Genomic DNA, 56,173 nt, shown 5'->3' with positions numbered 1-56,173 from the left:
TCCATGCCGAACAGCGTGATGTTCAGCAGCACCTGCAGCATGGCCTGCACCTGGCTGTCGCCGCCGGGGCTGCCCAGCGGCAGGATGCGCTTGCCGCGCTGGATGGCCATGGCGGGGTTGGGCGTGAGCCGCGGACGCTTGCCCGGGGCCAGGCTGGCCGGATGGCTGGCATCGGCGCGCGACTGGGACCCGCGCGAGGACGGACACAGCCCGGTGCCGGGAATCACGATCGTGTCGCTCGACACATCGCTGGGCGTGGCCGAGAAGGCGTTGCCGTAGCGGTCGACCACGCACACGTACGAGGTATCCAGCGGGGGATCGATCTCGCGCGAAATATTGCCGTGGATGGCGCGCAGCGTTTCGTACCCCGCGATCTCGCCGCACGGCGGCATTTCGGGCCAGGCGCGGTCGGCTCGCACCAGTTGCGCGCGCTGCCGCGCGTAGGCGTCCGACAGCAGCGTCTGCGCGGGCACGTCGATGAAGCGCGGGTCGGCGTAATAGTGCTCGCGATCGGCGAAAGTCAGCTTCAGCGCTTCGGCCACGTGATGGATGTAGCGCGTGCTGTTGTGCCCCATCTCCTTGAGGTCGAACGACTTCAGGATGTTCAGGGCCTGCAGCAGGGCCGGGCCCTGGCACCAGAAGTTGCACGCATAGACGTCCATGTCGCCGTAGCGCGTGCTGAGCGGGGCCTCGATGGTCGGCGCGTAGCCGGCCAGGTCGGCGGCGGTGAGCAGGCCGCCGTTCTCCTGGTGGAACGCGACGATCTTGCTGGCGATGTCGCCCTGGTAGAACGCATCGCGGGCGGCCTGCAGCTTGCGTACGCGCGAGCCGGCGGTCGCGGTCTCCTGGTCCGCCATGTATTGCAGGCTGGCGGCCAGATCGCTTTGCACGAAGCGCTCGCCCACGCGCGGCGGCCGTCCGCCGGGCAGGTAGATGGCGGCGTTGGACGGCCAGCGGCGGTACTTGGCCTCGGCTTCCTGCAGGCGGTCCGCCAGGAACGGGTACATGATGAAGCCTTCGCGCGCGAAGCGGATCGCGTATTGCGCGACCTCGGCGAAACTGCGCGTGCCGTAGCGCTGCAGGGCGGTGATCCAGGCCCCGGGCGCGGCCGGAATGACCGTGCGCAGCAGGCCTTCCGGCACCACGCCGCCGAACTCGCGTTCGAATCGTTCGCACGAGGCCGCGGCCGGCCAGCTGCCCAGCCCGTCTATGGTGATGACCCGGTCTTCCGCGGCCAGGTAGATCATCATGGGCGCGACGCCCGCGATGTTGACCTGGTCGCTGTGCACCACGCCCAGCACCAGGCCGGCCGCCACGCCGGCGTCCACGGCGTTGCCGCCCGATTCGAGAATCTGGAACGCGGCGTGCGAGGCGAGGTAGTGGCCGCTGGACACCGCATGACGATTCGCCGCGATGACGGGCCGGTGCGCGGTATAGGTGCTGGTGGCGGATTGGCCGGTAGCGAACGCGTCGACGGACATGGTGGTCTCCTCCGGAGTACGGGCCGCCCGGGCAAGGGCGGGCCCTGGTACGGCTTAGTCGATGATCAGGTAGCTCTTGCGCAGCGTCTCGCGCACATCCCAGACGCCATGGCAGTCGGCCGGGAAGTACACCGCGTCGCCGGCGCGGATTTCGATGGCTTCGCCGCCGTCGGGCGTGAAGTAGCAATGCCCGGCGATGAAGTGCGAGAACTCGCGCTGCATGATGGTGCGGCGGAAAAGGCCCGGCTGGCATTCCCAGATGCCGGCGGTCACCCCTTCCTGCGGCGCCAGCCCGACATCGGTGCTGCGGTCGGCGGCGACGGGCTGGCCCGGCACTGCCGTCTTGGGGGTGAAGGCGCCCGACGGCGCGGCATTGATGACGACGGGTTTTTTCATGTCATGGCCTCTATCAGGATTTGTCTTCCAGGCCCGCCGGCGCCAGGGTGGCGAGGCGGGTGTCCAGCCACGCGGGCTTGCGCCCGAGCGCTTCGTCGCGCTCCTTGCGCAATACCGCGTTGCGTACCAGCGTACCGCCCATGAAGCGTATGGGCTCGGGCGGGAACTTCCTGCACTCCCGCCCGACCAGGGCGGACTCGCTCCATTCATTCTTGCGGCCCAGCGCCAGCGCGGCCAGGATCTGTCCGCCCACCCAGCTCGGCGCGACGCCGTTGCCGCTCCAGCCGATGCCGTAGCAGATGTGGTCGGCGCCGCGCAGGCGGCCGAATACCGGCAGGCTGTCGTAGGTCCGGTCGATGGGGCCGGCCCAGGCCTGCGCGATCGCGACGTCGCGCAATTCGGGATAAGTGCGCCGGAAATCCGCCTCGGTCAGGGCTTCGGTGCCGGGATCGCGGCTGAACACCTGGCCGATGCGCCCGCCGCTCGACAGCGCGCCGCTGCCTTTGCCGAACACCAGGCGTCCGTCGCGCGTCTTGCGGTAATACCCCACCAGCAATTGCGAGTCGGTGATCGCTTCGTTGCCGCGCCAGCCCAGTTCCTGCAGGCGCTCGCCGATGGGTTCGGTGACGACGAGCGCGCTGTTGACGGGCGTGATCAGCGGCGCCAGTTCGGGAATGGCGGCGGCCCAGACGTTGTTGGCGAGGACGACCGTGCCGGCCCGCACCTCGGCCTCGTCCAGGCCGAGCACGGCGGGCGCGCCGGTGTGCAGGGTGCGCACCGCGCTGCCCTCGTACACCTCGATGCCGTCGTCCAGCGCGGCCTGCCGCAGGCCGCGCGCCAGCAGGGCAGGCTGGACGGTGGCCGTGGCCGTGTCGAATATGCCTTCCAGGTGTACCGGCGAGCCGGTGCGGCGCGCCAGCTCGTCCGGCGCCACGGCCGTGAAAGGCTGGTGCCCGACCCGCTCGCAGGCCTGCAGGGTGCTGGCCCAGGCCCCGCGCTGGGCCTCGGTGGTGGCTGTCCAGAACCAGCCGCCCCGCACGAAATGCGCGTCGACCCCGCGCGCCAGGCAGAACCGTTCGAGCTCGCCGATCGCGCGTTCCGAGGCCAGCGCCAGGCGCAGCGCCTCGTCGCGGCCCGCCATGGACAGCAGGGTGGATATCTTGGGCCACCATGACATGGCGAAACCGCCGTTGCGGCCGGACGCGCCGCCGCCGCACAGGTCGCGCTCCAGCACGATGACGCGGGCCGTTGGCTGCATGGCCTTGGCCGCCAGGGCCGTCCACAGGCCGACGAATCCGCCGCCGACGATGGCGATGTCCACGCTGTGGCGGCCACGCAGGCCTTGCGGCGCGGACTCTTGCGGCACGGCTTGCTTGAACCAGTAGCTGCGCGCCAATGCGGGCAGGGCGGCGCGCCGGTCTAGCTGCAAGGTCTGATTCGTTGACGCGCGCATGGCCTCTCTCTGAGTGCGGGCCGCCGGGATGGCGGCCGTGATGTTCGGATTATGCCTACATGTTTTCTGTAGGCATATATATTTTCTGTAGGTTCGGAGGGGTTCTGTGCATCGGGACCCGCGCCCTGCGGATCAGAAGCTGCGCGGCGTGTTCACCCAGAGCAGGACGGTCGGCTCGTCGCCCGCGGCGGACCAGGAGTGCAGCAGGCGGCTGTCGAAGGAAATGCTGTCGCCGGCGACCAGTTCCCAGGTCTTCAGCCCTTGTACGCTGATATGGAAGCGCCCATGCAGCACATGGATGAATTCTTCGCCTTCGTGCGAGTAGGCGCCGTCGCTCTGGGCGCCTGGCTGCAGTACCCAGCGCTGGCAGTCCAGCGACTGCAGGGTTTCCGCCAGCTGGAATATCTGGATGCCGGCGCCGAAGCTGGGCGCCTGCCGCGCCTTGCCGCCGCGCACGACGTGGGCGCTGCTGTCGGCGGACCTGGCCGGCGGCGCCGAGAGTTCGGTGACGGTGGTGCCATAGCAGGCTGCCAGGCGCTGCAGGCTGGCGACCGCGGCACCCTGGCCGGTGCGCTCGAAGGTGGAGATGAAGGAAACCGGCAGCCCGGTGGCGTCGGCCGCCTCCTGCAGCGACATGTCGTGTTTCTGCCGGGCCACCCGAAATTGCCGGCCCAGCTGCTGGGTGTTGGCCGAACGCTTGGGCCGCGCCGGGTCCTGCGGCGCCGGCGCGGTGCTGGCCAGCGCGCGTTTGATGGCCGAGATGTTCAGGCCCTCGACCTTGCGCAGGCGCAGGATGGTGCTGATCAGGCCCAGATCGTGTTCGCCGTAGATGCGCTGCCCCGTCGGGCTGCGCAGCGGCGACAGCAGTCCGTGCTGTTCCCACAAGCGCAGCGTGGAGGGGTTGGTGCCGGTCAGTTGCGCGGCTTGGGTGATTCCGAATTCCGGCATGTTGCTACGGGATGGGTTGTGCACGGCGCCCGGCGACGCGGCGCGGGAAATTGTAATCGACCAGGGCCGCCGGCTCGCCGCGCCGCCTAGGCGCGCATGAACATGAAAGCAGTCATGGCCAGCCCGATCGCGATAATGCCCGCGCGCAGGGCACCGCGCGGGATGCGGCGCGCCAGCCTGCCGCCCACGTAGCCGCCGGCGAGCGCCGCGCCCAGCATCAGCAGGGCGTATTGCCAGTTGATCAAGGCGCCGGCCACGTATACGACGACGGCGATGCAGGTCAGCACGCCTGAGAGCAGGTTCTTCAGCGCGTTCATGGTGTTCAGGCTCTGATAGCCCGAGGCGCTGAACAGTGCGAGCAGCATGATGCCGATGCCGCCATTGAAGAAGCCGCCATAGACGCTGACCGCCGTTAGCCCGGCCTGGCCGCGCCAATTGCCCGGCGCTGCCGCGGCCTGCTGCGTGCGTTTGAGCATGGCGGGCGCGCACCAGAAAATCAGCGTGGCAACCAGCAGCAGCCAGGGCGCCAGGTGGCGGAAGGCTTTCTGGTCGATCCACAGCAGCAGCAGCGCGCCGACGGCGCCGCCGACCGCGGCGATCAGCGTGGTGCGCCACAGCGGCACGCGATGCGGCTCGATGAAGAGATCGCGCCGCATGGCCCAGGCGCCGGCGAAATAGCCGGGCAGCAGGGCCAGCGTGCCGGTCGCATTGGCCATGACGGGCGGCACGCCCACCGCCACCAGGGCCGGCAGCGTCAGGAAGCTGCCGCCGCCCGTCGTCGCATTGAGAATGCCGGCAAAGAATGCCGCGCCCAGAACCAATGCCAGATCCATTCGTAGTCCCCGTTGTTTTGCTTGCGGGCGCGCAGGTCCGCGCCATGTCGATGGCGGCGGCCTGGCGCGTTGCCACGGATGCTAGCAGGTTGGCGGCGGGGCCGCCTCAGGCTTGGGCCGGCCGGTAATGCGCCAGCGTTTGTCCGATGCCGACGTCGAGCGGGGTCCGGGGCAGGGCGGGAAAGGCCCGGTACAGCGCCTCGTCCGGGATATCGGCGGTGAACGGCAGGACGGGGCCTTCGGCCCCCAGGCGCGCGTCCGGGCAGTGGCGGCGGATGGCATCCAGGATGTCCGCCATCGGCGTGGGCCGCCCGGACACGTTGAATACCTGCGCGCCGGGCGCGCGCGCGATCAGCGCCTGTTCGTAGGCCGCGGCGACATCGTCCGCGTACACGAGGCACGTATCTCCCTGGTAGCCGACGGTGTAGGGCTCGCCGCGGACGGCGGCGCGGCAGGCCAGGGTCGGGCCGGCGCTCAGCCCGACTTCCCGTCCCGGCCCGTAGACCACGCCGGGGCGCAGCCCGACGCTGGAGATGCCGTCATACTCCCAGTAGGTGCGCGCGCAGCCCTCGGTCGCCAGCTTGAAGGCGCCGTAGTGCGTCGACGGTTCCGGCTGCAGGCCGTTGTCCGGGCCGAATACGCTGACCGAGCTGGTATAGACCACATGGCGCAGGCCCTGCCTTTTGGCCGCTTCGAAAACATGCAGGGTGCCCAGCAGGTTGACTTGCGCGCCCTTGACGGGATCGAGCTGGCAGGATGGCGTGAGCAGTCCGGCCAGATGGACGACCTGCTGGCATCCCGAGAGCGCGGCCTCCACGTCCGCGGCCTGGCTGACGTCGCCGACCACCCATTCCAGCCTGTCGGCGGCGTCGCCCAGCAGGCCGCGAACAACCCGACGGTCGTCGGCGATGTCCATGATGCGCACCGGCAATCCGCGCGCCAGCAGCCGCTTGGCGACCCAGGCGCCCAGGAAGCCGCCTCCGCCCGTGATCAGAACCTTGGTGTGTTGCATGGATGACTCCAGATGGATGCGCCGGTTCAGCGCGCGAGCCCGGTTCGGGGCAGGGCGGCGTTGAGCGCGTTGAAGCTGCTGGAAAGCAGGAACCGGTCGCCGCTGACCACGAACAGCGCGGCGCCTTCGTCCTGCCAGCGCGCGATCTGTTCGCACAGCAGGCGCGGGTCGCTATCGAAGATCGACATCATGACTTGCACGCCCTTGGCGCGAGCCTGGCGGACCATGCGGGACTGGGCGGCCTGCACTTCGGGGTGCTTCCAGTCGCCGTTCAGGCCCAGCGCCTGGTTCAGGTCGAACGGGCCGAGCGCCACGGCGTCCAGTCCCGGCACATCGAGGATGCGGTCGAAGTTGGCGATGCCCTGCGGCGTTTCGATGAGGGCCGCGACGAACGTATGTTCGCGGGCCTGTTCCACGTGCTGTGCCCAGGGCGTCACGCCGTGCGCGGTGGCGCGCGTGCAGGGGCAGGCGCCGCGTTGCCCCTGCGGCGCATAGCGCGAGGCCGCCACGATGGCGGCGGCCATTTCGGGGCTGTCGACGTTGGGAACCAGCACCCCGTTGGCGCCGGTGTCCAGGGCCTTGAAAATGGCGGTCCGGCTGGCGTCTGGCGTGCGCACCAGCGCGGTGGCGCCGCCGAGCTGGGCCGCGCGCGTCATGTGCACCGCCGATTCAATGCCGAACGAGCCGTGTTCCATGTCGACGATGACGAAGTCCAGGCCGGCGCTGGCGGCGATTTCGCAGAATTCGGGCGAGTTCATCTGTGCCCAGGTGCCGTAGGCGGGCCTTCGGCCACGCAGGGCCGCGAAGAGTCGGTCGGGTATGTGCATGCGTTGCCCTTGTCGAAAGTGAGGCGTGCAAGCCCCCCTCGGCCGGGCCGATGTGGCCCGGCCGATGCGGCTGGCAGGGAAAGCGGTTGGGTAGCGCCCTACGTGGCGGGCAGCAATGCGTCGGCCGAGGACCGGGGGTCGAGCACGAAGCGTTTGCCCCAGACCAGGTGCGCGCGCATCTGGTTCTGCGCCCGCTTCGCGTCGCCGTCCTTGATGGCTTCGAAGATTTCCCGGTGCTGCTGGACATTGGCGCCCAGCCGCCCGGGATACTTGGTATGCAGGCGCGTGGACAGGCGGTGCATCTTGTCGCGCAGGCGCTCGAGCATCTGCACGATCTCTTCGTTGCCGTGTATCTGGGCCAGGCTGAGGTGGAACGCCATGTCGAGCTGGTGGTAGTCGAGATAGGCGCCCTCGCGCACGCACTCCTCCTGCTGGCGCAGGATGGCTTCCACGCGCTCGATATCCGAGGGCTGGAGTTGCCCGACCAGGGAGAGCGCCACGTGGCTTTCGATGACCGTGCGGATCTCGTAGAAATCATTGATCGCGTTGGCGGACATCTCCGGCAGCATGATGCCGATCTTGGGCACCACGACGACCAGGCCTTCCAGCTTCAGGCGTTCGATCGCCGAGCGCACGGGATTGAGCCCCAACCCGAACTGGGCGGCGAGCTGGCGCTCGGAGTAGGCCCGTCCCGTCTCTTCATTGAGGAACAGCATGGCTTTGATCTGCTCGTAGGCCACGTCCCGCAGAAAGGGTTGCGGGGCGCCGGGCGCCGTATCGCTTGCCTCGGCCGCGCTCGTGGTCCGCTTGCCCGCAAGGGCACGGGGGGCCGTGCGGGCTCGGGTGTGCAAGTCGTTCATACGCGTCTTCCTTTGTTGCGTAGCCTATTGGAAATGCCTGAACCACAGGGTCAGTTCGGGCACGAAGCTGATGAGCAGCAGGACGCTCAGCGCGGCGGCGAAGAACCAGGCGAGATGGGGCAGCATTTTCACCATGTTCACGTCCAGTGTGCGGGCTGCAACGAAAACATTGGCGGCCAAAGGTGGGGTGATCAAGCCAATTTCGATGTTGGTGACCAGGATGATACCGAAGTGCACTGGATCGATTCCGAACTTGATGGCCGCCGGCGCCAGCAGCGGGCCCATGAGCATGACCGCGGCATTGGTTTCCATGAACATGCCGACCAGCAGCAGCAACAGATTGACCCCGAGCAGGAAGACGATGGGGTCGTCCGTCACGGACAGCGCGAAGGCGGCGATGTCCTGGGGAATCTGGTTGAGGACCAGGGCGCGGTTGAACAGGCTCGTCAGCGCGATGATGGTGAGGATGGCCGCCGACGCCTTGACGGCATTGGTGAACACCACCGGCACCTGGTCCCAGCGCAGGGTGCGCTGGATCAGCGTCATCGCCAGGGCGGCCGCTGCCGCGACCGCGGCTGCCTCGGTCGGCGTGGTCAGGCCGGAGTAGATGCCGCCCAGGACGAACACCGGCAGCAGCAATGCCGAGACGGTGGCGCCGGAGGTCGGGGCGGGGGCGCGGTCCAGGCCCGCCGCGCCGGCGCTTTCGACGCCGTCCCGCAAGGCCGAGCGCGAGCGCAGGGCGTGCGTGGCGAAGAACGCGCCCGCCATGATCAGGCCGGGCACCAGGGTGGCGAGGAATAGATCGACGATGGACGTGCCGACCACCGAACCGTACAGGATCAACGGTATCGATGGCGGCAGCAGCACGCCCAGCAGGCCGGCGGCGGCGACCAGCGACGCGCTGTAGGCGCGCTTGTAGCCGCGCGCCGTCATTTCGGGGCCCACGGTCGCGCCGATGGCGGCCACCGTGGCCACGGACGAGCCGGTCATGGCGCTCATCAGCCCCGAGGCCGCCACGGCGATGTGCCCCATGCGGGCGGGCAGGAAGTGCAGCACGCGGTCGCAGATCTGGCTCAGGCACAAGGCCAGGCCGCCGCGGTTCATGATTTCGCCGACCAGCAGGAACAGCGGAATCGCCACCAGCGGAACCGCCGAAATGGTTTCGTAGGGGATGGCTCCCAGCGCGTCGAGATCCAGGTTGAAACTTCCGGCGCGGCCCATCACGGCCAGGGCGAACGCCATGCCCAGCGGCGTGCCGATGATCAGCAGCAGGAACAATCCTGCGAAGGCGAGGCTCATTGCGCGAACTCCAGGGCGGGACGGCCGGCGACCAGCCGGTAAATGGCCAGCGCGGCATGCAGGGCGATCAGGGCTGCGCCGGCCACCATGAGCCCGCTGGGCAGGGCCACCGGCGTGCCCAGGTCGATCAGTTTTTCGCCGGAGTCCAGCGCGTAGTCGAAGAATCCCCAGGCCGTGATGGCGAACATGACGCCGAAGACCAGCTGCGCCAGCAGCGATGCCAGGTGCGCGGCGAAGCGCAGCGCGCCGGCCGGAAGCAGGTCGACCACTTCGATATTGATGTGGCGCCGCAGCGCGGTGCACGCGGACGCGCCCAGGAAAGTCAGCGCGGACATGGCGGTCACGGCCCATTCCGTCAGGTTGGGAATGGGCAAGAGCAGCGCGCGCGCGGCCACGCTGATGGCGACGGTCGCCATGATCACGGCCAGTGCGGCGACGCTGACGGCCATCTCGCCGCGCAGCAGCCAGCGCTCGGCCCGGTCGATGGCCGAGCCGGACGCGAGGCCCGCCAGCGGGGCGGGGGAGGGGGCGGCGGCGTTCATTGGATGTTGTTCTTGGCCAGTTCGTCGCGCAGCGCCTGGATGCGCTCGGCGCCATAGACGCTTGCCAGCTTGTCCCACTGGGCGCGGCCGAGTTCACGGAAAGGGCGCATGGCCTGGGCATCCAGTTCGATGACCGCTACGCCGCCCTGGCGGATTTTTTCCACATATTCACGGTTCAGCTTGCGGTTGTTCGCGATCTGGTTGCGGGCGGCCTCTTCGGCGGCGGCCAGCACGATGGCCTTCTGCTCGTCGTTCAGGCGTTTCCAGAATCGTTCGCTGGAGGCGATGGCCCCGATCGCGTAGATGTGGTTGGTCAGGGTCATGTACTTCTGCGCCTCGAACAGGCGCGAGGTGTACGTCAGGGCGGGGCCGTTGTCCTGGCCGTCGACCGTGCCCTGCTGCAACGCGGTGAACAGCTCGGGGAACGGCAGGGCCAGGGGGTGCGCGCCGGCCGCCTCGAACAGCGTCTTGATATTGGTGACGCTGGGCGTGCGCAATTTCATGCCGCGCAGGTCCTCGGGCGTGGCCACCGGGCGTTGCGAGTTGGTGATCGAGCGGAACTCCAGCTCGAAGAAGGCAAGCGGCTCGATGCGCCGCTTGCGCAGGGTCTCGCGGGTCGTTTTCTGGATGACCCCGTCGGGATTGAAGTGGATACGGTCCGCTTCCTCGAAGGTGCTGACGGCGTAGGGCAGGTAATGGATGTCGAGCAGCGGATCCAGGCCGGTCAGGCCCGCCACGTTCAGGAAGGCGAGGTCCAGCGAACCGCGCGCCAATTCGCGCCCCAGCGCCTCGTCGCCGCCCAGCTGGCCGGCCGGAAACAGCGCAATCTCCATCTGGCCGTTCGAGCGTGTCTTGACCAGTTCGGCGAACTCCTTGCCAGCCACTTCCTGGGGGCTGCCGATGGCAAAGACATGGCCCAGCCGGACGCGGATGTCCTGCGCGTGCGCGCCCGGCGACATGACGCTCGAAGCCGCCAGCAGGCATGCCGCGCCAAACGTTTTCAGGGATGAAAACAACGTGGTCATCAAGAATGCTCCATAGGTGGAGCCCATGCCCGGCCGGGCGGCTCCGTGTCTCCTGGTCCATCGGTCTGGCCGACGGGTTGTCATGTCATCGCCGTTGGCGATATGCCCTCAGACATTTATCTGACATTTCAGGTAAATGTTAATGAAATTCTAGAGGGGAGCAGAATTGTGGTTTTCCCTAGGCGCGGGCGGACGCGCGTCCGCCGCCCGGTCCGAACGGGCAGTCCCGCATGGGGGAGGAGGGCCGCCGCGCTTGCCGCGGACGCGGCGTGTCGCCTATAGCGACTCGATGTGTTCGATCATCCGGCGCCGTCCGGCCGGGTCGGGCAGGGGGCCCGTGGCCGCGCGCAGGTTGTCGACGACGTTGCGGGGCTGGCTGGTGGCCGGCGTGGCGGTGGTGACCGCCGGATGCGAAATCACGAATTTCAGGAAGAACTGGCCCCACGAGGCGATACCGTACTCGGCCGCCCAGCCCGGCAGGGCATGTCCCTTGACCCGTTGCCACAGGCGCGAGCGGCCGAAGGGCTGGTAGGCCAGCACGCCGACGCCGCGCTCGCGCGCCAGCGGGAAAACGCGCGCTTCCATGGCGCGGTGGTCGATGGCGTAGTCCACGCCGATGAAGTCCAGCGCTTCGGCGCGCAGGATCTGCTCCAGCGCTTCGTACTGCTCGGGAAACGTGGTCGTGACGCCGATATAGCGTATGCGGCCGGCGTCGCGGTATTCCCTGAGCAGCCCCAGCTGTGTCGGCACGTCGCCCAGGTTGTGGACCTGGACGAGGTCGATCGCGGGCCTGCCCAGCCGCGCCAGCGAGCGGTCGATCTGCGCGCGGGCGGCGGCCGGGTCGGCCTTGCCGCCGCCTCGCCCGGCCACGTTCACCTTGGTCGCCCAGAACAGCTTGCGGTCCAGGCCGGTTTCCCGGGCGATGCGCGCGGCCGTTTCCTCGGCCGCGCCGTAGCTTGGGGCGGTGTTGAATACCGTGCCGCCTTCGCGCACGAAGGTTTCGAGCACGTCGCGCACGCGTCCGGTATCGTCTTCGCCGGCGATGCGCGCGAACGATGCCGAGCTGCCCAGGCCCACCGCCGGCAGCCGTTCCCGGGTGCCCGGGATCGTCCGGGTGATCAGGCCGGCGGGGCCATCGGCGGCCCACGGCAGTCCTGGGCGGGCGGCCAGGGCCAGGCCGGCGGCGGACAGCTTGAGGTAATCGCGTCGGGTAATCATGGGGGCGGGCTCCTCGTCGCGGGAAGCGTATCCGGCGCGGCGGCCGGGATGGCGGGAACGGACGCGCCGGCCTTGCGGGCCAGGCGCAGCTGGGCGCGGCCCAGCCACAGCCCCAGCGCGGCCCAGGCCAGCGCCAGCGGAACCGCCACGCTGGCCAGGCCGGCCAGGCCCAGTCCCAGCCGGCCCAGCAGGCCTTCGACCTGCGCGCCGGCCACATCGCCGCTGCGGTAGCCGAAGGTGTCGATGAAGGCCTTGGATTTGTATTTGTCCTCGCGGCCGAGCACCGTGTAGAGCGTTTCGCGCGCCGGCCGCGCCAGCGCCCGCTGGACCGCCCGGAAGACGGCCTCGAACACGATCAGCGCCGCCAGCGTGCCGACCATGGCCAGTCCCACGAATCCCAGCATGACAGTCAGCGGCAGCAGCGTCAGCGTGATGGTCACACCCAGCCGTTTCATCACATGTCCGGCCACCACCGCCTGCAAGGCCAGCGTGGCTGCCTGCGTGATGAGGTCGATGCGCGCGAACACGGTGGTGCGCAAGTCCATGTCGTCGCCCAGCTCGGCCACCATCTGCAGCCGCGTGAAATAGAGCAGCGTACTGGCGATCGCCATGATGATCACATAGCTGGCGATGCCGAACAGATAGCGCGAACGGAACACCGCTTTCAGCCCCTGCCAGGCGTTGCCGCCGATCAGGATGCGGTCCTGTCCGTCCGTGGCCTGCAGCCCGCTGTCCGGGCCGGCGCACGCCGCCGCGGCCTGGCCGCGCCCCACCGCCCAGGCAGCCTGCATCGCCAGCAGCAGAAAGCCCGCCGAGACCAGCAGCAGGGCGGGCGTGCCCAGCGGACGCGCAAGCAGCGACGCGAGCCACGGCCCGAAAATCGCGCCCAGCGTGCCGCCGACGGAAATCAGCGCGAACAGCCGCCGGCTTTGTTCGAGCGTGAAGCGATCCGCCATCAGCGCCCAGAACAGCATGGTGGCAAACATGTTGAAGACACTGAACCACACATAGAACACCTGCCCGCTGGTTGCGCCGACGGCCTGCGGTGCCTGCACCAGCAACTGGTGGAACGCGGCCAGGCTCAATGCGAAGAAGGTGTATGTCACGCCGATAAACTGGCGCCGAGAGAACCTGCTGACCAGCCAGCCGAACACCGGATTGACCAGCAGCGTCACCAGCGCGGTGCCCATGAACAGCCAGCGCACCGCCTCGATGCCGCGCTGCATGCCTAGCGCGTCGCGGGCCGGGCGCAGCACCATCAGCGCCGTCAGGACGCAGAAGAAACACAGTCCGGACAGCAGCACCGGCTGGAGCTCGTCGCGGCGAAGGTTGAAGAACGCTGCCAGTCGGGTTTTGTGCGCTGGGCTGATCATCCTGGCGGGCCTGTGTGGGGCGTGTTCGCGAACGGTGGGGCGGCAAGCGGTCGGGAAGGACGCCGGTGCGGGGCATGGCGATCGAGGGCTTGCGGCGTCACGCCCACCGTAGCCGGTTACGCCTTGCGGGGCAAGCATCGCAAGGAATGGCCGTTGCCTGCGGAACGCGAACTATGCGGACGGATTCCCCAACGGCTACCATCTGCCGGATGAACGGCGCCGAGTATAGGGCGGCGAGGCCATCCGGCCGCCGCAGCGCAGTCTCGATGCGTCCCTGCAATGGCGAATGCCCGGCCGCAGGGCCTGAGCGTCTTTCCCCGACAGCGTGTTTGCACGGCAACTCGAAGCCAGCCCGATGCCGCCCAGTATTCTCCACGGAGAGCGAGCCTGATGAGCACCTTGAGCATTCATACCCTGACCCGCAGAGTGGATTTATTCACGCTGCGCCTGTTCCTGACAGTCGTGGAGGAAGGGCAGATACGCAAAGCCGCGGTCCGCGAGAATATCGCGCCGTCCGCCGCCACCAAGCGGATCCAGGATCTGGAGGAAATCGCCGGATTGCCGCTTTTCGAACGGCAGCCCGCCGGCGTCGTGCCGAACGCAGCCGGCGTCGTACTGGCGCGCTATATCCGGGAACTGTTCGGCAATCTTGAAGAAATGCGCCGTGAACTGGGGGAATACTCGGACGGGGTTCGTGGCAGCCTGACGGTCGCCACGACGGGTTCTCTCATCGTCCAATACGTCGCCAAAGAGATCGGCGAGTTCTCGCGGAATTATCCCCAGATCGATCTGGCGCTGGAGCAGCACCTCAATCCGGACGCGATCCGGGCGGTCGTGTCCGGCGGGGCGGATCTCGCGATTTATCTGGTGGGCATGGACGTGCACGAGGAGGGCCTGGATGTTACCCCGTACCGCACGGATCGCCTGGTGGCCCTGGCGCCCGCCGGCCATCCCCTGGCCGAAAAAGCCGGTGTAACGCTTGCCGATCTGCTGGGCCATGCGTTCATCAGCGTCGAACCGTCAACGGCAATGATGGCGGATATTTCCAAGGCCGCGAAATCCAGCGGTCTCGCGGTCAAGCCGAAATTCCATGTGACGAGCGTGGAGGCGGCGCGCAGCCTGGTGGAAGAGGGGCTGGGCGTCACCATTCAGCCGGAATGCATGCTTCCGGTGGCGTATCAGCGGCGCGTATCGGTGCTGCGCCTCGACGAAGCCTGGGCTTTGCGCAAGGTCCATATTGGCACCAGGCGGGGCCGGGCGCCGACCGCGGCGACGCGCTTGCTCATCGAGCAACTCATCGCGCAGCCCAGAGGGTCGGACGCCACTCTCGAAGCGGGACCGTCCGTAGCTGCTGGATAACCCGCGATTCGTGTTTCGCGAATCCGGCATTCGCCAATGGCTGCTTGAGGGCGGTCGGGCAACTGCATAGCATTGTGTCAGACAAGAGCGGTGAGAACGCACGCAATGCCAGTGGTTGGCGACACCGTGAATCGGTGCGCCGTCCGTCAAGACGGTCCGTACTCATGCGTGGACGAGAAAACGCAGACGCGGCGCTGCAGCGCGCGTGCCTGGGGATCGTTGCGCCGACGGATTGCACCTGTTCACCACTGTTCCTGTCGAGACAGGCGAAATGGGTATCAGCCCATGTAATGCCGACAAAAAACAGCAGAGGAGACAATCATGTCGGGACATTTTGGAGCAAGGGGCAAGCGCGGATCGGTTGGGTCCAGGCTTGCGGCGGCCTCGCTTTTTGCATGCGCGACGGGGCTGGTCGCCGCCAATGTGAGCGCGGCGGACCGGAATGCCGCGCCCATCACGATCGTCGTGCCGTTCGCCGCCGCCACGGCGACAGACGTCGCGGCGAGATACATAGGCCAGAAGATAACCGAGTCCACCGGCAGGGCCGTGGTCGTCGATAACCGGCCTGGCGCCAACGGAATCATCGGCATCCAGACGGCCAAGTCCCTGCCGAGCAGTGCGAACGTCATCTTGATGACCAGCAACACGACCCAGGCGGCGAATCCCAGCCTGTTCAAGGACCTGCCATACGATCCCGTCGCGGACTTCAAGCCGATCACCACGATAACGATTGGCGGCGTCCTGCTGGTTGTGAATCCGGCATCCGGCATCAAGAACGTCTCTGAATTGGTCGAAGCCGCGAAGAAGAATCCCGGCAAGCTGACATTTGGAAGCGGGAACTCCACGTCGCAGGCGGGTGGCGAGATGCTGAAGCAGGCGGCCGGCATCGACATCCTGTATGTCCCGTACAAATCCAGCCCTGCGGCGATGGCCGACCTGATGGGCGGGCAGATCGACATGGCGTTCTCGGATCCGATCTCCGTGAAACCCTTGATTGCCGCGGGAAGGCTGAGGGCTATCGGGGTGACCGCGACAAAAAGGATTCCGGGGTTCGACGACGTGCCAACCTTGCAGGAGGAAGGCCTCAAGGATTACGACCTGTCCGGATGGATTGCCGCCTACACCCCAAGCACCGCATCCGACGAGCAAGTGCAAAGCTATAGCAAGCTGATCGTCGACATCCTGAAGCTGAAGGAAAGCGAGGCGTTCTTCGGGGAGCGGGGGTGGCGAGTGGTGGCGGACAGCCCGTCTGCGCTTGCGTCGTTCCAGCAAGCCGAAACCGCTCGCTGGAAAACACTGGTCGAGACTTCGGGAATGAAGATCAACTGACCATACGCCGGCCGGCTCCGGCGGCGCTTCGTAATGTCCATTTGAGATCGATGCATCACATGACCCCTGTACTCGTCACCAGCCTGTCCGATGGCATCTTCACCATCAGGCTGAACCGTCCGAATGAGAGAAACGCGTTGAATGACGCCTTGTGCGCGGCATTGGTGCAAGCGTGCGAGCAGGCGGCGCACGACCCGGGCGCGCGCGTGGTGGTGTTGTGCGCTGCAGGTCCGGCCTTTTGCGCGGGCGGAGACGTCAAATCCATGGCCGCGCCCGCCGCGGCGGTGCAAAACAAGGGGGCGCAACGATTCCGCGAAATGAAGCATTTCATGACTGCGGCGAAGCTGCTGAACGAAATGCCGAAGCCGACCGTGGCGCTTGTCCACGGCGCGGCGGCCGGCGCCGGGCTGAGCCTGGCGCTGGCCTGCGATTTCCGCATCGGTACGCCGAACGCCAAGCTGACCACGGCTTTCGCGAAAGTCGGCTTGTCCGGGGACTATGGCGGGACATATTTCCTGCAGCGCATTGTCGGTCCGGCGAAGGCCCGTGAACTGTATTTATTGAGTCCGGTGCTGTCCGGACGCGAAGCGCTGCAGCTGGGGCTGGTGACCAGGGTTTATCCGGAAGCGGAGTTCGAGGCGGAATCGGCGGCCTTCGTGCGTGCCCTGGCCAGTGGCCCGACGACGACGTATGGATTCATCAAGGACAACCTGAACGAGAACCTGATCCGCCCCTTCGATGACGCCCTGGACGGCGAAATCCATCGTCACTTGCGTTGCAAGGACACCGCCGATTACCGGGAGGCGATCTGCGCCTTCGCGGAGAAAAGGGCGCCGGTGTTTCGCGGACATTAGCGCCAGCCGTAGTCCCGGCTGCAGCCGGCTCACGATCGGGCGCCAGCCTGCGGTCCGGCATCGACGCATACGTCTCGAGCCATGCGCCGGCTCGATCCATGCAAAGGTTCCGCGGGAGTTTATCCCATGGAAATTACCAGGTAGAGGTAGACGTGAATACGCGAATAAAACCGGTGCGGTCGTTCCTGTTCGTGCCAGGCAACAAGGAATCCATGCTCGACAAGGCTGCCCAGGCGGGCGCCGATGCGCTGATACTCGATCTGGAAGACAGCGTGCCGAGTCCGGAAAAAACCGCGGCGCGTGAGCTGGTCGCCAAGAAGATTCCCGAGCTCATTGCGCAGAATCAGCGAATCTGGGTGCGCATCAACCGTACTGCACATATCTATGACCTCGACGACATCCTGGCGGTGGCGCCAGCCGGCATCGAGGGCATATATATCTCCAAGCCGGGAGGGCCGGAAGACGTATACATGGCCTCATGCATGATCGCCGAGGCGGAGGCGCGCGCCAACCTGCCGCTGGGATCGATCGGGCTCATTCCCCTGCTGGAAACCGCGCGGTCCATGCAGCTTTGCTACGACATAGCGCAGATGCCTCGTGTGGCCGGCATCGTCGGCGCCACCGCCAGGAATGCCGACATGGGGCGCGCGCTGAAATTCGTCTGGACTGCCGAAGGCCGCGAGACCGAATACTTGAAATCCCGTGTGGTCATGGCCGCGCGTGCGGCCGGCAAGCAGGCGATAGGCGGGCTCTGGCAGCAGATCAAGGACCTCGACGGACTGGCGAAGTCCTCCGCGTTCGACCGGCAGCTTGGCATGTCGGGGGAGCTGGTCCTGCACCCGATGCAGGTCGAAACGATCAATCGCACCTACACGCCGACGGCCGAGGACGTCGCGTACTACCAGGGGATGATCGAGGCGCTCGACGCGGCCCAGGCCCAAGGGCGGGCATCGGTCATGTACGAGGGTGAACACATCGACATCGCCCACGTCAAGACCGCGCACGAAGTCATTGCGCTTGCGCAATCGTTCGGCAACTGAGCGCGATGGCGCGTATTCGGGAGTGTTAAATGGCTGGTCTGTATTTCGAAGATTTCAAGGCCGGGATGGTCGTGCAGCACGCCATCCGCCGTACCGTTACCGAGACGGACAACGTGCTGTTCTCCGCCCTGACCTACAACTGCGCGCCGCTGCATATCGACGCCGAGTACAGCGCCGACACCATATATGGCCAACGCCTGGTCAACAGCATGTTCCTGCTGGCGCTGGTGGCCGGCGTCACCGTCTATGAAACGACCCTGGGCACTACCCTGGGAAATCTGGGTTTCGGGGAGATCGTGTTTCCCAAGCCCACTTTCCATGTCGACACCATCCGTGTCGAGACGGAAATCCTGCAAACGCGGTTGTCCAGGAGCCGCACGGACTCCGGCATCGTGACTTTCAAGCATGTGGCCAGGAATCAGCGCGACGAGATCGTGTGCACCGCCGTGCGGACAGGCTTGATGATGCTCAGGCCAGCCGCCTGATTCGTCGCTCGGGCAGCGGGCGGCGAACTCGCCATCCGGCCGCCGGCAATCGGCTGCGTGGGGAACAAGGAGACGTTCATGGCAGTAACAGGCCTTCTGGAGGGCATTCGCGTCCTCGACATGACCGTGGCGCTGGCCGGGCCCTACGCCTCGATGCTGCTGGGCGGTCTGGGCGCCGAGGTCATCCGCGTCGAGGCGCCGGGCGGCAGCGACCTGGGCCGCAGCAATCCGCCGTTCGTGGGGCCGGGCGGGGTCAACTTCGGCCAGCAGGGCAGCGACGATGTGTCGCTGACATTGCTGAACCGCGCCCGCAACAAGAAGAGCATCACGCTCAACGTCAAGGATCCGGAGGGGCGGGCGCTGTTCGCCAGGCTGCTGCGCGAAAGCGATGTCTTCATCGAGAACCTGAGCGAAGGGGCCTCGGAGCGCCTGGGCGTGGACTATGCCCGTGTGCGGGAAATCAACGATCGCATCATCTATGCGTCGATCAAGGCCTTTGGCGAGCCCAGCAAGTACCAGAACCTCAAAGGCATGGACATCCTGGTGCAGGCGTTGTCGGGCCTGATGGCGGTGACCGGCGAGGCCTCGGGTCCGCCGATGCGCTGCGGGGTGCCGGTGGCGGACCTGCTGGCGCCGCTGTACATGGTCAACGGCATCCTGGCGGCGCTGATCTACCGGGGCAGGACGGGCAAGGGGCAGAAGATCCAGGTGTCTATGCTCGATTGCCTGTCGTCCTGGGTGGCCGAGGAGCATTTCGATGTGCTGGCCCAGGCGGGTTTCCGCATGCGCACCGGCAACAACCACGAGCGCCTGGTGCCGTTCGGGACCTACGAATGCGTGGACGGCCACATCGCCATCGCGGCGGTGCACCCGGACTGGTTCGCCAGCCTGCTCGATGCCATGGGCCGGGCCGACCTGCAGCGCGACCCGCGCTTTGCCGACCGCGGCACGCGGATGCGCCATGCCGCCGACCTCGCTGCGCTGGTGTCCGAGTGGACCCGGGACAAGACGGTCGCCTTTGTCGAGCAGGCCCTGGTGCAGGAGCGCGGCGTGCCGGCGGCGCGGGTGCGCACGCCGCTGGAGATGCTGGACGATCCGGACCTGCACCGCAGCGGCGCCATCACCGATTTGCAGACCCCCGATGGCGGCACGGTGCGCGGCATGGGGCTGCCCATCGGTTTCTCGGAATGCCACGCGCAATTCGATGTACCGGCCCAGGCGCTCGGCCAGGCCAATGCATCGGTGTACGCGGACATATTGGGCCTTTCCGACGCCGAGATCCGGCGGCTGGAAGAAAAAGGCGTGATCTGACGCGACCGGGCGGAGACGTCTGGACTGCAGCACGTGCCCGCTGGCTGCGGGCACGCGCGCTGCTGCGCGTAAGCGTCGATGCGCTGGCATCCGCTGGCGCAAGCGTGAACCGGCGCGAGGGGGGGCCAAATAATGGCACATGAAGCGCGCATGGCGTGCGCGGCGCGCCGTTTCCTGACCCGGTGCGGGCCAATATTGTGCAGTACATGGTGCTCTATTAAGGAAAGTTTGAGTCGCCATGATTTTTATTTATTCGATGGGGTTGACGCTTGGAAGGGGGCGTGTCCGCCAATACACTCAGACGCGAGCATCGTTCGGGATGCGTGATCCGCGTAGTCGGAAATCACGAAGCGGATGTTGAGCATCGGTAAGCCCCAGGGGTAGCCATGAAAAGAATTTTCGCTGCAGTCGCCTTCATGATCAGCGCATTTGTCCACGCGGCCAGCCCATATCCAGAAAAATCGATAACCATCGTTAATCCGTTCGGCGCGGGCACGGCCTCGGATACTGTTATTCGCGCCTTGGGAAATCGTCTGGGCTCGGCGCTGAACGTGCCCGTTGTCGTCGAAAACCGTCCGGGTGCAAATGGGATTGTCGGCACGTTGCGGGGTGTGCGGGCGCCGAATGACGGCTATACGATATTCGTCACCACCGGGACCACCGTGTCGCAGAATCCCTGGCTGTTCAAGGACATTAATTATGATCCGATGACCGACTTTGTTGGCATCGCAGTGCTGGGTGGATTTCCTCTGTCTATTGTGGTGCCGCCACAAAGCCCATATCGCGATTTCAAGGAATTAATGCAGGCGATCCACACGAGCACGCAAGGTATCACCTATGCGACGGCTTACGGCATGCAGACCGTGTGCGGGGAACTGCTTGGCAAGGCTGCGAAGGGCAAGGTGCTCGGCATTCCCTATAAATCGACGCTGCCAGCCGTGCTGGACGTGACGGCAGGGCGGGTTGCCTTCGCATGCGGCGAGACGGCAACCACGCTGAGCGCCTTGCAAGGCCGGACACTGCGGGCGCTCGCGGTCATCAATCCTGCCGGATCGAAATACATACCCGGCGTGCCGTCGGTCCAGGAGAGCCTCCCCGATTTTCCGATCATGCAATCCTGGATCGGTCTCGCAGCGCCTCGCGGGATAGATTCGAAGAAGGTGGAACTGCCGTCCAGGGAGATATACAAGATTGCGTCGGATCCTGCGTTTGCAGACTCCCTCTCGGGGCTGGGCTACGCGTCGACGCCGATGGATGCGGCTGCCACTGCCCAGTTCATGAAGAGCGATTTTTCGAGATGGAGAGACCTGATCAAACATGTCGGAATCCAGCCTCAATAACCATTGCATGGACGTAGATTCAAAAAAATGAAGGACAAGGTCATCGACGGTAGCCGCGCGTCGGCGCGTATCAGGGAGCAATTGAAGGAACGCGTGGCCTGCCTGCGCGCCAGAAACATAAGACCGGGCCTGGCGGTGCTCCTGGTCGGCGAAGATCCGGCTTCGCAGGTATATGTGCGTAATAAGGTGGCGGCCTGCGAGCAAGTGGGGATTCACTCCGTCACGGAGCGCTATCCCTCTGCCTGGACGGAGAATCAACTGCTCGACCGGATTGCCTCGCTTAATGGCGATCCTGCCATCAATGGCATTCTGGTGCAGTTGCCCTTGCCGCCGCATATGAGCGCGCACCGCGTCATCGAAGCAATATCGCCGCTCAAGGACGTCGACGGTTTCCATATCAGCAACGCAGGCCTGCTCATGACAGGGAAGCCGCAATTCCAGCCCTGCACCCCTTATGGGGTAATGAAACTTCTGGAATCCGAAGGGGTATCGCTGCGCGGCGCCGAAGCGGTAATTGTCGGCGCCAGCAATATCGTCGGAAAACCTATGGCGATGTTGCTGCTGGCGGCCGGGGCGACCGTGACGATATGCAATTCGAAGACACGCGATCTGGCCGGGCAGGCTCGCCGGGCCGACGTGCTGATTGTCGCCGCCGGCCGGGCCGGGATTGTCGATGGATCGATGATCAAGCCCGGCGCAGTTGTCATCGATGTCGGCATCAACCGTGGTCCAGACGGCCGCCTGTGCGGAGATGTCGACTATGGCTCGGCTGCCAAGGTCGCAGGCGCGATCACGCCGGTGCCGGGCGGAGTGGGACCGATGACCATTGCAATGCTGCTTGCCAATACCGTCGAGGCGGCGGAACGATCGGCTATCTGAGCCGCTTACATCAAGGCCGATAGCGTTCGATAGGTTTTCTCATCGATGTGCATGCCGTCGCGCTCGGACGCCGCGCGGTTCGCATAGCGCCGGTCCGACGGCAGCCTGGTCTGGCCGGCCGCGTTCAGCATTTCGCAAAGAAGCTGCGTTCGATCGGAGAAATCGCCGCCAGCGGATTTGCTCGCGTCTATCAGGATCACCGTTTGGCCTGCCCTGGACGTCTGAGCGCCGGGGTGGGAGCTTTGGTCTATTTCCGACGAGAATGCGCCGTCCGTGAGTGCAGCGCTCAGTAGCTCGACCATCATGGCCAGGGCCGATCCCTTGTGCGCGCCAAAAGGCAGCAGGCTGCCGCCGGCGATGATCGCCTCGGGGCTCGTGGTGGGTTGGCCTTGCGCGTCCAGGCCATACCCCTGCGGCAGCGACTCGCCGTGCTGGGCGGCCAGGCGGATCTCTCCGAACGCGACAGCGCTGGTGGCCAGATCGAACACGAGCGGGGAGTGGCCCTTCCGAGGCGCGGCAAATGCAAGGGGATTGGTGCCATAGACGGGCGTATTCCCCCCGAACGGCGCCATCCTGGCAACCGCATTCACGGTGGTGATGGCGATGAAGCCCGCTTCGGCAAATGGCTCCACATCCAGCCACAAGGCGCCGAAGTGATGCGAGTTCCGTATCGCCGCCAACGCAATACCGTTCTTCGACGCGCGTTCCATCAAGAGGGCTCTGGCCGCGGCAAGCGCGGGTTGCGCGAAGCCGTTGCGGGCGTCCACGCGCAGAAAACCGCCAGCCACCGCGTCGATGACGGGTTCCGCATGGCCGTCGACATACCCGCTTTTGAGCGAGTCGACGTATCCCGGAACGCGAAAGAGGCCGTGGCTACGGGCGCCGTCGCGGTCGGCACGGGCGACCGTGTCGGCCAGAATGTGCGCCACTGTAGCCGATGTGCCGTTTTTCTCGAAGATCGAGGCCAGCAGCATCTTCAAGTCGTCGAATGCGATGGTCCTGCTTTCAGTGTCCTTGCCGGGATTCGCTGTCATTCGATACCCTCGCTTGAGATGTCTGGTTGACGCCGTGCTCCGGTCGTCTTCGAATGCCCGGCGATTCCCGGCCATTCGCCCATCATTGCATGCCGATCCAGGGATGGATGGATATAGGCCAGGCGTGCAAGGCACTCTTCCTTGAGTACGGACACGGTGATGTCGAACGTGTCCTTGATAAGCGAGTCGAATTTGCCGCCTCTGGCGAGCAGATAAATCGACCTGGAGTCTCCGCTCGACTGCAGGAAACCTATCCCGACCCGTTTGGCGTGCTCCTGCGCCTGCAGCAGGCACAGTGGTGTGGTCAGCGCCCACCCCAGTCCGCCGGCAACCATCGAGGTCAGCGTGTCGGCGGTGTCCACCTCGAGAAACTGTGGAATCTCCAGATCCGCGCGCCGCAGCACGGTTTCGGCCTGTCGGCCCAGGTGGGACTGGCTGCGATACCGGATCATGGGAAGCTGTGCGCTGAGCAGCGCCAGGTTCGTGTTCTCGCGGTCCGCGACCTCCAGGCCAGGCGAGAATATCACCACGAACTGTTCGGTCAATACCCGATAGCGAACCAGGCCATTTTCACGATGCATGGGCTCGCTGGTGATGGCCAGGTCGACCCGGCGATCGATCAGCGCGGCGCCTACGTCGAAAGACAAGCCCGTCTGCAGTTTCAGCTGGGCTACTCTCGGCATTAACTGCTTGATAATGGACGTGCCACAGGTGGTGGCGACGGAGTCCACAAGACCCAAACGGATGGCGGGCCTGACGCCATGCCCCGCCTCAAGCACCGCGCCCTTCAGATTCAATGCGGCCGAAACCAGCTGCTCGCCGCGTTCATACAATACATAGCCGGCGCTGGTGAGCGTCAGCGGCCGGCGGTTGCGATCAAGCAGCTTGATGCCGAATTGTTCCTCGAGTTGTCCGATCGCTTGCGACACGGCCGATTGCGTCAGGCCGAGTTTCGATGCCGCGATGGACATGTTTTGGTCCTTTGCAGCGGCGAGGAATATTCTCAGAGCCTGCATGTCGATGATCTTCGGCGCTGTCATGGCTGGACGCCCTTCGCAGGACAAGGCTTCGTGGGAAGTCGAGAATAGCGTCGCGTCCCGGGCCTGTCTATCCGTAGACCTCCGTAAAGTGGCGCAGCCAGTTACCGCCGATGATGCCGGCCACCTCTTTCTCGGCATAACCCCGATCGAACAGGCCTTGCGTCAGGTTCGGCAGTTGTTTGATGCTGGCGATGCCGAGCGGATAATCCTGAAGATGGAATTCCTCGACGGTGCCGAATATGTCGGGACGCCGGGTGCGCCACAGGCGGCTGGCAGCGGGCATGGTCGATCTATCGCTTTTATAGGCTTCGACGAAATCGAGCCCGAATCCAACGTGGGCGGCATCGATGGTTTTCACCCAGTGGTCGGCATGATCGAGCAGTTCGTTCAACGTCGCATTTTCCGGGTGTACTGTCTTGGGCAACCCGCAGATACCCATGATTCCGCCCTTGGCGCGTATGGCGCGCGCCGTCTCGTCCGTCGTGTTGCGGTCGTTGGGATTGAGGGCATAGGAATTGGAGTGGGTGCACACCGGAAAGCGCGACCTCGCCACCGTTTCTTCCCGTGAACGGTGTCCGACGTGGGACAGATCCAGTATCAAGCCGAGATCGTTGCAGGCGTCGATCAGCTCGATTCCGGCGAAGCTCAAACCCGCGTTCCGGCTCTCGCCGCATCCGTCGGCGAACATGGTGGGCCCCGTATATGCCAGTCCGAAATAGCGCATGCCCAACCGGTGCATGGTGCGCAGGCGATGGAATTCGAGGTCGACCATCGCGGAACCCTGCGTTCCGATAATGACTGCGAGCTTGCCCTGCTTATTCGCGGCGTCGATTTCCTGCCGGTTGGTGGCCAATGCCAGATAAGGGCTGCGCTCGATTTTTTCCAGGCCGGAATCGAAATCGCGCAACACGATATCCCACGGCTGTTCAGTGCCGAACGTGACATTCGTGGCATTAACCCCGGCCGCCAGGCAGTTCTCGGCCCAGGGGTCGTCGATAACGTAGTACATGGACAGGCAGTCGAACACGAAACTGTCTTGCGTGAAACGTGTTGCCATGTCTGTCGCGCTCGGAACCACGATTTTCTTGTGCACGTTGCATCCAGTTTGGTTGTGCGGCCACCCCTGCGGCTGCTGGTTTAGTATCCGGGACCCGGGTGGCGCTGACCAGCCGCATGGTCGATTCTTCTTCAAAGTATAAGTGCTGCTAATGCAGGAACCGCCGCAGGGCTGGGTGCGGCCCATGCGCCGGATCCGGGCATGCCGTTCGGCGCAACAATTAACGCAGCTTATGTTCCTTCATGGTTTCTCTCATGAGTATTGCGCTGAGGCATCGGCTCGGTGGTTAATGGCAACGATCAACCAAGGGCCTGCAAATGCGATATTCATTTCCCAATCTGGTTCGCAATTCATTATCCGGGCATCGACGCTGGCCCAAGGCCTGGCGCGATCCAGGCCCCAAGCCTCATTACGACGTCATCGTCGTCGGCGGGGGCGGGCACGGGTTGGCCACCGCATACTACCTGGCGAAAAATCATGGTATTCGCAAGGTCGCCATCATCGAAAAGGGATGGCTGGGCGGCGGAAATACCGGCCGGAATACTACGCTGATTCGTTCGAATTACCTGCTTGCGGGGAATTCCCGGTTTTACGAATGGTCGATGAAGCTCTGGGAAACCATGAGCCAGGAGCTGAACTACAACGTCATGTTCAGCCAGCGGGGGGTGCTGAACCTGGCGCACAACGATGCGCAGCGGGACGCCTTCATGCGTCGCGGAAATGCCATGCGCCTGAATGGCATCGATGCGCAATGGCTGACGCGAGAGCAGATCGAGCGGCGGGTTCCCCTGCTCGATTGCGGGCCGGGCGCCCGCTACCCCGTGGAGGGGGGCTTGCTGCAGCCGCGCGGCGGGGTGGCGCGCCACGACGCCGTTGCGTGGGGCTATGCGCGCGCCGCGGACTCGCTCGGCGTCGACATCATCCAGAACTGCGAATGCACGGGCATCGACATTCGAAACGGGAAGGTGGTTGGAATCGTGACCTCGCGCGGGCGTATCGCCGCGGATCGCGTCGGGATCGCTGTCGCTGGCCATACTTCGCAGCTGGCCCAGATGGCTGGCATTGATCTTCCGATTGAAAGCCATGTCCTGCAGGCCTTTGTGAGCGAACCCGTCAAGCCTGTCCTGGACACGGTCGTCACCTATGGAGCCGGCCACTTCTACGTCAGCCAGTCCGACAAGGGCGAGCTCGTGATGGGCGGCGATCTCGACTTCTACAACAGTTATTCGCAGCAGGGCAATCTGCCGATTCTGCAGCATGCCGTCGAGTGCGCCATGCAGATGTTCCCCTTCATCAGCCGGCTGCGGATGATGCGCCACTGGGGCGGCGTCATGGACATGACGATGGACGGTTCTCCCATCATTTCGAAGACGCCCGTCGACAACTTCTACATCAATGGCGGGTGGTGCTATGGGGGGTTCAAGGCGACGCCTGCTTCGGGCTGGGTATTCGCGCACACCATGGCCAACGACACGCCGCACGAGTTGAACGAGTGTTTCGACATGCGCCGGTTCGAGTCTGGCCGGCTGTTAAACGAAAAGGGCGCGGGTCCTCGCCCGAACCTTCACTGAGCAGACCGCAATGTTGAGACTAGATTGCCCGTTTTGCGGGGTTCGCAGCCACACGGAATTTTCCTATCTCGGCGATGCGACGAAGACTCGCCCGGCTGACGACGCGCCCATTGAAAGCTGGCTGGATTTCGTCTACATCCGCCGCAATCCGAAAGGACGGCACGAGGAATACTGGCAGCATGTTCTGGGTTGCCGCGCATGGGTGCGAGTCACGCGCGACACACTCACGCATGCCATCGAGAACGTCGACCTGACGGCGCCGATCGAGGAGCCTGCAAAATGACGCAGCAATATAGGTTGAATCATGGCGGATTGGTCGACCGTCGTCGCCCGCTGACATTCCGGTTCGACGGCATTCAGTATCAGGGCTACCACGGCGACACGCTTGCCTCGGCGCTGCTGGCAAACGGCGTGCATCTGGTCGGCCGGAGTTTCAAGTATCACCGGCCACGCGGCATCTATACCGCAGGCGTCGAGGAAATGAATGCGCTGGTCGACGTCCTGAAGGAGGGCCAGGCCGACCCGAACACCAGGGCGACGGTGGTGGAGCTGGAGGATGGCATCGAAGTGTCGAGCCAGAACCGCTGGCCGTCGCTGCGCTTCGATGTGCGCTCCTTCCATGGCATGATTTCCCGGCTCATCCCTGCAGGCTTCTACTACAAGACCTTCATGTGGCCGGCGAAGTTCTGGCCGAAGTACGAACATATGATTCGTCACGCGGCCGGCCTGGGGCGCGCGCCGCTGGTTCGGGATCGGGACCGCTACGAGAAGCAGCACGCTTACTGCGATGTGCTGGTCGTGGGCGCCGGCCCTGCGGGGCTCGCCGCTGCGCGATCGGCCTGCCAGGCCGGCCTGCGCGTGCTGCTGGTCGACGAGAAGAGCCGCGTGGGCGGGACGCTGCCCGGGTCGAACACCGAGATCGAGGGCGTGGCAGGCGCCAAGTGGGCGACTGCGGTGGAGCGCGAACTGCGTGAATCCGGCCACGCCAGCGTCATGCTGAGAACAACGGCCTTCGGGTATTACGACCACGACACGGTAGCACTGGCCCAGCAGTGCGACACCCCGACCAATCCCCACGGCGCCACGCAACGGCTCTGGTACGTGCATGCAAAGCAGGTAGTGCTGGCGGCCGGCGCCATCGAGCGGCCTTGCGTCTTTGCCAACAACGACCTACCGGGCGTCATGCTCGCAAGCGCCGCCCGGACCTATTGCAACGAGTTCGGGGTGGCGGTCGGGCGACGCGTTCTGGTGCTGGCCAACAACGATTCGGCCTACGAGGCGGCCTTGGACCTGAAGCGTGCCGGTATCGACATCGTCGGCGTGGTGGATCAGAGGGAGGCGGTCAGCGCGAGCCTGTCCGAGACGCTGGCAAGCCTGCGCATCCCGCATCATCGCGGCTCGACGATCAAGAAGGCGACGGGACGTCACCGGGTTCGTTGCGCCGTCATTGTCGATCAGTCCGGACTGCGCCAAACCGTCCGTTGCGACGCGATACTGGTCTCCGGCGGTTGGACGCCCAGCGTCCATCTCCATTCGCAGTCGGGCGGAAAGGTCGGCTACGACGCGGACCTGAGCACATTCGTTCCCACGAGCACCAAGCAGCACAGCCTGTCGATCGGGGCGTGCGCGGGTCGTCTGCAGCTGTCGGAATGCCTGGCGGACGGCGCGTCCATTTGCGCGCAGATGGATGGAGAAGCGCAAGGGCGCGGGCATCCGGCCACGCCCCCCAAGGCAGAGAAGCTGGTCATTCCGCCTCCCCACCTGGGCTACCGCGCCGGCAAACGTTTCATCGACATACAGGATGACGTGACGGTCGAAGACATCGAGCTGGCCGCCAGAGAGAACTTCCGGTCGGTGGAGCACCTGAAGCGGTACACCACGCTTGGAATGGGAACCGACCAGGGCAAGACGAGCAACGTCAACGGGCTCACCATCATGGGCGCTCTGCGCTCGGAGTCGCCTGGCGCCGTGGGCACGACGACCTTTCGTCCGCCGTACACTCCGATCCGGTTGGGGCTGCTGTCCGGCAGGCATATCGACAGGCATTTCAGTGCGGTTCGCGTCAGCCCGATGCATGAATGGCATGTGCGCAATGGCGCGGTGATGGGACCGGCGAATCTCTGGCTGAGGCCGAAGGCATACCTGCGTGGCAACGAGTCCTATGCGCAGGCGTGGCAGCGCGAATGCAGGAATGTCCGCCAGGACGTGGGTATCGTGGACGTATCCACGCTCGGCAAGATCGAGGTCCAGGGCCCGGACGCAGGCGTCTTCCTGGATCGGGTGTATGCCAATCGGATAAGCACGCTGAAGGTCGGCAAGGCGCGGTATGGCGTGCTGCTCAGAGAGGACGGAATCGTCTTCGACGACGGCACCATCGCCCGCTGGGGAGAGCGGCTGTTCATCCTGTCGACGACGACGGCCAACGCGGCGGCCGTGATGTCTCACTTCGAGTTTCTGTTGGCGACCGCATGGCCCACGTTGCGGGTCCGGGTTACCTCCGTGACGGATCACTACGCCCAGATTGCGTTGGCGGGGCCCAAGAGCCGTGAGGTGCTGGAGCGCCTGCAGATTTCGGCCGACGTGACGGATTCGGCGCTTCCTCATATGGCGGTGTGCGAAACCGTCTGGAACGGCCTGAAGCTGTTGATCTATCGGGTCAGCTTTTCGGGGGAGCGGGCGTATGAGCTTGCGATCGCCGCGGCATACGGCCAAAGGCTGTGGGACCAGCTTCTGGCAGTGGGCGCTCCATTTTCCATCATGCCCTACGGGACCGAGGCCATGGGCGCGCTGCGAATCGAGAAGGGGCATCCCGCCGGTCCGGAACTGGACGGCCGTACGACCGCCGCCGACCTTGGGCTGGGTGGGCTCGTGAAAAAGGAGGGGGCTTTCGTGGGCAAGGCGCTGCTGGGCCGCGAGGGACTGCAGGCCGCCGATCGGCCGACGTTGGTGGGCTTGCGCAGCAAGTCCGGCGCCGCGATCCAGTCCGGGTCCATGCTGGTTCTCCGTGCCGAAGTCGGCGCCCAGGAACTGGGCTGGGTGGCTTCCGCCACCTACAGTCCCACGCTGGGCCAGCACATCGCGCTGGGTTTCCTGGTGAACGGCGCAAACGCGCTGGGACGGTCCGTGCTGGCATGGTCTGCGCTGACCTCGTCGCAGGTGGAGGTCGAAGTGGTCAACCCATGCTTCGTCGATATCGAACGGGAGCGTCTCCTTGGATAACTCGCACACGCACTTCGGGCCGGCCAGCGCCATCCCTCAAGTGACTTCGCCTGCCGCAATCAAACTTGGCGCCCAGGGCCTGGTGTTGACGGAGATGGCCGTGGCCAGCATTCAGCTTTCCGGCTTTGGCAGCGGTTCGGCGCTTGCCGCATGGATGGCGTCTGCGTTGAAAGTCGCGCCGCAACCGAACACGTTCGTTTCCGTGGCGGAAAGCCGCGTGGATATCGCAGCCATTGCGCCGGCAACCTGGCTGATGAGCGGCGTCGCCGCGGACCTCGACAGCATCGTCGCCTCCGCCCGCGTCGAACTGGAAGAGGTGGCGGCGATAACCGAGCTGTCCGATGGCAGAAACGTTTTCCTGCAACTTGAAGGCGAGCCGGCGGCAACGGTTCTGAGCAAGTACATCGATATCGATTTCGAAGGCGGCGCGCTTGCGCCCGGCCGGTGCGCGTCGACCGGGATCCACGACACGGCCGTGCTGGTCATCTGCCGCCGGCCCGACCTGTTTCAGATCGTCGTTCATCGCAGCCTGGCGCCCAGCCTGGCGGAAACGCTGGTGGATGGGGCTGCGGAGTTCGGCGTGAACGTTGAACGCTTGGGGGAATGAATGAAGCAGTATGTACTTCTTTTGAAATGCCTGGATCGACCCGGGATCGTGCATGAAATCTCCGGCGGTCTCTTTCAGGAGGGTTGCAACATCGAAGAGAGCGCTCAGTTCTCCGAGAGTGGAACCGCGGTGTTCTACATGCGCGTTCGTTTCTCCGCGCCCGACCGGGCATGCGTGCAAAAAATCGCGACGGCCTTGAAGCGCCTCTACAACGGCGACGAAGCGGGATTGGCGATCCATGACATGGACAAGCGCAGCCGCGTGCTGATCCTGGTGTCGAAGCACGGCCACTGCTTGAACGATCTGCTGTTCCGCCAGCGTAGCGGGCTGCTGAACATGGACGTGGCGGGGGTGGTCTCCAATCATCCCGATTTCAGGGAGCTGGCCGCCAGCTACGACATTCCGTTCCATCATTTCCCGGTCACGCCGCAAACCCGCGCCGAGCAGGAGGGTCGCATACTGGATCTGGTCGCATCGACGCAAAGCGACCTGGTCGTACTGGCACGGTACATGCAGATCCTGAGCGACCGGGCCAGCAATGCCCTGAGCGGTCGGGCCATCAACATCCATCATTCGTTCCTGCCCGGCTTCAAGGGCGCGCGGCCCTATTACCAGGCCTACGATCGCGGTGTGAAGCTGATCGGCGCCACCGCGCACTACGTCACGTCGGAGCTCGACGAGGGCCCGATCATCGAGCAGGACGTGGCCCGCGTAAGCCATTCGCTGGAGCCGCAGGCCCTGACGGACGTGGGAAGGGACGTCGAATGCATGACGTTGGCTCGGGCGGTCAAGTGGCATACCGAGCATCGAATCATTCTGAACGGAAGAAAGACGATCGTGTTTGCTTGAGCGGGACGCCTCGTCCAACACTATCAAGGAGATAAGTGTGAAAAGTAAAAACAGAAAGCTCTTTCTCAGCGGCGCAATTGGCCTGACGGCACTGCTGTCCTTTGGCCGGTCACAGGCCGCGGATGATTATCCGACGAAGCCGATCCGTATCGTTGTCAGCTATGCGCCAGGCGGAGGCACCGATGTCGCGGCCCGGATTTTCGCGACTCAGCTGAGTTCCAGGATCGGGCAGAGCGTCATTGTCGAGAATCGTCCGGGGGCCACAGGAAGAATCGGCACCACGTCCGTGGCCCAGGCGGCACCGGATGGCTACACGCTGCTGTTCGGCACTGCGGCCGAGCTGACCATCGCTTCGGTGACGGCAAAGTCCTTGCCGTATCGGCCAGCGGAGGACTTCGTTCCGATTTCCCTGGTGGGCTGGCTGCCCAACATGCTGGTGGCGTCCGCGAAGTTTCCACCGAATTCCGTGAAGGAATTGATTGCCTACGCCAAGGCACGTCCTGGTGCGGTCAACTACGGTTCGGGCGGAAACTACTCGCAGCCGCACCTGATCGGGCTGCGGTTCAATATTGCCGCCGGTATCGACACCGTCCACGTGCCCTACAAGGGCAGCGGCCCGATGATCACGGATCTTGCCGAGAGCCAGATCCAGTATTCGTTCTCGTCCCCCCAGCCCATGGTCGATCTCATCGGCGCCGGGAAGCTCAAGGCTCTGGCGGTGCTTTCGGACAAACGCCTCGACTCGATGCCCGACCTGCCGACGATGAGCGAAAGCGGTCTGCCGGGTTTCGTGGACAGCAACTGGCTTGCGCTGATGGCGCCGCGCGGTACGCCGCCAGCCGTCGTGGAAAAACTTCATCGCGCTTCCGTCGAATCGCTGCAGGCGCCAGCGCTGCTGGAAAGCTGGAAGCGGCTGTACATCGTGCCGTTTGGCAGCTCGCCGCAACAGCTCGCCCAGTTCATCGCCAGCGAAACCGAGAAGTATCGCGATCTGGCACGCAAGATCAACCTGCAGCCCGAATAGGCAAACATCTTGGACATGCAAGATACGGCCCCTGGGCAGGACCTGCGGATCGGCGAGGCGCTGGCCGACTGGACTGCCCGCCGGGCGCATCCGATCGGCCTGGGTACTTTGGCCCGGGCCAGGTGGGCCGTGGTCGATCTGCTGGGCTGCGCCATCGCGGGGCGCCGGGATGCCTCGGTCACCGCGTTGACGCGCTGCGCAAAATATTTGGGAACGGGGGATATCAGCGCGCTGGGAACGGCGCACTGTTATCCGGCGCCGGTTGCCGCGCTCATCGGCGGCACCAGCGCCCACGTGCTGGACTACGACGATACCGGGGCGACCTCGATCGCGCATGTAAGCGCCGTCGCGGTACCTGCCATTCTGGCGCTGGCCGAGCAGGAGCACCGCTCGCTCGATACCGTGCTGGAGGCGTTCGTCGTGGGTTTCGAGGTGACAACGCGGGTCGGCCGCATGCTCAATCCAGAGCATTACGCAGCGGGGTGGTACGCGACGGCGACCGCGGGGCTGCTCGGGGCGACAGCGGCGTGCGCGCGCCTCCTGAAACTGGACGCACGGCAGACTTTGGCCGCGCTCAGCATCGCCACCAACCTGGCGGGCGGGTCGCGGCGGCAAATCGGCTCGACCATGAAGGCGACTCAAGCGGGCATCGCCGCAAAGAACGCCGTACTTGCCGTACGCCTGGCGCAAGCGGGCACAGAAGGCAGCCAGGAACCCTTCCTCGGAGAGGGCGGATGGCTGTCGCTCATGGCCGCGCGCCATGGGCCGGGAGCGGGCGCGGCGGCGCTCGAGGGGCTGGGCTCGGATTATGCGCTGGACGCGCCCGAGCTCATCCAGAAGTTTTTCCCGTGCTGTGCCTCCGCCCACAAAACGCTTGATGCGATTGCCCAATTGATGGCCAGCGGCGAGCTCGACGCGCGCAATGTCGATCGTATCGATACCTGGCTGACGCCCGTGCAACGGCGGAATCTGCGCTTCGATCAACCCGTCGGCGCGATGCAGGCTCGCTTCAGCCTTCCCTATTGCGCGGCCAGGCTGCTGCATGGCGGCTCGCTCAGGTTGGGAGACTTCACGCCGCTGCGGGTCGCCGACCCGCAGCTTGCCGGCATCATGGCGCGGGTCTGTCTCCACGTCCAGGATGTCCCGCAAGGGCAGGCTATATCATCGGGAACGGAGATGACCGCTGCGCTTCGTACCCGCGTGACCTTGTGCGATGGCACCATACTGGAACGCGTAGTGGGTGCTCCCAAGGGCAGTGCGGACAATCCGATGACGCAGGCCGAACGTGTCGCCAAGTTCGTCGACTGTTGCGGGTACGCCGGGTTGGCCGTCGATGGCGGGAATGTCCTGGCACGCATCGACGTGATGTTCGACAGCAATGTCATCGCGCCGATGCTGCTTCGGTATCTGTCGGGCCTCCTGGCCGACGCCGGTTCATCTCATCTCGATTAGGCGGAATCAATCATGCCTCACATGCAGCTTGGCGACGTTCAGATTCACTATGACGTCGTCGGGGACGGCCCCCCGCTGGTCATGACGACGGGCCTGGGCACCGGGCCGCAATCTCGTCAGGAAATGATCGCGCAGCTTGCGCGCGAGTATTCCGTCGTGACATACCACCAGCGCGGGACCGGGAAAAGCAGTCCGGGACCGCAAGGCCAGGCGATCGAGGCGCTGGCCGACGACATCGTCGCTTTGATGGACCACCTCAAGTTCGAGCGTGTCCGTCTGATCGGGCTGTCGACCGGAACCGGAAAGGCCACGGTAGTCGCCGCCCGCCACCCAGGCCGCGTGGAGAAGCTGGTGCTGGCGGCGCCCTGGACGCATGGCGACGATCTGCTCGATCTGATCCAGCACGTTCGGATGGCAGCGGCGGACGGCATGCCTGCCGAGTTGTACGCCCAGTTCAATGCGGTGCTGTTGTATCCGCCGCGGTATCGGCGCGAGCATGCGTCACGGTTCGCCGCCGCGGCGGCCGACGCCGCCGGGGTAAAAACGGATGCGGCAGGTTTGCGGGCGCGCCTGGAAGCCATCCTGCGATTCGACGCGCGCCCCTTGTATCCGCTCATCTCGAGCTCGACGCTGGTGATGGCCGCCAGGGACGATCTCGTGATGCCCGCGTGGTTTGCGCAGTCTGCCGCGGCATCGATAAGCGATGCGCGCCTCATCGTGCTCGGCGAAGGAGGGCATATGTTCCCGGAAACCCGCACCGAGGAATTCCTTTCGCTGGTGCTGCCCTTTTTGCGGCGGGCTTGAGCCAGGACGCTCATGCAAAAACAAAAAGGCCCAAACCGAAGTTTGGGCCTTTTTTGAATCTGGAGCGGGAAACGAGTCTCGAACTCGCGACCTCAACCTTGGCAAGGTTGCGCTCTACCAACTGAGCTATTCCCGCGAAATACTGCCTGGTTCTCGCCGATGCCTAGGCAAATGTCATGTTGCTGCCATCTGCCGCTCTCATCGCGAGCCGCGCATTCTACATGAGTTCTTCGAGTTTGTCGCGCCTGGTGAAAGCGCTACTCAAATTCTTGTGTAAGATGAGCGAAGACAGAAACTATAGCATAACCAACCGTGTCCATGTCAACTGTTCCTGCCTGTATCGAGCCCGTCGCGCCCCTGGCGCCCCAGGCGCAGGATTTGCGTTGTTTCAACACCCTGGGCCTGGCGTCCCACGCACCGGCCTTTGTCGCGCTGACCGAGCCCTCGCAGCTGCCGGCGCTGTCGGCGCTGGCGCCGCGCTTTCGCCAGCTGGTGGTGCTGGGCGGCGGCAGCAACGTGGTGTTGCCCGCCAGCATCGACGGCCTGGTGGCGCAGGTGCGCCTGCCTGGCGTGCGCCTGGTGGGGCAGTGCGCCGACGCCTGGGTCGTCGAAGCCGCGGCGGGCGAGAATTGGCACGGTTTCGTCACGGCCTGCGTCGACAATGGCTGGGACGGGCTGGAGAACCTGGCCCTGATCCCGGGCACGGTCGGGGCCGCGCCGGTGCAGAACATCGGCGCCTACGGCGTCGAGCTGGCCGATCGCTTCCACAGCCTTACGGCCTGGGACGTCAAGGGCGGGCGCTGGGTGGAGATGGGCGCCGCCGAATGCCGCTTTGCCTATCGCGACAGTTTCTTCAAGCACCAGGAGCCGGGCGCCTGGGTGATCGGCTCGGTGCGATTCGCGCTGCCGCGGCCCTGGCAGCCGGTGCTGGACTATCCCGACCTGCAGCGGCATGCCGCGCTGGACGGCGCCGCGCCGACCGCCCGCGCCGTGTATGACGCGGTGTGTGCGATCCGGCGCGCCAAGCTGCCCGATCCCGCCGTGGTGGGCAATGCCGGCAGCTTTTTCAAGAATCCCTTGGTGGACGCGGGCACGCGGCAGGCGCTGCTTGGCCGTTTCCCCGGCCTGGTTTCGTATCCGCAGCCCGATGGCCGCTACAAGCTGGCCGCCGGCTGGCTGATCGATCAATGCGGGTGGAAGGGGCGCCAGCTGGGCGCCGCGGGCGTGCACGATCGGCAGGCGCTGGTGCTGGTCAATCGAGGCGGCGCGCAGGCGCGCGACATCATGGCGCTGGCGGCCGCCATCCAGGGCGACGTCGAGCGGCGCTATGGAGTGAGGCTCGAGCCCGAGCCGGTCGTGGTGCCGGCCCGCTGAAGGCGGGCGCGGCATGGCGCCGCGCCGCCGCCTGGCTTACAGGCCCAGTACGGCCTGCATGTCGTACAGGCCGTTGTCCTGGCGCGCCAGGAAGCGCGCCGCGCGCACGGCGCCCTGCGCGTACGTGGCGCGGCTGCTGGAACGGTGCGAGATCTCGATGCGTTCGCCCGTGCCGCAGAAGAACACCGTGTGATCGCCGACGATGTCGCCGCCGCGCACCACCGAGAAACCGATGGTGCCGGGCTTGCGCACCCCGGTGTCGCCGTGGCGGGTCCACGTGGCGACGTCGGGCAGGGCGACGTCCCAGGCCGAAGCCACCGTCTCGCCCATGATCAGGGCCGTGCCCGAGGGCGCGTCGACCTTGTTGCGGTGGTGCGCCTCGAAGATCTCGACGTCGTACCCCGAGTTGAGGATGCGCGCGGCCATGTCCAGCAGCTTGAGGGTGGCATTGACGCCCACGCTCATGTTGGGGGCGAAGACGATGGCGATCTTCTGGGCGGCGACCTCGATTTCGGCGCGGCCGCTGCTGTCGAAGCCGGTGGTGCCGATCACCATCTTCACGTCATGCCTGAGGCAGGCCTGCAGGTGCTGCAGCGTGCCTTCGGGCCGGGTGAAGTCGATCAGGCAGTCGGCCTGCGCCAGGGCGTCGAGCTGGTCGGTGATGGTGACGCCGCAGGGGCGCCCCAACGCGGCGCCCGCGTCCTGGCCGATCGAGGGCGAGCCGGCGCGGTCCAGCGCTACGGCCAGTTCGACGCCCTCGGTGTCGAGGACGGCTTCGATCAGCATCTGGCCCATGCGGCCGCTGGCGCCCGCGATGGCGATGCGCTGGGGGGTGGCTTGCGTCATTTACTTGAGCGGTTCGAAGGTTTGGCCCGGCTCGCCCGGGTAGTCGAGGGTGGGGTTGTCCGGCGTCGTGACATCGACATGGGGCCGGACTTCTTCAGCCTTGTCGATGCCTTCCTGGCGCTTCTCGGCTGTATCCACCTGGGCGTCGGCTTTTTCTTCCTGCTTGGCGTTCACTTTCTCGATCTGGAACGGCTGGAGGTCGGGCTGTTCATCCCCGCTCCAGCGTACCAGGTGGTCGTTCTCGAACCACACGGTGAACTGGCGTTCCTGCGCCTTGCCGTAGCCGGGCTTGAAGTAGTAGGGGTAATCCCAGCGATCGGCGTGCAGCACGCTGGTCAGCGTGGGGCTGCCCAGGGCGAAGCGCACCTGTTCGCGCGACATGCCTTGCTGCAGCAGGGCGACCTGCTCTTTGGTGATCCAGTTGCCTTGCTGGACGCCGGCCTTGTAGGGGAATCCCCATTTGCCGGACGAGCAGGCGGTCAGGGCGGAGGCTGCCAGGACAGCCACCGCGAGCCCCTTCAGAGGCCGCAGGGAAATACGTGCGATCATGGACACTAGCGCCCCTATTATTGGAAACGGATAAAACCGTTATCATAAAGGTTTCATAACGATAGTTCCGTGGGGCAGCGGGTGATGGCTACGCTGGCTTGCGTCGACCATCGACCCCCCATGCCACCGCGGATGGAGAGCGATTACACCATGAGCGACCAAAGCGAACTGAAAAACATGGGCCTGAAGGCGACGTTTCCCCGCCTGAAGATCCTTGACATTTTTCGTAAATCCGACCTCCGCCACCTCAGCGCGGAAGATGTCTATCGCGCGCTGATCGCCGAGAATGTGGAAATCGGGCTGGCGACGGTATATCGCGTGCTGACGCAGTTCGAGCAGGCGGGCATCCTCACGCGTAGCCAGTTCGATACCGGCAAGGCGGTGTTCGAGCTGAATGATGGCGATCACCACGATCACCTCATCTGCACCAATTGCGGTACGGTATTCGAGTTTTCGGATCCCGATATTGAGAAGCGTCAATACAAGGTGGCGAAGGACAACGGCTTTGTGCTCGAAAGCCATGCCATGGTGTTGTACGGCATTTGCGGAAACTGTCAGAAGGGCCGCTGATCCTCCGGCTCTACCAACCCTGCCTCCAGGCGCAAGCCTGGAGGTTTTTTTTTGGTTCATCGCGCAATAGCGTGGAGGGGTTTGGCAAGTTTTCGTATTCTTGACGGCAGGTATTTGCCATCAGGAGTGCAGGGAGATGCTGGATCGCAAGTTGCTGGAGTCGCTGGGAGGCTGGCAGGGCTATGGCGTCGAACGCGTGGAATGGCCCGAAGACCCAGGGCGCACGCTGTCGATCTATTTGAAGCCAACGGCCAAGGTGATGCTGTGCGAGCAGTGCGGCGCGCGGTGTCGCCAGGTGCATGAGACCACGGTTCGACGGGTGCGAGATCTGCCGTTATTCGAGTATCGGGTCGTTCTGCACGTGCCGCGCCGACGCTTGTGGTGTGAGCAATGCGGCGGCCCGCGCCTGGAGCGGCTTGCCTGGCTGGGGCGATATCAACGGGTGACGGATCGGCTGGCGCAGGCCTGCAGCCAATTGCTGCAATCGAGCAACGTGCAGGCGGTGGCGAGGTTCTTCGAGCTGGGTTGGCATACCGTCAAGACGCTGGACAAGGCTCGGCTGCGTGCGTCGGTGCGCGAACCGGATTGGTCCAAGATCGAGTATTTGGCGATGGACGAGTTTGCCCTGCACAAAGGGCATCGCTACGCGACAGTGGTGGTCGATCCGATCGGCAGGCAGGTGCTGTGGATTGGCCCAGGACGCTCACGCGAGACGGCCCGGGCGTTCTTCGAACAATTGCCGCCTGGGGCCGCCCAACGCATCAAGGCCGTTGCCATCGACATGACCACCGCCTACGAGTTGGAGATCCAGGCCCACAGCCCACAGGCGGAGATCGTCTATGACTTGTTCCATGTCGTGGCCAAGTATGGACGAGAGGTCATTGATCGGGTGCGCGTGGATCAGGCCAATCAACTACGCCAGGATCGTCCCGCACGCAGGATCATCAAATCGAGTCGCTGGCTGCTGCTGCGCAACCGTGACAACCTGGATCGGCAGCAGGCCGTCCGGCTCGACGAATTGCTGCAAGCCAACCAGCCGCTGCTGACGGTCTATGTCCTGCGTGACGAACTCAAACGGCTCTGGTTCTACCAAAGACCTGCCTGGGCAAGACAAGCCTGGAACCACTGGTACGAGCAGGCCGAGCAAAGCGGAATAGCCGCCTTGAACACCTTCGCTCAGCGCTTGAAAGGCTATCTGCACGGCATCCTGGCCAGATGCCGACATCCCCTGAACACCAGCATTGTCGAGGGCATCAACAACACTATCAAGGTCATCAAGCGGCGCGCTTACGGCTACCGCGACCAGGAATACTTCTTCCTCAAAATCCGTGCCGCCTTCCCCGGCAATGCGCGATGAACCTTTTTTTTGCGGTTTGGTAGCAGGCGCGCTCAGGCCGCCGGCGCGGTATGGCCGCCCAGCATTTCGCGTGCGTGGTCGCGGGTGGTGGCCGTGATCTTGATGCCGCCCAGCATGCGCGCGACTTCCTCGACCCGCGCCTCGGCATCCAGCTCGGCGATGCGCGAGCGCGTGGAACCGCCGCTTTCGACCTTGCTGACGCGATACTGCGCATGGGCGCAGGCCGCCACTTGCGGCAGGTGCGTCACGCACAGCACCTGGTGGCGCTGGCCCAGTTCGCGCAGCAGCTTGCCGACCGCTTCCGCCACCGCGCCGCCCACGCCGCTGTCGACCTCGTCGAAGATCAGGGTGGGCACGCGCGCGGCGCGGCTGGCGATCACCGACAGCGCCAGCGAAATACGCGACAGTTCGCCCCCCGAGGCCACCTTGGCCAATGGCCGCGGCGTGCTGCCCGCGTGGCCCGCGACCAGGAACTCCACCTGCTCGCTGCCATGCGCCGACGGCGCGCCGCCGGTCAGGGCCGCCTCGAAACGCCCGCCCTGCATGGACAGGGTCTGCATGGCCTGGGTGACCTGCTTGCCGAGATCCTTGGCGATCTTGCGCCGCGCGGCCGACAGGCGCGCCGCCGCGGCCTCGTATCGGGCCTGCGCCGCCTCGGCCTGCGCGCGCAGCGCCTGCACGTCGCTGGCGGCCTGCATTTCGGCCAGCTTGCCGTGCAGGGAGTCGCGCAGCGCGGGCAGGCCGTGCGGTTCGCACTTGAACTTGCGGGCGGTCTCGAACACGGCGCTCAGCCGGGCTTCGACATCGGCCAGGCGCTGCGGGTCCAGTTCGACCCGGCTGACGTAGTTGTTCAGGTCGGAGACGGCTTCGGTGATCGCGATGCGGGCCGATTCGAGTTCGTCGCCGATGCCTTGCAGGGCGGGGTCGTGGCGCAGCATCTGCTGCAATTGGTGGGCGGCGCCATTGAGGCGGTACTGGGCCGAGTCGTGCTCGCCGTCCAGCGCCTCGAGGATGCGCGAGGCCCCGTCCAGCAGCGACTGGGCGTGCGACAGCCGGGTGTGCTCGGTTTGCAGCGCATCCCATTCGTCCGGACCCAGCCCCAGGCGGTCCAGTTCGTCCGACTGCCATTGCAGGCGGTCGCGTTCGGCGGCCAGCGCCTCGGCGTCCTGCTCGGCGGTATCGAGCTGGCGGGCCAGCGCGCGCCATTGCTTCCAGGCCTGCGCCACCGTCTGGCGCAGTTCGGCGTGCCCGCCGTGGGCGTCGAGCAGGTCGCGCTGGGCCTCGGGGCGCATCAGGCTTTGGTGGGCGTGCTGGCCGTGGATGTCGACCAGTCCGTCGCCGAGCTCGCGCAATTGGGCGATCGTGGCCGGCATGCCGTTGATGTAGGCGCGGCTGCGGCCCTGGCTGTCGATGACGCGGCGCAGCGCCAGTTCGTCGCCGCTGTCGAGTTCGCGTTCGGCCAGCCAGTCGCGCAGGGCGGGCGGGGCGTCGAAGACGGCGGTGATATCGGCGCGCGCCGCGCCTTCGCGCAGCATCGAGGCGTCGCCGCGCTCGCCCAGCGTCAGGGCCAGCGCATCGATCAGGATCGACTTGCCGGCGCCGGTTTCGCCGGAAAAGACGGTAAAGCCGTCGCCGAAGTGGAGCTCGGTCTGTTCGACGATGACGAAATCGCGGATATGGAGGGTTCGCAACATGGCGGACGCGACGGGCTACTCAAGGTTGTCGGTGGCCTGCGGCATCAGGTTCCAGTGCAACTTGCGGCGCAGGGTGGAGAAGAAGCTGTAGCCTTCGGGGTGCACGAAGCGGATGGTATGCGGGGCGCGCTGCACCGTGATGCGGTCGCCCGGCTGCAGGTCGGACCAGGTCTGCATGTCGAAATGCACGCTGGCGCCGATTTCCACCCGCCCCATGGCCGTCAGCGTCATGTTGAGCACGCCGCTGTCGGGAATGACGATCGGGCGGTTGGAGAGGGTCTGGGGCGCGACCGGCACCAGCACCATGGCATTCATGCCGGGATGCAGGATGGGGCCGTTGGCCGATAGCGAGTAGGCGGTGGAGCCGGTGGGCGTGGCGATGATCAGGCCGTCGGCGCGCTGCGTGTACATGAAGGCGCCGTCGAGTTCGACCCGCACTTCGATCATGCCGCCGCGGCCGGCGCGGTTGAGCACCACGTCGTTGACGGCCGAGGCCGAGTACATCTGCTGCTCGCCGCGCCAGACGCCGCCTTGCAGCAGCATGCGGTCCTCGGCCTGGTAGTTGCCTTCCAGCACGCGGCCCAGCGCGTCGTGGGCATCCTGCAGCGGAATGTCGGTGATGAAGCCCAGCCGCCCGTGGTTGATGCCGATCAGCGGCACGCCGTACGGCGCGAGGTGGCGCGCCGCGCCTAGCACGGTGCCGTCGCCGCCCATCACGACCGCCAGCGTGGCGGTGCGGCCGATTTCATCCCAGTCGGCCACGGGATAGCCGCTGACGCCGGCGTTGCGCGCCGTCTCGGCCTCGACCAGCACGCGGCGGCCGGCCTGCGTCAGCATTTGCGCCAGCGCGGTCAGCGGTGCGTCCAGGCCGGTGTCCTGGTATCTGCCGATCAGGGCGACAATGGGAAAGTACATGGCGAGCCGCGTAAAGTGTGTTTTGAGATGCCGATTTTGCGATTATATGGGGCCGCATATTGCCGTGCTGGACAAAAAACGCCCCTTTGTTGAAAGTTTCCCTAAAATACGCTCATGGATGACCGCGCACGCGCATTGCTCAAGGCGTTGATCGAACGCTACATCGCCGACGGGCAACCGGTCGGCTCACGCACGCTTTCCAAAGTGTTCGATCTGTCGCCGGCCACGATACGCAATGTCATGGCCGACCTGGAAGAGCTGGGGCTGATCCACAGCCCCCACACCTCGGCTGGAAGGGTGCCCACGCCGCGCGGGTATCGCATGTTCGTCGATTCGCTGCTGGCGGTGCGCGCCTACCAGTTCGAGCCCGCCCATATCGGCGAGCTGCTGCCCGTGTCCGAGCCCAGCCGGGCGGTCAACGCGGCGGCGGCGCTGCTGTCCAACCTCACCCAGTTCGCCGGCGTGGTGCTCACGCCCAAGCGGACCCAGATTTTCCGCCAGATCGAGTTCATCCGCCTGTCCGACAAGCGCGTGCTGCTGATCATCGTGACCCCCGAGGGCGATGTGCAGAACCGCATCCTGTCGGCGCAGCGCGACTACACCGAAGCCGAGCTGCTGGAGGCGGGCAATTTCTTCAACGTGCACTTCTCCGGCAAGTCGTTCGATGCCGTGCGCCGCACGCTGTCGACCGAACTGGCGCAACTGCGCGACGATATCTCGCGCCTGATGCAGGCGGCGGTCGAGGCCGGCGCCGAGGCGGCCGACGACGGCGAGGCGGTGGTGATCTCCGGCGAGCGCAAGCTGCTGGACGTGACCGACATCGCTTCCGACATGGACCGGCTGCGCAAGATGTTCTCGTTGTTCGAAAAGAAAACCGATCTGCTGCAGTTGCTGGACGTCTCCAGCCGCGCGCAAGGGGTGCAGATCTACATTGGCGGCGATTCGCAGCTGGTGCCGATGGAAGAAGTGTCGGTCATCACGGCGCCGTACGGCGTGGATGGCAAGGTCATCGGCACGCTGGGGGTCATCGGCCCTACCCGGATGGCGTACGAGCGGGTCATCCCCATTGTCGACATCACTGCGCGCTTGCTGTCCAACGCCTTGAGCCACAACCAATAATCCCATTTCGGGCCGGATACCGCCTGCGCGCGGGGCGGCGCCCTGAGAGGTGTCTTCGTGTTTCTTCGCCTGTTCAAGTACCTTTGGCCCGAACGCTATCTGCCCGAAATCCCCGCGCAGGACCCTTTCGACGAAAACCCGCCGCCATGCGGACCGGGGCGCGTCGGCGTGCTGCTGGTCAACCTGGGCACCCCCGATGAGCCCACGCGCGGCGCGATCCGGCGGTACCTGGGCGAATTCCTGTCCGACCCGCGCGTGATCGAGATTCCGCGCTATCTGTGGATGCCCATCCTGCACGGGCTGGTATTGGCCATGCGGCCCAAGAAGCTGGCGCCGCGCTATGCCGGCATCTGGATGGAGGAGGGCTCGCCCCTGCTGGTCTACAGCCAGAGGCAGGCCGCAGGGGTGCGCCAGGGCCTGGCCGCGCGCGGAGTGCATGCCGAGGTGGAGCTGGCCATGCGCTATGGCAAGCCGTCGATCCCGGCGGCGATCACGGCCTTGCGCGAGCGCGGCTGCGATCACATCCTGGCCGTGCCGCTGTACCCGCAATACGCGGCCAGCACCACGGCCACGGTGGTCGATGCCGTGACGCGCCACGCGGGGCGCCTGCGCGACCAGCCGGCGCTGCGCTTCGTCAAGCGCTTCCACAACGACCCGGCCTACGTCGAGGCGCAGGCCGGACGCATCGCCGAATTCTGGCAGGCCCACGGCCGGCCCCAGAAGCTGGTCATGAGCTTTCATGGGCTGCCGCGCTATTCGATCGAACTGGGCGACCCCTACTACCGCGATTGCCTCGATACCGCGCGCCTGCTGCGCGAGCGCCTGGGCCTGCGCGAGGACGAGGTCGAGGTGACATTCCAGAGCCGGTTCGGCTCGGCGCGCTGGCTCGAACCCTATACCGAGCCCACCCTGGCGGAACTGGCCCGGCAGGGCGTGACCGAGGTCGACGTGGTGTGTCCGGGGTTCGTGGCCGACTGCCTGGAAACGCTCGAGGAAATCAGCCAGGAATGCCGCGACGCCTTCGTGGCGGCCGGCGGCAGGCAGTTCCGCTACATCCCGGCGCTGAATGACTGCCCGCCCTGGATCGAAGGCCTGACCGACCTGGTCGAACGCCAGTTGCGGGGCTGGCCGACCGGCAATCCCTGAACGCGTACACTGTGGTTGAAGCGGCGGGCGCGAGCGCGCCGGTCCATTCCGCGAATGTGCAGCATTTTCAGGGAGACGACCATGAATCCTCCTCGCAAGCCCACCATCGGCACCTCGGGTCCGCCCGGGCATGCCAACCTGGAAGAAGACCAGCTCGAGCGCGAACTCGACGAGGCGCTGCTGGAGACCTTCCCCGCCAGCGACCCGATCGCCATCACCTCCGAGGACGAGCGGGACGAGCCCGACGACAAGGTCGACGAGGCGCTGGAGGACACCTTCCCCGCCAGCGACCCGCCCGCGCCGGCCCAGCCCGGGAAAAAATAGGGCCGCAACATCCGGGCGGCGACGCGCCGTCCGGCGGCGTCATGGGAGCCGGGCTTTTTTTCCTGGAAAACCGGACTTGAAATGGGGGCATTCGCCCCCATCGTTGGCGCTTGAAGCCAATTTATATTCTGGAGGACTCCCATGACGGCACCCCAAGAGCCGGTCGATTCGACCCCTGAAAGCGGCGAAAACGCCGCGACGCCCGGTCTCGAGGACGATTTGTCGGCCGAGCTGGCGGCCCTGCGCGCCGAGCTCGAGGCAGCCCAGGCCACCGTCAAGGCTCAGCAGGAGCAGGTGCTGCGCGCCGCGGCCGAAGCCGAGAATGTGCGCCGCCGCGCCCAGGAAGACGTCGCCAAGGCCCGCAAGTTCGGCATCGAATCGTTCGCCGAGAGCCTGGTTCCGGTCAAGGACAGCCTCGAGGCCGCCCTGGCCCAGCCCGACCAGGCGGCGCAGGCCTGGCGCGAAGGCGTGGAAGTCACGCTCAAGCAGCTGACCGCCGCCTTCGAGCGCAATCTGCTCAAGGAAATCGCGCCTGCCCAGGGCGACAAGTTCGACCCGCACCTGCACCAGGCGATTTCCTCGGTGCCGGCCGACCAGCCCGCCAATACCGTGCTGCAACTGCTGCAGAAGGGCTACGTCATCGCCGACCGCACGCTGCGTCCCGCGCTGGTCGTGGTGTCCGCCGGCCAGGGCTGAAGCAGGCATGGCCGCCGCCCCATTCGATCCCGCCGAGGTCTTCCAGGTCTTCGGCATGCGCCGCGTCGACAGCGCCAGCTTCGACGAGCAAGTGGTGCAGGCGCCGGGCGACGACCTGCGCTGCGTGTTCCTGTGGGGCCAGGATTGTTACAACTGTGGCATTTTCAAGCAGACCGCCTTGCTCCAGCGGCAGGCGCTCCTGGCGCTGGAGCTGAGCTGGTTCGAGGCCGACGTCTACGCCGACGAGGCGCTGGGGCGGCGGTTCTCGCTGCATGGCGTGCCGACTTTCGTGCTGTACCGCAGTGGCAAGCGGCTGGGCCGGGTGACCGGCTGGCCCGGATTGCCCCAGTTCAGCGCCGCGATGCAGCGGTTGCGGGACGGGACTTGAAAAACCCTGTGGCCAACCCCAGTTACTGGGGGACTGAGTTTCAAACCCTGATTCCTACCGTATTCAATTCATAGCAAGGTATTTCCCACCATGAGCAAAATCATTGGCATCGACCTGGGTACGACCAACAGCTGCGTGGCTGTCCTGGACGGCGGTCAGGTCAAGATCATCGAGAACGCCGAAGGCGCCCGTACCACCCCCTCCATCGTCGCCTACATGGACGATGGCGAGACGCTGGTCGGCGCGCCGGCCAAGCGCCAGGCGGTCACCAACCCCAAGAACACCCTGTACGCGGTCAAGCGCCTGATCGGCCGCAAGTTCGACGAGAAGGCGGTCCAGAAGGACATCGACCTGATGCCGTACTCGATCGTCAAGGCCGACAACGGCGACGCGTGGGTCGAAGTGCACGGCAAGAAGCTGGCGCCGCCCCAGGTGTCGGCCGAAGTGCTGCGCAAGATGAAGAAGACCGCCGAGGACTACCTGGGCGAGGAAGTCACCGAGGCCGTGATCACGGTGCCGGCGTACTTCAACGACAGTCAGCGCCAGGCCACCAAGGACGCCGGCCGCATCGCCGGCCTGGAAGTCAAGCGCATCATCAACGAGCCGACCGCGGCCGCGCTGGCCTTCGGCCTGGACAAGACCGAGAAGGGCGATCGCAAGATCGTCGTCTATGACCTGGGCGGCGGTACGTTCGACGTCTCGATCATCGAGATCGCCGACGTGGACGGCGAAATGCAGTTCGAGGTGCTGTCGACCAACGGCGATACCTTCCTGGGCGGCGAGGACTTCGACCAGCGCATCATCGACTACATCATCTCCGAGTTCAAGAAGGAACAGGGCGTCGACCTGTCCAAGGACGTGCTGGCCCTGCAGCGCCTGAAAGAGGCCGCCGAAAAGGCCAAGATCGAGCTGTCGTCGAGCCAGCAGACCGAGATCAACCTGCCGTACATCACGGCCGATGCCTCCGGTCCCAAGCACCTGAACCTCAAGATCACGCGCGCCAAGCTGGAAGCGCTGGTCGAGGAGCTGATCGAGCGCACCATCGAGCCGTGCCGCGTGGCCATCAAGGATGCCGGCGTCAAGGTTTCCGACATCGACGACGTGATCCTGGTCGGCGGCATGACCCGCATGCCCAAGGTGCAGGACAAGGTCAAGGAATTCTTCGGCCGCGAGCCGCGCAAGGACGTCAACCCCGATGAGGCGGTTGCCGCCGGCGCCGCGATCCAGGGTTCCGTGCTGTCGGGCGAGCGCAAGGACGTGCTGCTGCTGGACGTGACGCCGCTGTCGCTGGGCATCGAGACCCTGGGCGGCGTGATGACCAAGATGATCCAGAAGAACACCACGATCCCGACGCGCTACTCGCAGACGTTCTCGACCGCCGACGACAACCAGCCGGCGGTGACGATCAAGGTGTTCCAGGGCGAGCGCGAAATCGCGGCCGGCAACAAGGGCCTGGGCGAGTTCAACCTGGAAGGCATCCCGCCGGCGCCGCGCGGCCTGCCGCAGATCGAGGTCACGTTCGACATCGACGCCAACGGCATTCTGCACGTCTCGGCCAAGGACAAGGGCACCGGCAAGGAAAACAAGATCACCATCAAGGCCAACTCGGGTCTGTCGGAAGACGAGATCCAGCGCATGGTCAAGGATGCCGAGGCCAACGCCGAGGAAGATCACCGGTTGGCCGAGCTGGCGCAGGCCCGCAACCAGGCCGACGCGCTGGTGCATGCCACCCGCAAGTCGCTCACGGAGTACGGCGAGAAGCTGGAAGCCGCCGAGAAGGAGTCGATCGAGGCTGCCATCAAGGACCTCGAGGACATCCTCAAGACGGGCGACAAGGCCGAGATCGACGCCAAGGTGGAAGCCTTGTCGACGGCCTCGCAGAAGCTGGGCGAAAAGATGTACGCCGACATGCAGGCGCAGCAGCAGGCCCAGCAGCAGCAGGCGGCCGACAACGCCAAGCCGGTGGACGACAATGTGGTCGACGCCGACTTCAAGGAAGTCAAGCGCGACCAGTAATGGCCGAACGATGACGTGCGATACGCCCGGTAGCTGATTCCAGCTACCGGGCGCGCGCGTTGATGATTCAGAACATGGCCCGGCGACGGGCCCTCCCACCATGGCAAAACGCGATTACTACGAAGTACTGGGTGTGGCGAAGAATGCCAGCGACGAAGACCTGAAGAAGGCCTATCGCAAGCTGGCCATGAAGTACCACCCGGACCGCAACCCGGACAGCAAGGAAGCCGAGGAAAAATTCAAGGAAGCCAAGGAGGCCTACGAGGTCCTGGGTGACGAGCAGAAGCGCGCCGCCTACGACCGCTATGGCCATGCCGGGGTCGACCCGAACGCCGCCGGCATGGGCGGCGGCATGGGCGGCGGCATGGGCGGCGGCTTCGCCGATGCTTTCGGCGATATCTTTGGCGAGATCTTCGGCGCGGGTCGGCGCGGGGGCGGCGGGCCGCAGGTGTATCGCGGCGCCGACCTGAAGTACGCGCTGGAAATCACGCTGGAGCAGGCCGCCAGTGGCTTTGACACCGAGATCCGCGTTCCCAGCTGGGAAAACTGCGATACCTGCCACGGCAGCGGCGCCAAGGCCGGCACCTCGCCCAAGACTTGCCGGACTTGCGGCGGTTCGGGCGCGGTGCGCATGCAGCAGGGCTTTTTCAGCGTCCAGCAGACCTGCCCGACCTGCCACGGCACCGGCAAGGAAATCACCGACCCCTGCCCGTCGTGCGACGGCGTGGGCCGTACGCGTCGCAACAAGACGCTGCAGGTCAAGATCCCGGCCGGCATCGACGACGGCATGCGCATCCGCTCCAGCGGCAACGGCGAGCCCGGCATCAACGGCGGCCCGCCGGGCGACCTGTATGTCGAGATCCATATCAAGCAGCACAAGATCTTCCAGCGCGATGGCGACGATCTGCACTGCGAGCTGACCATCCCGTTCACCACGGCGGCGCTGGGCGGCGAGCTGCAGGTGCCGACCCTGGGCGGCAAGGCCGAGATCTCGATTCCGGAAGGCACGCAGTCGGGCAAGACCTTCCGCCTGCGCGCCAAGGGCATCCGCGGGGTGCGCGGCAGCTATCCGGGCGACCTCTACTGCCACGTGGTGGTCGAGACGCCGGTGCGCCTGAGCGACGAGCAGAAGGCCATCCTGCGCCAGTTCGAGGCTTCGCTCAACGACGGCGGCGACCGCCATTCGCCGCAGAGCAAATCCTGGACCGACCGCGTCAAGGAGTTCTTCAGCTGACGCATGCGGCGCCTGTCCCGGCGGGGACAGACGCCGTCTTGGCAGTGGCGCTCATGGCGCACGACGGGTGCCTGTCCCGGCGGGGACAGGCACTTCTCTGTGTTGAGTGCGCAAGCAAAACGCCGGCATCAAGCCGGCGTTTCTTTTGCGTGGCGCCCGTGCCTTGCGGGACGGGCGCCATGCGGGCCGCTCAAGGGGCGGATTTCTTGGTGAAATCCCCCGCCACGGCGGTGCTGAAGGCGTCGGGCTTGAGATACTTGCGCAGCGCGGCGTTGACCTGGTCGGGCGTGAGCGCCTCGAGTTTGCGGTCCATGTCGGCCGACCACTGGAAGCTGCGGCCGGTCTGCATGTAGTTCACCCAGGTATCGGCCAGCACGTCATCCTGGGCGCGCGCCAGGTTGCGGTAGTTCAGCAGCGCCACGACGCCGTCGCGGACTTCCTGGTCCGTGAAGCCGTCCTTGAGGGCGCGGGCCAGCTCTTCCGAGATGGCCTTTTCCAGCCGCGCCCGGTTCTGCGGCGCGTAGATGGCGTAGATCGTCCAGTTCGCCGACGGCTCGTACGACGACACCGACAGGTTGCTGCGCACGTTGTACGACAGGCCTTCGGTTTCGCGCACGCGGTGCCACAGGCGCGAGGTTTCCGAGGTGCCGAGCAGGAAGTTGGCCAGGTACAGGGCTGGGTAGTCGGCGTTGGTGTCCTGCAGCTGCAGCGGCATGCGCGAGATGTAGAAGGCGTTGGCCTTGTCGGGCGTGGCGATGTCGAATTGCTGCGCGGGCACGGCGCGGTAGGGGTCCGGCAGGCGGGTATAGGCGGGCGCGCTGCGCCAGCCGTCCAGGCCCTTGCGCAGGACGGCCTCGACCGCGGCGGGATCGAACTCGCCCACGGCCGAGAACTTGATCCGGCCGGCGCCGTACAGCTTGCCGCTGACCGCGGCCAGGTCATCGCGCGACAGGCTGCGCAGCTGCTCCAGGGCTTCGTCGAAGGTGGGCACGTAGCGCACGTCGTCGGCCGGCCACGGATTGTTGTGGCGTGCCAGGGCGCGCGAGGCCAGCGCGGTCGGGTCGGTCATCGCGTCCTGCACCATGGTGATGGCCTGGCGCTTGTATTCCTCGACCTGGTCCTGCGGGAAGCTGGCGTTGCGCACCACATCCAGCACCAGCGCCATCACGTCGGGCAGGTTCTTGCCGAGCGTGGAGATATTGACCACCAGGTTGGTGCCGCTGCCATTGATGGCGGCTTCGGCCTGCAGCTGGTCCAGGCGGTCCTGGATGGCCTGGCGCGACAGCTTGTCGGTGCCGCGGTCGAGCAGGGCGGCCGCGGCGGCCAGCGGCACGCGCTGGCCGCGCAGCGCTTCGGCGTCGCCGAACTGGATCAGCAGTTCGGCCTGCACGCGGTCGCCGCGCGTGGCCTTGGGCAGCAAGGCCAGTTCGACCTGGCCATTGGGCAGGTCGAGCGTGCGCCGCAGGGTGCGCTTGTCGATATTGGCTGGCGACGGATCGAAGGCCTCGACGGCCTTGAAGTTCGGGTCGCCCTTGTAGTCCTTGAAGACGGCCGCCAGGTCGGCGCGCTGCGCCAGCGGCGCGCGCTGCGGCTTTTCGGTGGGAATGTAGCGGCCTTCGGTGCGATTGCTGCGCACCAGGTAGGCCACGGCGGCGCGCTGCACGTCGTCCAGCTTGGCGTCGCGCACGCGGTCGCGCTGCAGGAAGAACAGGCGCCAGTCGCCCGAGGCGATGGCTTCCGACAGGGCCACGCCGACCTTCTCCGGATCGGCATAGGTCTGCTGCCAGGCGGTCAGCCACTTGCTGCGGGCGCGCTCCAGTTCTTCCTGGCTGAACGGTTTGCTGGACAGGGATTCGAGCGTGGCGGTCAGGGTCTGCAGCGCCTTGTCCTGGTCCATGCCGGGTTGCAGCTGGGCGCCGAACATGGCCAGGCCGGGGTCGAGCTGGTCCATGGTGAAGCCGAATACGCCCGACGCCAGCTTGGTGGGGACCAGCGCGTGGTACAGGCGGCCCGACGGCGTGTCGGCCAGGATGGTGGCGGCCAGGTCCAGCCCGACGAAATCGGGGCTGCCGGCGGCGGGCAGGTGGTACATGGCGGCCACCAGCGGGGTGCCGCCGGCGCGGCGCAGCGTCACCGAGCGCTCGCCGTCCTGGACCGGCTCCACGGTGTATTCGGGCGGCAGGGTGCGCTTGGGCTTGGGCAGCTTGCCCAGCGAGGACTGGATATCGGCCAGGGCCGTCTGCGGATCGAACTTGCCCGCGACGATCAGCACGGCGTTGTCGGGCTGGTAATACTCGTGGTAGAAGGCGCGCAATTGCGCGATGTCCACGTTCTCGACGTCGCTGCGCGCGCCGATGGTGCTCTTGCCGTAGTTGTGCCACTGGTAGGCGGCGGCCTGCATCTTCTGCATGAGCACGCGGAACGGGTTGTTCTCGCCGCTTTCCATCTCGTTGCGGACCACGGTCATCTCGGAGTCGAGGTCTTCCTTGGCGATCAGCGAGTTGACCATGGCGTCGGCCTGCCAGCCCAGGTACCACTTGAGGGTTTCGGGATTGGCCGCGAAGCTGGCGAAGTAATTGGTGCGATCCGACGAGGTGGAGCCATTGGCCTGCAGGCCGCGGCGCGAGAACTCGCCCAGCGCGTTGCGGATGGCGGGCGTGCCCTTGAACAGCATGTGCTCGAGCAGGTGGGCCATGCCGGTCTGGCCGTAGTTCTCGTTGCGCGATCCCACCAGGTACGTCATGTTGACCGTGGTGGTGGGCTTGGACGCGTCGGGCGCCAGCAGCACGCGCAGGCCGTTGGCCAGGCGGTATTCGGTAATGCCCTCGATCGAGGACACTTCCGAGACGCCCGCGGGGAGCGACGCGGCGCCGGCCTGGAAAGCCAGGAACGACGACACTAACAATGCATTCAGGCGGCGCGACAGAAGCGGCAGGCGCATGGGGATGACCTCGAAACTAGCGGAATCCGTTGGAGTGTATACGTTTCGATTGGTTCACCCGGGCCGGGACGCGCACGGAGCCGGCTGGCCGCGCCGCCATGCTGCGGCACGGCATGGATTATGGGGACGGGGGAGTGATTTGAAGACAGGGCTGGCACGGGTGTAAGCTAAATTTCCGATATGGTTTCCCCTAGTCTGACGGGATGCGCGACAGCCTTTCCTGGCTTCCCGTCCTTCGCCCCCACTCCGCCTTCCGTGCGCTGTGCCGGCGCTTGTTTGCTCGCGCCTTCGCAGCCGGCCCGACGCCGGCGCTCACTCCGGAGGATCGATTCATGCTGACCGATATCGTCACGCGCGCCCTGTCCCAGTTGCTCGGCAATTCCCTGTCGGGCGACGTCATCAAAGGGCGCTTTCGCTACGCTTATGCCAGCGATGACGGCCGTTTTGTGGCCATCCTGGGCCATGACCTGACTACTTATGTGGTGGATGTCGATGCACAGCGCTACTTCGCGGAGTGCGCTGGCGTGCCGTGCGGATTCGCCGGGCACGTGCTTGAGATGGAGGGCGCGCAGGAGCATGGCCACCCCTGGCCCGCCGTCAATGATCTGTTCGACCTGGACATGGACGGCGATGAAATCGCCTGGCGCCGCTGTCCGGGAGCCGTGGCCCTGGCGGCGACGCGGCAGGCGCAAAGCCGCGTGGCCTGAGCGGCGGGCGGGGCGCTCGGCTGGCTACAATGCCGGCATGAACGCCACGCCTTCCCCCGCCCCGACCGGCGCCACGCTGGTCGACTGCACGCATGACCGCCACGCGGCGGCCATCCTGGATATCTTCAACGACGCCATCCTGACGTCGACGGCGCTGTACGACTATCAGCCGCGCGCGCTGGCTTCGATGGAGGCCTGGTTCCTGGCCAAGCGCCAGGGCGGCTTCCCGGTGGTGGGCTTCGAGGACGCGGCGGGCGTGCTGATGGGGTTCGCCAGCTACGGCACGTTTCGCGCCTGGCCGGCGTACAAGTACTCGGTCGAGCACTCGGTGTACGTGGACCGCCGCTATCGCGGCCGCGGGCTGGGCGAAGCCTTGCTGCGCGCGCTGATCGAGCGGGCCCGCCTGCAGCAGGTACACGTGCTGGTGGGCGGGATCGACGCCACCAACGCCGGCAGCGTCGCGCTGCACCGCAAGCTGGGGTTCGTGCACGCCGGCACGATCACGCAGGCCGGATTCAAGTTCGGGCGCTGGCTCGACCTGGCGTTCTATCAGCTGACGCTCGACACGCCCCTGCGGCCGGTCGACGGCTGAGCGCTATTTGGACAGCTGGCGCATGGCCTGTTCCAGGCCCGCCACGGTGACCGGGTACATGCGGTCCTGCATGATGTCGCGCAGCAGGGCGATCGACTGCCGATAGCGCCAGGACGCGGTGGGCTCGGGGTTGAGCCAGGCGGCCTTGGGCCAGGCGTCGAGCAGCCGGCGCAGCCAGACCGCGCCGGCCTCCTTGTTGTAGTGCTCGACCGAGCCCCCGGGCTGCAGGATTTCGTACGGGCTCATGGTGGCGTCGCCGACGATGATCAGGCGCCAGTCGGCGTTGTACTTGCGCAGGACGTCCCAGGTGTCGAAGCGCTCGTTCTGGCGCCGGCGGTTGTTCTGCCAGAGGTTTTCGTACGGGCAGTTGTGGAAGTAATAGACGTCGAGGTGGCGGAACTCGCTGCGCGCGGCCGAAAACAGTTCCTCCACGCGCGCGATGTGGTCGTCCATGCTGCCGCCCACGTCCAGCAGCATCAGCACCTTGACGGTATTGCGGCGCTCGGGCACCAGCCGCAGGTCGAGGTGGCCGGCGTTGCGCGCCGTGCTGGCGATGGTGTCGTCCAGGTCCAGTTCCAGGTCGGCGCCCTGGCGCGCGAAACGGCGCAGGCGCCGCAGCGCGACCTTGAAGTTGCGCGTGCCCAGTTCGAGCTGGTCGTCGTAGTCGCGGAACTGGCGCATGTCCCACACCTTGACCGCGGTGCGGTTGCCGGCCGAATCGCCGCCGACGCGGATGCCTTCCGGGTGATAGCCGCCGTTGCCGAACGGCGAGGTGCCGCCGGTGCCGATCCACTTGCTGCCGCCCGCGTGCCTTTCCTGCTGTTCCTCGAGGCGTTGCTTGAACAATTCCATCAGCTTGTCCCAGCCGTGCGCTTCGATGGCGGCCTTTTCCTCGGGCGTGAGGGTTTTCTCGAATTCCTTGATCAGCCAGTCCAGCGGGATGTCGCGGTCGGCGGGCAGGGCGGCGGCGATGCCGCGATAGTAGGCGCCGAACGCGGCGTCATAGCGGTCGTAGAGGCTTTCGTCCTTGACCAGGGCGGTGCGCGCCAGGAAGTAGAAATCGTCGAGCGTGGGCGCCATCAGGCGCTGGCGCAGCGCCTCGAGCAGGGTCAGGTACTCCTGCACCGACACCGGCAGCTTGTGGGCGCGCAGATGATAGAAGAAATCGATCAGCATGGGGCAGGGCCTGGCGTGGCGTCAGCGGCGCTGGGCGCCGCGCGCCATGGCGCCCAGGCGCTCCAGCAGATGCACGTCCTGCTCGTTCTTGAGCAGTGCCCCGGCCAGCACCGGCACGGCGGTGGCCGCGTGGGCGTCGATCTCGGCGGCCGGGATCGCCTCGGCCAGCAGCAGGCGCAGCCAGTCCAGCAGCTCGGAGGTCGACGGCTTTTTCTTCAGGCCCGGCGCTTCGCGCAGCGCGAAGAAGGTATCGAGCGCGGCGCGCAGCACGTCCTGGCGGATGTCGGGGTAGTGCACGCCGACGATATCGCGCATGGTGTCGCGGTCCGGAAAGCGGATGTAGTGGAAAAAGCAGCGCCGCAGAAAGGCGTCGGGCAGGTCTTTCTCGTTGTTGGAGGTGATGATGACCAGCGGGCGGTGCCGCGCCTGCACGGTCTGGCGCGTCTCGTAGACATGGAATTCCATGCGGTCGAGCTCGCGCAGCAGGTCATTGGGGAATTCGATGTCGGCCTTGTCGATCTCGTCGATCAGCAGGACGACCGGTTCGGGCGCCTCGAAGGCCTGCCACAGCGTGCCCTGCACGATGTAGTTGCGGATGTCGCGGACCTTCTCGTCGCCCAGCTGCGAATCGCGCAGGCGCGAGACCGCGTCGTATTCGTACAGGCCCTGGTGCGCCTTGGTGGTGGACTTGATGTGCCATTGCAGCAGCGGGCGATCCAGCGCGCGCGCCACTTCCTCGGCCAGTATCGTCTTGCCCGTGCCGGGTTCGCCCTTGATCAAGAGGGGGCGCTGCAGCGTCAGCGCGGCGTTGACGGCCAGCTTCAGGTCGTCGGTGGCGACGTAGCGGTCGGTGCCTTCGAAACGGGCCGGTTGGGCGGGGGCGGAAGAGGAGGACGCGGACGTGGGCATGGAGTGGCAGTCAATGAGGCGCGACAGCGCCGAGGCATGATAAGGAATGGTCTTGCGGCAATTATCGTACAATCGCAGGGTTTTGCGACCGGCTAGGGATTTTTACCCGGTGTCTTGAAGAAGAAGTTCTCCTTTCGTATTCAGCCATACAAGAGCCATTATGAAGTTGCGAATTTCGATGACGCGCACGGTTTCCGTGCTGGCAGTATTGGCGTCCTGTGCGATCGCCGGTCCGGCGGCCGCGGCCGACGCGGCGCCGGTCGGCAACGCGCAGAACGCCCGTGACAAGGTGTCGATGTGCATAGGCTGCCACGGCATCCCGGGCTACAAGGCCTCGTTCCCCGAGCTTTATCACGTTCCGATGATTGCTGGCCAGAATGCCAAGTACATCGAAGCGGCGCTCAATGAGTACAGGAAGGGCGCGCGCAGCCATCCGACGATGGACGCGGTGGCCGGCAGCCTGTCCGACCAGGACATCGCCGACCTGGCGGCCTACTACTCATCTCTCAAGTAATCGGGGCAGACCATGAAACGCTTTACGTTTGCCCTTGCGGGCATAGTTCTGGCGACCGCCGGCGTCTCGGCGCAGGCCCAGGATGTGGTGGCCGGCAAGGCCGTGTTCGACAAGTTCAATTGCGCGTCCTGCCACGGCGCCGACGCCAAGACCAGCGTCCAGCCGGAGTATCCGGTGCTGGCCGGCCAGCATGCCGATTACCTGGCGCATGCGCTCAAGGCCTACAAGCGTGGCGCCGCGGGCAGCGCGGCCACGGCCAACGTGCGCAAGAACCCGATCATGGGCGCCTTCGCGGCGCAGCTGTCGGACCAGGACATCCGCAACGTCGCGGCCTGGCTGGCGGCGCAGCCCAGCGACCTGGGCGTGCGCCAGTAAGCGGTGCCGGCGGCGCCGGGCAAGCCCCCGATCCGGGGGCTTTTCCTTTTCTAGCGCTCGGCGCGCTGGCGGATCAGCTCGATGTAGGCATCGCTGTCGAGCGGCGTACCCAGGCGTTGAGCCTCCCATACCACCTGGCCCAGGCATTCCATGATTTCATGGGCGGCCTGGTGCGCGTCGCCGCGGCCGACCAGGCGCTGGTACGCCGCG

At 65.7% G+C, this 56,173-nt stretch carries 54 protein-coding genes and 1 tRNA gene (2 of these 55 running past the window's edge); 30 read left to right on the top strand and 25 right to left on the bottom strand.

Going from position 1 to position 56,173, the window contains the following annotated elements; translation table 11 throughout:
- The 13 genes from LK409_RS15805 to LK409_RS15745 all read right to left on the bottom strand — a co-directional run.
- Positions 1–1,481: the 5' portion of a gamma-glutamyltransferase family protein gene (locus LK409_RS15805; protein ID WP_010929110.1), read on the bottom strand. It extends 277 nt beyond the left edge of the window; 1,481 of the gene's 1,758 nt are visible here — the first part of the coding sequence; its start codon is at positions 1,479–1,481; its stop codon lies off the left edge, out of view.
- Between the two features lie 54 nt (positions 1,482–1,535).
- Positions 1,536–1,877 carry a cupin domain-containing protein gene (locus LK409_RS15800; protein ID WP_003814142.1) on the bottom strand — a complete coding sequence of 114 codons (342 nt, stop codon included), beginning with the start codon at positions 1,875–1,877 and terminating at the stop codon, positions 1,536–1,538.
- A gap of 13 nt (positions 1,878–1,890) precedes the next feature.
- Entirely contained in the window at positions 1,891–3,330 is a 1,440-nt protein-coding gene (locus LK409_RS15795; RefSeq protein ID WP_010927001.1) for an FAD-dependent oxidoreductase, read from the bottom strand.
- A gap of 132 nt (positions 3,331–3,462) precedes the next feature.
- Positions 3,463–4,278: a MerR family transcriptional regulator gene (locus tag LK409_RS15790; RefSeq protein WP_003814139.1), complete on the bottom strand. Its 816-nt coding sequence runs from the start codon at positions 4,276–4,278 to the stop codon at positions 3,463–3,465.
- An 86-nt stretch (positions 4,279–4,364) separates the two neighbouring features.
- Positions 4,365–5,111 (bottom strand): sulfite exporter TauE/SafE family protein, encoded by a 747-nt coding sequence (locus LK409_RS15785; protein ID WP_010929109.1) that lies wholly within the window; start codon positions 5,109–5,111, stop codon positions 4,365–4,367.
- A 106-nt stretch (positions 5,112–5,217) separates the two neighbouring features.
- Positions 5,218–6,123, bottom strand: coding sequence for an NAD-dependent epimerase/dehydratase family protein (locus LK409_RS15780; protein WP_003814134.1), 906 nt, complete (start codon positions 6,121–6,123; stop codon positions 5,218–5,220).
- A gap of 26 nt (positions 6,124–6,149) precedes the next feature.
- Positions 6,150–6,950, bottom strand: coding sequence for an HpcH/HpaI aldolase family protein (locus LK409_RS15775; RefSeq protein ID WP_010929108.1), 801 nt, complete (start codon positions 6,948–6,950; stop codon positions 6,150–6,152).
- A gap of 98 nt (positions 6,951–7,048) precedes the next feature.
- Complete coding sequence (locus LK409_RS15770) at positions 7,049–7,810, bottom strand: GntR family transcriptional regulator (RefSeq protein ID WP_003814131.1); 762 nt, start codon at positions 7,808–7,810, stop codon at positions 7,049–7,051.
- A gap of 24 nt (positions 7,811–7,834) precedes the next feature.
- Complete coding sequence (locus LK409_RS15765) at positions 7,835–9,109, bottom strand: TRAP transporter large permease (protein ID WP_003814129.1); 1,275 nt, start codon at positions 9,107–9,109, stop codon at positions 7,835–7,837.
- Positions 9,106–9,651, bottom strand: coding sequence for a TRAP transporter small permease (locus LK409_RS15760; protein WP_003814127.1), 546 nt, complete (start codon positions 9,649–9,651; stop codon positions 9,106–9,108). The genes LK409_RS15765 and LK409_RS15760 overlap by 4 nt, the downstream gene beginning before the upstream one ends.
- Positions 9,648–10,676, bottom strand: a complete 1,029-nt coding sequence (locus tag LK409_RS15755) for a TRAP transporter substrate-binding protein (protein ID WP_003814124.1) — start codon at positions 10,674–10,676, stop codon at positions 9,648–9,650. Before LK409_RS15755 ends, LK409_RS15760 begins: the two co-directional genes overlap by 4 nt.
- Positions 10,677–10,952: 276 nt before the next feature.
- Positions 10,953–11,894, bottom strand: coding sequence for an aldo/keto reductase (locus tag LK409_RS15750; RefSeq protein WP_010929106.1), 942 nt, complete (start codon positions 11,892–11,894; stop codon positions 10,953–10,955).
- Positions 11,891–13,198 carry an NTP/NDP exchange transporter gene (locus LK409_RS15745; protein ID WP_227889225.1) on the bottom strand — a complete coding sequence of 436 codons (1,308 nt, stop codon included), beginning with the start codon at positions 13,196–13,198 and terminating at the stop codon, positions 11,891–11,893. The genes LK409_RS15750 and LK409_RS15745 overlap by 4 nt, the downstream gene beginning before the upstream one ends.
- A gap of 459 nt (positions 13,199–13,657) precedes the next feature.
- Here LK409_RS15745 and LK409_RS15740 point away from each other — a divergent pair, with 459 nt between their 5' ends.
- From LK409_RS15740 to folD, 8 genes are all read left to right on the top strand, one after another.
- The gene (locus LK409_RS15740; RefSeq protein WP_003814118.1) at positions 13,658–14,626 is read left to right on the top strand and encodes a LysR family transcriptional regulator; all 969 of its coding nucleotides are present in this window, start codon (positions 13,658–13,660) and stop codon (positions 14,624–14,626) included.
- A 321-nt stretch (positions 14,627–14,947) separates the two neighbouring features.
- Entirely contained in the window at positions 14,948–15,955 is a 1,008-nt protein-coding gene (locus LK409_RS15735; RefSeq protein WP_010929104.1) for a Bug family tripartite tricarboxylate transporter substrate binding protein, read from the top strand.
- Positions 15,956–16,005: 50 nt separating this feature from the next.
- The gene (locus tag LK409_RS15730) at positions 16,006–16,809 is read left to right on the top strand and encodes an enoyl-CoA hydratase (protein WP_076879834.1); all 804 of its coding nucleotides are present in this window, start codon (positions 16,006–16,008) and stop codon (positions 16,807–16,809) included.
- 152 nt (positions 16,810–16,961) lie between these two features.
- The gene (locus tag LK409_RS15725; RefSeq protein WP_010926995.1) at positions 16,962–17,849 is read left to right on the top strand and encodes an HpcH/HpaI aldolase/citrate lyase family protein; all 888 of its coding nucleotides are present in this window, start codon (positions 16,962–16,964) and stop codon (positions 17,847–17,849) included.
- A gap of 29 nt (positions 17,850–17,878) precedes the next feature.
- The gene (locus LK409_RS15720; RefSeq protein WP_010929102.1) at positions 17,879–18,334 is read left to right on the top strand and encodes a MaoC family dehydratase; all 456 of its coding nucleotides are present in this window, start codon (positions 17,879–17,881) and stop codon (positions 18,332–18,334) included.
- 78 nt (positions 18,335–18,412) lie between these two features.
- Entirely contained in the window at positions 18,413–19,645 is a 1,233-nt protein-coding gene (locus LK409_RS15715) for a CaiB/BaiF CoA transferase family protein (RefSeq protein ID WP_003814107.1), read from the top strand.
- Between the two features lie 386 nt (positions 19,646–20,031).
- Positions 20,032–20,985 carry a Bug family tripartite tricarboxylate transporter substrate binding protein gene (locus LK409_RS15710; protein WP_010929101.1) on the top strand — a complete coding sequence of 318 codons (954 nt, stop codon included), beginning with the start codon at positions 20,032–20,034 and terminating at the stop codon, positions 20,983–20,985.
- Between the two features lie 27 nt (positions 20,986–21,012).
- Complete coding sequence (gene folD / locus LK409_RS15705; protein ID WP_041937279.1) at positions 21,013–21,864, top strand: bifunctional methylenetetrahydrofolate dehydrogenase/methenyltetrahydrofolate cyclohydrolase FolD; 852 nt, start codon at positions 21,013–21,015, stop codon at positions 21,862–21,864.
- A 5-nt stretch (positions 21,865–21,869) separates the two neighbouring features.
- Here folD and LK409_RS15700 read toward each other — a convergent pair whose 3' ends face one another.
- The 3 genes from LK409_RS15700 to LK409_RS15690 form a co-directional block, all read right to left on the bottom strand.
- Positions 21,870–22,898 carry an Ldh family oxidoreductase gene (locus LK409_RS15700; protein ID WP_010929099.1) on the bottom strand — a complete coding sequence of 343 codons (1,029 nt, stop codon included), beginning with the start codon at positions 22,896–22,898 and terminating at the stop codon, positions 21,870–21,872.
- On the bottom strand, positions 22,895–23,938 hold the full coding sequence (locus LK409_RS15695; RefSeq protein ID WP_010929098.1) for a LysR family transcriptional regulator: 1,044 nt from the start codon (positions 23,936–23,938) through the stop codon (positions 22,895–22,897). The genes LK409_RS15700 and LK409_RS15695 overlap by 4 nt, the downstream gene beginning before the upstream one ends.
- Before the next feature lie 67 nt (positions 23,939–24,005).
- Positions 24,006–25,031 (bottom strand): dipeptidase, encoded by a 1,026-nt coding sequence (locus LK409_RS15690; protein WP_041937278.1) that lies wholly within the window; start codon positions 25,029–25,031, stop codon positions 24,006–24,008.
- A 281-nt stretch (positions 25,032–25,312) separates the two neighbouring features.
- On the opposite strand from LK409_RS15690, the gene LK409_RS15685 reads away from it, so the two are divergent.
- From LK409_RS15685 to LK409_RS15650, 8 genes are read left to right on the top strand one after another with little or no spacing between them, the layout of a single operon-like run.
- The gene (locus tag LK409_RS15685) at positions 25,313–26,566 is read left to right on the top strand and encodes a sarcosine oxidase subunit beta family protein (RefSeq protein ID WP_010929096.1); all 1,254 of its coding nucleotides are present in this window, start codon (positions 25,313–25,315) and stop codon (positions 26,564–26,566) included.
- A 10-nt stretch (positions 26,567–26,576) separates the two neighbouring features.
- Entirely contained in the window at positions 26,577–26,849 is a 273-nt protein-coding gene (locus LK409_RS15680; RefSeq protein ID WP_003821030.1) for a sarcosine oxidase subunit delta, read from the top strand.
- Positions 26,846–29,785 carry a sarcosine oxidase subunit alpha family protein gene (locus LK409_RS15675; RefSeq protein ID WP_010929095.1) on the top strand — a complete coding sequence of 980 codons (2,940 nt, stop codon included), beginning with the start codon at positions 26,846–26,848 and terminating at the stop codon, positions 29,783–29,785. The genes LK409_RS15680 and LK409_RS15675 overlap by 4 nt, the downstream gene beginning before the upstream one ends.
- Positions 29,778–30,392, top strand: coding sequence for a sarcosine oxidase subunit gamma (locus tag LK409_RS15670; protein ID WP_010929094.1), 615 nt, complete (start codon positions 29,778–29,780; stop codon positions 30,390–30,392). The genes LK409_RS15675 and LK409_RS15670 overlap by 8 nt, the downstream gene beginning before the upstream one ends.
- The gene (gene purU, locus LK409_RS15665; RefSeq protein WP_010929093.1) at positions 30,393–31,241 is read left to right on the top strand and encodes a formyltetrahydrofolate deformylase; all 849 of its coding nucleotides are present in this window, start codon (positions 30,393–30,395) and stop codon (positions 31,239–31,241) included.
- Between the two features lie 37 nt (positions 31,242–31,278).
- Positions 31,279–32,265: a Bug family tripartite tricarboxylate transporter substrate binding protein gene (locus LK409_RS15660; protein WP_033461539.1), complete on the top strand. Its 987-nt coding sequence runs from the start codon at positions 31,279–31,281 to the stop codon at positions 32,263–32,265.
- A gap of 15 nt (positions 32,266–32,280) precedes the next feature.
- Positions 32,281–33,717, top strand: a complete 1,437-nt coding sequence (locus LK409_RS15655; RefSeq protein ID WP_041937449.1) for an MmgE/PrpD family protein — start codon at positions 32,281–32,283, stop codon at positions 33,715–33,717.
- A gap of 12 nt (positions 33,718–33,729) precedes the next feature.
- A complete protein-coding gene (locus tag LK409_RS15650; protein WP_010929090.1) occupies positions 33,730–34,521 on the top strand; it encodes an alpha/beta fold hydrolase in 792 nt (263 codons plus the stop codon).
- Between the two features lie 60 nt (positions 34,522–34,581).
- Here the strand turns inward: LK409_RS15650 and LK409_RS15645 are convergent.
- Positions 34,582–34,657 (bottom strand) — tRNA-Gly (locus LK409_RS15645).
- Positions 34,658–34,839: 182 nt separating this feature from the next.
- Here LK409_RS15645 and murB point away from each other — a divergent pair.
- A complete protein-coding gene (gene murB, locus LK409_RS15640; RefSeq protein ID WP_041937277.1) occupies positions 34,840–35,895 on the top strand; it encodes a UDP-N-acetylmuramate dehydrogenase in 1,056 nt (351 codons plus the stop codon).
- A gap of 36 nt (positions 35,896–35,931) precedes the next feature.
- Here the strand turns inward: murB and dapB are convergent, their stop codons facing one another.
- Positions 35,932–36,741: a 4-hydroxy-tetrahydrodipicolinate reductase gene (dapB, locus tag LK409_RS15635; protein ID WP_010926993.1), complete on the bottom strand. Its 810-nt coding sequence runs from the start codon at positions 36,739–36,741 to the stop codon at positions 35,932–35,934.
- Positions 36,742–37,290 carry an outer membrane protein assembly factor BamE gene (locus LK409_RS15630; protein ID WP_010929088.1) on the bottom strand — a complete coding sequence of 183 codons (549 nt, stop codon included), beginning with the start codon at positions 37,288–37,290 and terminating at the stop codon, positions 36,742–36,744.
- Positions 37,291–37,440: 150 nt separating this feature from the next.
- Between LK409_RS15630 and fur the strand changes: the two genes are divergently transcribed.
- Together fur and LK409_RS15620 are read left to right on the top strand one after the other, a co-directional pair.
- Complete coding sequence (fur, locus tag LK409_RS15625; protein WP_003814098.1) at positions 37,441–37,860, top strand: ferric iron uptake transcriptional regulator; 420 nt, start codon at positions 37,441–37,443, stop codon at positions 37,858–37,860.
- 136 nt (positions 37,861–37,996) lie between these two features.
- On the top strand, positions 37,997–39,217 hold the full coding sequence (locus LK409_RS15620; RefSeq protein WP_010927279.1) for an ISL3-like element IS1001 family transposase: 1,221 nt from the start codon (positions 37,997–37,999) through the stop codon (positions 39,215–39,217).
- 32 nt (positions 39,218–39,249) lie between these two features.
- Here LK409_RS15620 and recN read toward each other — a convergent pair whose 3' ends face one another.
- Together recN and LK409_RS15610 are read right to left on the bottom strand one after the other, a co-directional pair.
- Complete coding sequence (gene recN, locus LK409_RS15615) at positions 39,250–40,911, bottom strand: DNA repair protein RecN (protein ID WP_010929087.1); 1,662 nt, start codon at positions 40,909–40,911, stop codon at positions 39,250–39,252.
- Between the two features lie 15 nt (positions 40,912–40,926).
- Positions 40,927–41,826 carry an NAD kinase gene (locus LK409_RS15610; protein WP_003814092.1) on the bottom strand — a complete coding sequence of 300 codons (900 nt, stop codon included), beginning with the start codon at positions 41,824–41,826 and terminating at the stop codon, positions 40,927–40,929.
- Between the two features lie 114 nt (positions 41,827–41,940).
- Between LK409_RS15610 and hrcA the strand changes: the two genes are divergently transcribed.
- The 7 genes from hrcA (at position 41,941) to dnaJ (ending at position 48,749) form a co-directional block, all read left to right on the top strand.
- Positions 41,941–42,945 carry a heat-inducible transcriptional repressor HrcA gene (gene hrcA, locus LK409_RS15605; protein ID WP_003814090.1) on the top strand — a complete coding sequence of 335 codons (1,005 nt, stop codon included), beginning with the start codon at positions 41,941–41,943 and terminating at the stop codon, positions 42,943–42,945.
- 57 nt (positions 42,946–43,002) lie between these two features.
- Positions 43,003–44,091, top strand: coding sequence for a ferrochelatase (hemH, locus tag LK409_RS15600; RefSeq protein ID WP_010929086.1), 1,089 nt, complete (start codon positions 43,003–43,005; stop codon positions 44,089–44,091).
- Between the two features lie 81 nt (positions 44,092–44,172).
- The gene (locus LK409_RS15595; RefSeq protein WP_003814085.1) at positions 44,173–44,415 is read left to right on the top strand and encodes a hypothetical protein; all 243 of its coding nucleotides are present in this window, start codon (positions 44,173–44,175) and stop codon (positions 44,413–44,415) included.
- 141 nt (positions 44,416–44,556) lie between these two features.
- Positions 44,557–45,111, top strand: coding sequence for a nucleotide exchange factor GrpE (gene grpE, locus LK409_RS15590; RefSeq protein WP_003814083.1), 555 nt, complete (start codon positions 44,557–44,559; stop codon positions 45,109–45,111).
- 7 nt (positions 45,112–45,118) lie between these two features.
- Positions 45,119–45,499, top strand: a complete 381-nt coding sequence (locus tag LK409_RS15585; RefSeq protein ID WP_003821185.1) for a thioredoxin family protein — start codon at positions 45,119–45,121, stop codon at positions 45,497–45,499.
- Between the two features lie 90 nt (positions 45,500–45,589).
- The gene (gene dnaK, locus LK409_RS15580; protein ID WP_010929085.1) at positions 45,590–47,515 is read left to right on the top strand and encodes a molecular chaperone DnaK; all 1,926 of its coding nucleotides are present in this window, start codon (positions 45,590–45,592) and stop codon (positions 47,513–47,515) included.
- 100 nt (positions 47,516–47,615) lie between these two features.
- Positions 47,616–48,749: a molecular chaperone DnaJ gene (dnaJ, locus tag LK409_RS15575; RefSeq protein ID WP_010929084.1), complete on the top strand. Its 1,134-nt coding sequence runs from the start codon at positions 47,616–47,618 to the stop codon at positions 48,747–48,749.
- Positions 48,750–48,939: 190 nt separating this feature from the next.
- Here dnaJ and LK409_RS15570 read toward each other — a convergent pair whose 3' ends face one another.
- Complete coding sequence (locus LK409_RS15570) at positions 48,940–51,690, bottom strand: M16 family metallopeptidase (RefSeq protein ID WP_003821187.1); 2,751 nt, start codon at positions 51,688–51,690, stop codon at positions 48,940–48,942.
- Between the two features lie 332 nt (positions 51,691–52,022).
- Between LK409_RS15570 and LK409_RS15565 the strand changes: the two genes are divergently transcribed.
- Both LK409_RS15565 and LK409_RS15560 read left to right on the top strand, forming a co-directional pair.
- Entirely contained in the window at positions 52,023–52,397 is a 375-nt protein-coding gene (locus LK409_RS15565) for a hypothetical protein (RefSeq protein WP_003814072.1), read from the top strand.
- A gap of 37 nt (positions 52,398–52,434) precedes the next feature.
- Positions 52,435–52,989, top strand: a complete 555-nt coding sequence (locus LK409_RS15560) for a GNAT family N-acetyltransferase (RefSeq protein ID WP_010929083.1) — start codon at positions 52,435–52,437, stop codon at positions 52,987–52,989.
- 3 nt (positions 52,990–52,992) lie between these two features.
- On the opposite strand, the gene LK409_RS15555 is transcribed toward LK409_RS15560, so the two are convergent.
- On the bottom strand, positions 52,993–54,165 hold the full coding sequence (locus tag LK409_RS15555; RefSeq protein ID WP_003821189.1) for a vWA domain-containing protein: 1,173 nt from the start codon (positions 54,163–54,165) through the stop codon (positions 52,993–52,995).
- 21 nt (positions 54,166–54,186) lie between these two features.
- Complete coding sequence (locus LK409_RS15550; RefSeq protein ID WP_010929082.1) at positions 54,187–55,074, bottom strand: AAA family ATPase; 888 nt, start codon at positions 55,072–55,074, stop codon at positions 54,187–54,189.
- A 160-nt stretch (positions 55,075–55,234) separates the two neighbouring features.
- Between LK409_RS15550 and LK409_RS15545 the strand changes: the two genes are divergently transcribed.
- Positions 55,235–55,588, top strand: a complete 354-nt coding sequence (locus LK409_RS15545) for a c-type cytochrome (protein ID WP_003814065.1) — start codon at positions 55,235–55,237, stop codon at positions 55,586–55,588.
- A gap of 12 nt (positions 55,589–55,600) precedes the next feature.
- A complete protein-coding gene (locus LK409_RS15540) occupies positions 55,601–55,963 on the top strand; it encodes a c-type cytochrome (protein ID WP_003814063.1) in 363 nt (120 codons plus the stop codon).
- A gap of 50 nt (positions 55,964–56,013) precedes the next feature.
- Here LK409_RS15540 and LK409_RS15535 read toward each other — a convergent pair whose 3' ends face one another.
- Positions 56,014–56,173 carry the 3' portion of a DUF1841 family protein gene (locus LK409_RS15535; protein ID WP_010929081.1) on the bottom strand. The gene runs 266 nt beyond the window's last position, so 160 of the gene's 426 nt are visible here — the last part of the coding sequence; its start codon lies beyond the right edge, outside the window; its stop codon occupies positions 56,014–56,016.

The sequence above is a fragment of the Bordetella parapertussis genome (assembly GCF_020735925.1).
Lineage (GTDB): Bacteria > Pseudomonadota > Gammaproteobacteria > Burkholderiales > Burkholderiaceae_B > Bordetella > Bordetella pertussis.
The sequence above is the reverse complement of the archived record's forward strand: the minus strand, read 5'-3'. Positions and strand labels throughout refer to the sequence as shown.

Excerpts from the sequence above, each read along its gene's own strand:
- LK409_RS15655 (WP_041937449.1), top strand. The coding sequence starts at position 32,281 with ATGCAAGATACGGCCCCTGGGCAGGACCTGCGGATCGGCGAGGCGCTG.
- LK409_RS15720 (WP_010929102.1), top strand. The coding sequence starts at position 17,879 with ATGGCTGGTCTGTATTTCGAAGATTTCAAGGCCGGGATGGTCGTGCAG.
- LK409_RS15740 (WP_003814118.1), top strand. The coding sequence starts at position 13,658 with ATGAGCACCTTGAGCATTCATACCCTGACCCGCAGAGTGGATTTATTC.
- recN (WP_010929087.1), bottom strand. The coding sequence starts at position 40,911 with ATGTTGCGAACCCTCCATATCCGCGATTTCGTCATCGTCGAACAGACC.
- LK409_RS15680 (WP_003821030.1), top strand. The coding sequence starts at position 26,577 with ATGTTGAGACTAGATTGCCCGTTTTGCGGGGTTCGCAGCCACACGGAA.
- LK409_RS15780 (WP_003814134.1), bottom strand. The coding sequence starts at position 6,123 with ATGCAACACACCAAGGTTCTGATCACGGGCGGAGGCGGCTTCCTGGGC.
- dnaK (WP_010929085.1), top strand. The coding sequence starts at position 45,590 with ATGAGCAAAATCATTGGCATCGACCTGGGTACGACCAACAGCTGCGTG.
- LK409_RS15650 (WP_010929090.1), top strand. The coding sequence starts at position 33,730 with ATGCCTCACATGCAGCTTGGCGACGTTCAGATTCACTATGACGTCGTC.
- LK409_RS15675 (WP_010929095.1), top strand. The coding sequence starts at position 26,846 with ATGACGCAGCAATATAGGTTGAATCATGGCGGATTGGTCGACCGTCGT.
- LK409_RS15565 (WP_003814072.1), top strand. The coding sequence starts at position 52,023 with ATGCTGACCGATATCGTCACGCGCGCCCTGTCCCAGTTGCTCGGCAAT.
- purU (WP_010929093.1), top strand. The coding sequence starts at position 30,393 with ATGAAGCAGTATGTACTTCTTTTGAAATGCCTGGATCGACCCGGGATC.
- fur (WP_003814098.1), top strand. The coding sequence starts at position 37,441 with ATGAGCGACCAAAGCGAACTGAAAAACATGGGCCTGAAGGCGACGTTT.
- LK409_RS15685 (WP_010929096.1), top strand. The coding sequence starts at position 25,313 with ATGCGATATTCATTTCCCAATCTGGTTCGCAATTCATTATCCGGGCAT.
- LK409_RS15630 (WP_010929088.1), bottom strand. The coding sequence starts at position 37,290 with ATGATCGCACGTATTTCCCTGCGGCCTCTGAAGGGGCTCGCGGTGGCT.
- LK409_RS15760 (WP_003814127.1), bottom strand. The coding sequence starts at position 9,651 with ATGAACGCCGCCGCCCCCTCCCCCGCCCCGCTGGCGGGCCTCGCGTCC.
- dapB (WP_010926993.1), bottom strand. The coding sequence starts at position 36,741 with ATGACGCAAGCCACCCCCCAGCGCATCGCCATCGCGGGCGCCAGCGGC.
- LK409_RS15765 (WP_003814129.1), bottom strand. The coding sequence starts at position 9,109 with ATGAGCCTCGCCTTCGCAGGATTGTTCCTGCTGCTGATCATCGGCACG.
- LK409_RS15555 (WP_003821189.1), bottom strand. The coding sequence starts at position 54,165 with ATGCTGATCGATTTCTTCTATCATCTGCGCGCCCACAAGCTGCCGGTG.
- LK409_RS15585 (WP_003821185.1), top strand. The coding sequence starts at position 45,119 with ATGGCCGCCGCCCCATTCGATCCCGCCGAGGTCTTCCAGGTCTTCGGC.
- LK409_RS15755 (WP_003814124.1), bottom strand. The coding sequence starts at position 10,676 with ATGACCACGTTGTTTTCATCCCTGAAAACGTTTGGCGCGGCATGCCTG.
- LK409_RS15715 (WP_003814107.1), top strand. The coding sequence starts at position 18,413 with ATGGCAGTAACAGGCCTTCTGGAGGGCATTCGCGTCCTCGACATGACC.
- LK409_RS15545 (WP_003814065.1), top strand. The coding sequence starts at position 55,235 with ATGAAGTTGCGAATTTCGATGACGCGCACGGTTTCCGTGCTGGCAGTA.
- LK409_RS15595 (WP_003814085.1), top strand. The coding sequence starts at position 44,173 with ATGAATCCTCCTCGCAAGCCCACCATCGGCACCTCGGGTCCGCCCGGG.
- LK409_RS15570 (WP_003821187.1), bottom strand. The coding sequence starts at position 51,690 with ATGCGCCTGCCGCTTCTGTCGCGCCGCCTGAATGCATTGTTAGTGTCG.
- LK409_RS15785 (WP_010929109.1), bottom strand. The coding sequence starts at position 5,111 with ATGGATCTGGCATTGGTTCTGGGCGCGGCATTCTTTGCCGGCATTCTC.
- LK409_RS15770 (WP_003814131.1), bottom strand. The coding sequence starts at position 7,810 with ATGAACGACTTGCACACCCGAGCCCGCACGGCCCCCCGTGCCCTTGCG.
- LK409_RS15735 (WP_010929104.1), top strand. The coding sequence starts at position 14,948 with ATGTCGGGACATTTTGGAGCAAGGGGCAAGCGCGGATCGGTTGGGTCC.
- LK409_RS15710 (WP_010929101.1), top strand. The coding sequence starts at position 20,032 with ATGAAAAGAATTTTCGCTGCAGTCGCCTTCATGATCAGCGCATTTGTC.
- LK409_RS15700 (WP_010929099.1), bottom strand. The coding sequence starts at position 22,898 with ATGACAGCGAATCCCGGCAAGGACACTGAAAGCAGGACCATCGCATTC.
- LK409_RS15750 (WP_010929106.1), bottom strand. The coding sequence starts at position 11,894 with ATGATTACCCGACGCGATTACCTCAAGCTGTCCGCCGCCGGCCTGGCC.
- LK409_RS15540 (WP_003814063.1), top strand. The coding sequence starts at position 55,601 with ATGAAACGCTTTACGTTTGCCCTTGCGGGCATAGTTCTGGCGACCGCC.
- LK409_RS15620 (WP_010927279.1), top strand. The coding sequence starts at position 37,997 with ATGCTGGATCGCAAGTTGCTGGAGTCGCTGGGAGGCTGGCAGGGCTAT.
- murB (WP_041937277.1), top strand. The coding sequence starts at position 34,840 with ATGTCAACTGTTCCTGCCTGTATCGAGCCCGTCGCGCCCCTGGCGCCC.
- LK409_RS15790 (WP_003814139.1), bottom strand. The coding sequence starts at position 4,278 with ATGCCGGAATTCGGAATCACCCAAGCCGCGCAACTGACCGGCACCAAC.
- folD (WP_041937279.1), top strand. The coding sequence starts at position 21,013 with ATGAAGGACAAGGTCATCGACGGTAGCCGCGCGTCGGCGCGTATCAGG.
- grpE (WP_003814083.1), top strand. The coding sequence starts at position 44,557 with ATGACGGCACCCCAAGAGCCGGTCGATTCGACCCCTGAAAGCGGCGAA.
- LK409_RS15795 (WP_010927001.1), bottom strand. The coding sequence starts at position 3,330 with ATGCGCGCGTCAACGAATCAGACCTTGCAGCTAGACCGGCGCGCCGCC.
- LK409_RS15550 (WP_010929082.1), bottom strand. The coding sequence starts at position 55,074 with ATGCCCACGTCCGCGTCCTCCTCTTCCGCCCCCGCCCAACCGGCCCGT.
- LK409_RS15775 (WP_010929108.1), bottom strand. The coding sequence starts at position 6,950 with ATGCACATACCCGACCGACTCTTCGCGGCCCTGCGTGGCCGAAGGCCC.
- LK409_RS15730 (WP_076879834.1), top strand. The coding sequence starts at position 16,006 with ATGCATCACATGACCCCTGTACTCGTCACCAGCCTGTCCGATGGCATC.
- LK409_RS15800 (WP_003814142.1), bottom strand. The coding sequence starts at position 1,877 with ATGAAAAAACCCGTCGTCATCAATGCCGCGCCGTCGGGCGCCTTCACC.
- LK409_RS15560 (WP_010929083.1), top strand. The coding sequence starts at position 52,435 with ATGAACGCCACGCCTTCCCCCGCCCCGACCGGCGCCACGCTGGTCGAC.
- LK409_RS15610 (WP_003814092.1), bottom strand. The coding sequence starts at position 41,826 with ATGTACTTTCCCATTGTCGCCCTGATCGGCAGATACCAGGACACCGGC.
- LK409_RS15695 (WP_010929098.1), bottom strand. The coding sequence starts at position 23,938 with ATGACAGCGCCGAAGATCATCGACATGCAGGCTCTGAGAATATTCCTC.
- dnaJ (WP_010929084.1), top strand. The coding sequence starts at position 47,616 with ATGGCAAAACGCGATTACTACGAAGTACTGGGTGTGGCGAAGAATGCC.
- hrcA (WP_003814090.1), top strand. The coding sequence starts at position 41,941 with ATGGATGACCGCGCACGCGCATTGCTCAAGGCGTTGATCGAACGCTAC.